46 protein-coding genes (2 of these 46 running past the window's edge) are annotated in these 57,671 nt (G+C 40.4%); 27 read left to right on the forward strand and 19 right to left on the reverse strand.

All coding sequences use genetic code 11. The features are described 5' to 3' along the window. The 4 genes in view from BLR53_RS10425 to BLR53_RS10440 are tightly spaced (at most 30 nt apart) and all read right to left on the reverse strand, a layout consistent with a single transcriptional unit that may run on beyond the window. Nucleotides 1–570, reverse strand: partial view of an oligosaccharide flippase family protein gene (locus BLR53_RS10425; RefSeq protein WP_083332049.1) — the 5' portion only. It extends 942 nt beyond the left edge of the window; the window shows 570 of its 1,512 coding nt (coding positions 1–570); it begins with the start codon at nucleotides 568–570; its stop codon lies off the left edge, out of view. A gap of 17 nt (nucleotides 571–587) precedes the next feature. After that, nucleotides 588–866: an acylphosphatase gene (locus BLR53_RS10430; RefSeq protein ID WP_037439240.1), complete on the reverse strand. Its 279-nt coding sequence runs from the start codon at nucleotides 864–866 to the stop codon at nucleotides 588–590. A gap of 30 nt (nucleotides 867–896) precedes the next feature. After that, nucleotides 897–1,853: an NAD(P)H-dependent flavin oxidoreductase gene (locus BLR53_RS10435; RefSeq protein ID WP_074589403.1), complete on the reverse strand. Its 957-nt coding sequence runs from the start codon at nucleotides 1,851–1,853 to the stop codon at nucleotides 897–899. Nucleotide 1,854: 1 nt separating this feature from the next. After that, a complete protein-coding gene (locus BLR53_RS10440) occupies nucleotides 1,855–3,024 on the reverse strand; it encodes an amidohydrolase family protein (RefSeq protein WP_074589405.1) in 1,170 nt (389 codons plus the stop codon). A 194-nt stretch (nucleotides 3,025–3,218) separates the two neighbouring features. Between BLR53_RS10440 and rluF the strand changes: the two genes are divergently transcribed. The 3 genes from rluF to BLR53_RS10455 all read left to right on the forward strand — a co-directional run bounded on the left by rluF (nucleotide 3,219) and on the right by BLR53_RS10455 (nucleotide 6,158). Then, nucleotides 3,219–4,265 carry a 23S rRNA pseudouridine(2604) synthase RluF gene (gene rluF, locus BLR53_RS10445; protein ID WP_037439229.1) on the forward strand — a complete coding sequence of 349 codons (1,047 nt, stop codon included), beginning with the start codon at nucleotides 3,219–3,221 and terminating at the stop codon, nucleotides 4,263–4,265. Nucleotides 4,266–4,367: 102 nt separating this feature from the next. Next, a complete protein-coding gene (gene rlmN, locus BLR53_RS10450) occupies nucleotides 4,368–5,420 on the forward strand; it encodes a dual-specificity RNA methyltransferase RlmN (RefSeq protein WP_037439227.1) in 1,053 nt (350 codons plus the stop codon). Between the two features lie 231 nt (nucleotides 5,421–5,651). Beyond that, the gene (locus BLR53_RS10455) at nucleotides 5,652–6,158 is read left to right on the forward strand and encodes a ComF family protein (RefSeq protein ID WP_083401134.1); all 507 of its coding nucleotides are present in this window, start codon (nucleotides 5,652–5,654) and stop codon (nucleotides 6,156–6,158) included. 161 nt (nucleotides 6,159–6,319) lie between these two features. Here BLR53_RS10455 and BLR53_RS10460 read toward each other — a convergent pair whose 3' ends face one another. Together BLR53_RS10460 and glyA are read right to left on the reverse strand one after the other, a co-directional pair. Further along, complete coding sequence (locus BLR53_RS10460; RefSeq protein ID WP_074589409.1) at nucleotides 6,320–9,106, reverse strand: PAS domain S-box protein; 2,787 nt, start codon at nucleotides 9,104–9,106, stop codon at nucleotides 6,320–6,322. A 20-nt stretch (nucleotides 9,107–9,126) separates the two neighbouring features. Continuing rightward, nucleotides 9,127–10,398: a serine hydroxymethyltransferase gene (glyA, locus tag BLR53_RS10465; RefSeq protein WP_037439223.1), complete on the reverse strand. Its 1,272-nt coding sequence runs from the start codon at nucleotides 10,396–10,398 to the stop codon at nucleotides 9,127–9,129. Between the two features lie 167 nt (nucleotides 10,399–10,565). Between glyA and dxs the strand changes: the two genes are divergently transcribed. Beyond that, complete coding sequence (dxs, locus tag BLR53_RS10470) at nucleotides 10,566–12,494, forward strand: 1-deoxy-D-xylulose-5-phosphate synthase (protein WP_037439222.1); 1,929 nt, start codon at nucleotides 10,566–10,568, stop codon at nucleotides 12,492–12,494. A 378-nt stretch (nucleotides 12,495–12,872) separates the two neighbouring features. On the opposite strand, the gene glmS is transcribed toward dxs, so the two are convergent. Next, on the reverse strand, nucleotides 12,873–14,714 hold the full coding sequence (gene glmS, locus BLR53_RS10475) for a glutamine--fructose-6-phosphate transaminase (isomerizing) (protein WP_037439221.1): 1,842 nt from the start codon (nucleotides 14,712–14,714) through the stop codon (nucleotides 12,873–12,875). A gap of 345 nt (nucleotides 14,715–15,059) precedes the next feature. Here glmS and BLR53_RS10480 point away from each other — a divergent pair, with 345 nt between their 5' ends. The 8 genes from BLR53_RS10480 (at nucleotide 15,060) to BLR53_RS10515 (ending at nucleotide 22,700) form a co-directional block, all read left to right on the forward strand. Continuing rightward, nucleotides 15,060–15,371 (forward strand): hypothetical protein, encoded by a 312-nt coding sequence (locus BLR53_RS10480; RefSeq protein ID WP_037439219.1) that lies wholly within the window; start codon nucleotides 15,060–15,062, stop codon nucleotides 15,369–15,371. A gap of 276 nt (nucleotides 15,372–15,647) precedes the next feature. Further along, nucleotides 15,648–17,786, forward strand: coding sequence for a catalase HPII (gene katE / locus BLR53_RS10485; RefSeq protein ID WP_074589411.1), 2,139 nt, complete (start codon nucleotides 15,648–15,650; stop codon nucleotides 17,784–17,786). Between the two features lie 13 nt (nucleotides 17,787–17,799). Continuing rightward, nucleotides 17,800–18,288, forward strand: coding sequence for an ankyrin repeat domain-containing protein (locus BLR53_RS10490; protein WP_037439215.1), 489 nt, complete (start codon nucleotides 17,800–17,802; stop codon nucleotides 18,286–18,288). A gap of 150 nt (nucleotides 18,289–18,438) precedes the next feature. Next, a complete protein-coding gene (locus tag BLR53_RS10495; RefSeq protein WP_074589413.1) occupies nucleotides 18,439–19,065 on the forward strand; it encodes a PRC-barrel domain-containing protein in 627 nt (208 codons plus the stop codon). A 58-nt stretch (nucleotides 19,066–19,123) separates the two neighbouring features. Next, entirely contained in the window at nucleotides 19,124–19,924 is an 801-nt protein-coding gene (locus BLR53_RS10500) for a sensor histidine kinase (protein ID WP_074589415.1), read from the forward strand. A gap of 73 nt (nucleotides 19,925–19,997) precedes the next feature. After that, nucleotides 19,998–20,531, forward strand: a complete 534-nt coding sequence (locus BLR53_RS10505; protein ID WP_074589417.1) for a hypothetical protein — start codon at nucleotides 19,998–20,000, stop codon at nucleotides 20,529–20,531. Between the two features lie 5 nt (nucleotides 20,532–20,536). After that, on the forward strand, nucleotides 20,537–21,343 hold the full coding sequence (locus tag BLR53_RS10510; RefSeq protein ID WP_083332050.1) for a fimbrial biogenesis chaperone: 807 nt from the start codon (nucleotides 20,537–20,539) through the stop codon (nucleotides 21,341–21,343). Nucleotides 21,344–21,359: 16 nt separating this feature from the next. Next, the gene (locus BLR53_RS10515; protein ID WP_143007861.1) at nucleotides 21,360–22,700 is read left to right on the forward strand and encodes a hypothetical protein; all 1,341 of its coding nucleotides are present in this window, start codon (nucleotides 21,360–21,362) and stop codon (nucleotides 22,698–22,700) included. Nucleotides 22,701–22,726: 26 nt separating this feature from the next. On the opposite strand, the gene BLR53_RS10520 is transcribed toward BLR53_RS10515, so the two are convergent. The 4 genes from BLR53_RS10520 to BLR53_RS10535 all read right to left on the reverse strand — a co-directional run bounded on the left by BLR53_RS10520 (nucleotide 22,727) and on the right by BLR53_RS10535 (nucleotide 28,404). Further along, the gene (locus BLR53_RS10520; RefSeq protein ID WP_074589422.1) at nucleotides 22,727–25,594 is read right to left on the reverse strand and encodes a hypothetical protein; all 2,868 of its coding nucleotides are present in this window, start codon (nucleotides 25,592–25,594) and stop codon (nucleotides 22,727–22,729) included. Nucleotides 25,595–25,648: 54 nt separating this feature from the next. Next, complete coding sequence (locus BLR53_RS10525; RefSeq protein WP_051759715.1) at nucleotides 25,649–26,257, reverse strand: LuxR C-terminal-related transcriptional regulator; 609 nt, start codon at nucleotides 26,255–26,257, stop codon at nucleotides 25,649–25,651. A 155-nt stretch (nucleotides 26,258–26,412) separates the two neighbouring features. After that, nucleotides 26,413–26,802, reverse strand: coding sequence for a response regulator (locus BLR53_RS10530; protein ID WP_074589424.1), 390 nt, complete (start codon nucleotides 26,800–26,802; stop codon nucleotides 26,413–26,415). A 90-nt stretch (nucleotides 26,803–26,892) separates the two neighbouring features. Further along, entirely contained in the window at nucleotides 26,893–28,404 is a 1,512-nt protein-coding gene (locus BLR53_RS10535) for a sensor histidine kinase (protein ID WP_074589426.1), read from the reverse strand. A gap of 199 nt (nucleotides 28,405–28,603) precedes the next feature. Between BLR53_RS10535 and BLR53_RS10540 the strand changes: the two genes are divergently transcribed. After that, nucleotides 28,604–29,767: a sensor histidine kinase gene (locus tag BLR53_RS10540; RefSeq protein WP_051760144.1), complete on the forward strand. Its 1,164-nt coding sequence runs from the start codon at nucleotides 28,604–28,606 to the stop codon at nucleotides 29,765–29,767. Here BLR53_RS10540 and BLR53_RS10545 read toward each other — a convergent pair. Both BLR53_RS10545 and BLR53_RS10550 read right to left on the reverse strand, forming a co-directional pair. After that, the gene (locus tag BLR53_RS10545; RefSeq protein WP_051760140.1) at nucleotides 29,753–30,976 is read right to left on the reverse strand and encodes a PAS domain S-box protein; all 1,224 of its coding nucleotides are present in this window, start codon (nucleotides 30,974–30,976) and stop codon (nucleotides 29,753–29,755) included. The two genes, BLR53_RS10540 and BLR53_RS10545, sit on opposite strands and share 15 nt — an antisense overlap. A gap of 4 nt (nucleotides 30,977–30,980) precedes the next feature. Then, nucleotides 30,981–31,889 carry a nucleotidyltransferase family protein gene (locus BLR53_RS10550; protein WP_074589428.1) on the reverse strand — a complete coding sequence of 303 codons (909 nt, stop codon included), beginning with the start codon at nucleotides 31,887–31,889 and terminating at the stop codon, nucleotides 30,981–30,983. A 105-nt stretch (nucleotides 31,890–31,994) separates the two neighbouring features. On the opposite strand from BLR53_RS10550, the gene BLR53_RS10555 reads away from it, so the two are divergent. Together BLR53_RS10555 and BLR53_RS10560 are read left to right on the forward strand one after the other, a co-directional pair. Continuing rightward, nucleotides 31,995–32,579, forward strand: coding sequence for a methyltransferase domain-containing protein (locus tag BLR53_RS10555; protein WP_157282913.1), 585 nt, complete (start codon nucleotides 31,995–31,997; stop codon nucleotides 32,577–32,579). A 71-nt stretch (nucleotides 32,580–32,650) separates the two neighbouring features. Next, entirely contained in the window at nucleotides 32,651–33,916 is a 1,266-nt protein-coding gene (locus tag BLR53_RS10560) for a PAS domain S-box protein (protein WP_074589431.1), read from the forward strand. A gap of 12 nt (nucleotides 33,917–33,928) precedes the next feature. Here the strand turns inward: BLR53_RS10560 and BLR53_RS10565 are convergent, their stop codons facing one another. Beyond that, a complete protein-coding gene (locus BLR53_RS10565) occupies nucleotides 33,929–35,320 on the reverse strand; it encodes an undecaprenyl-phosphate glucose phosphotransferase (RefSeq protein ID WP_074589434.1) in 1,392 nt (463 codons plus the stop codon). Between the two features lie 102 nt (nucleotides 35,321–35,422). On the opposite strand from BLR53_RS10565, the gene BLR53_RS10570 reads away from it, so the two are divergent. The 5 genes from BLR53_RS10570 to BLR53_RS10590 all read left to right on the forward strand — a co-directional run bounded on the left by BLR53_RS10570 (nucleotide 35,423) and on the right by BLR53_RS10590 (nucleotide 42,224). Then, complete coding sequence (locus BLR53_RS10570; RefSeq protein ID WP_074589436.1) at nucleotides 35,423–36,361, forward strand: glycosyltransferase family 2 protein; 939 nt, start codon at nucleotides 35,423–35,425, stop codon at nucleotides 36,359–36,361. Beyond that, complete coding sequence (locus BLR53_RS10575; protein WP_074589438.1) at nucleotides 36,358–37,746, forward strand: hypothetical protein; 1,389 nt, start codon at nucleotides 36,358–36,360, stop codon at nucleotides 37,744–37,746. The genes BLR53_RS10570 and BLR53_RS10575 overlap by 4 nt, the downstream gene beginning before the upstream one ends. Further along, complete coding sequence (locus BLR53_RS10580) at nucleotides 37,736–38,443, forward strand: acyltransferase (RefSeq protein WP_074589440.1); 708 nt, start codon at nucleotides 37,736–37,738, stop codon at nucleotides 38,441–38,443. Before BLR53_RS10575 ends, BLR53_RS10580 begins: the two co-directional genes overlap by 11 nt. Beyond that, a complete protein-coding gene (locus BLR53_RS10585) occupies nucleotides 38,436–39,563 on the forward strand; it encodes a glycosyltransferase family 4 protein (protein WP_074589442.1) in 1,128 nt (375 codons plus the stop codon). Before BLR53_RS10580 ends, BLR53_RS10585 begins: the two co-directional genes overlap by 8 nt. Before the next feature lie 234 nt (nucleotides 39,564–39,797). Continuing rightward, the gene (locus tag BLR53_RS10590; RefSeq protein WP_051759927.1) at nucleotides 39,798–42,224 is read left to right on the forward strand and encodes a TonB-dependent receptor domain-containing protein; all 2,427 of its coding nucleotides are present in this window, start codon (nucleotides 39,798–39,800) and stop codon (nucleotides 42,222–42,224) included. Between the two features lie 72 nt (nucleotides 42,225–42,296). Here BLR53_RS10590 and BLR53_RS10595 read toward each other — a convergent pair whose 3' ends face one another. Both BLR53_RS10595 and BLR53_RS10600 read right to left on the reverse strand, forming a co-directional pair. Beyond that, entirely contained in the window at nucleotides 42,297–43,400 is a 1,104-nt protein-coding gene (locus BLR53_RS10595) for a glycosyltransferase (RefSeq protein ID WP_074589445.1), read from the reverse strand. Further along, complete coding sequence (locus BLR53_RS10600) at nucleotides 43,391–44,320, reverse strand: SDR family oxidoreductase (RefSeq protein WP_037441498.1); 930 nt, start codon at nucleotides 44,318–44,320, stop codon at nucleotides 43,391–43,393. Before BLR53_RS10600 ends, BLR53_RS10595 begins: the two co-directional genes overlap by 10 nt. A 247-nt stretch (nucleotides 44,321–44,567) precedes the next feature. Here BLR53_RS10600 and BLR53_RS10605 point away from each other — a divergent pair, with 247 nt between their 5' ends. The 4 genes from BLR53_RS10605 (at nucleotide 44,568) to BLR53_RS10620 (ending at nucleotide 50,980) form a co-directional block, all read left to right on the forward strand. Then, entirely contained in the window at nucleotides 44,568–45,803 is a 1,236-nt protein-coding gene (locus tag BLR53_RS10605; RefSeq protein WP_074589447.1) for a glycosyltransferase family 4 protein, read from the forward strand. An 80-nt stretch (nucleotides 45,804–45,883) separates the two neighbouring features. After that, nucleotides 45,884–47,533 carry a capsule assembly Wzi family protein gene (locus BLR53_RS10610; RefSeq protein ID WP_037441484.1) on the forward strand — a complete coding sequence of 550 codons (1,650 nt, stop codon included), beginning with the start codon at nucleotides 45,884–45,886 and terminating at the stop codon, nucleotides 47,531–47,533. 53 nt (nucleotides 47,534–47,586) lie between these two features. Continuing rightward, a complete protein-coding gene (locus tag BLR53_RS10615) occupies nucleotides 47,587–49,920 on the forward strand; it encodes an SLBB domain-containing protein (RefSeq protein ID WP_074589449.1) in 2,334 nt (777 codons plus the stop codon). A gap of 1 nt (nucleotide 49,921) precedes the next feature. Further along, on the forward strand, nucleotides 49,922–50,980 hold the full coding sequence (locus tag BLR53_RS10620; protein ID WP_037441486.1) for a hypothetical protein: 1,059 nt from the start codon (nucleotides 49,922–49,924) through the stop codon (nucleotides 50,978–50,980). Nucleotides 50,981–51,019: 39 nt separating this feature from the next. On the opposite strand, the gene BLR53_RS10625 is transcribed toward BLR53_RS10620, so the two are convergent. Next, nucleotides 51,020–51,421, reverse strand: a complete 402-nt coding sequence (locus BLR53_RS10625) for a hypothetical protein (protein WP_074589452.1) — start codon at nucleotides 51,419–51,421, stop codon at nucleotides 51,020–51,022. A 334-nt stretch (nucleotides 51,422–51,755) separates the two neighbouring features. Here BLR53_RS10625 and BLR53_RS10630 point away from each other — a divergent pair, with 334 nt between their 5' ends. From BLR53_RS10630 to BLR53_RS10640, 3 genes are read left to right on the forward strand one after another with little or no spacing between them, the layout of a single operon-like run. Continuing rightward, nucleotides 51,756–52,745 (forward strand): helix-turn-helix domain-containing protein, encoded by a 990-nt coding sequence (locus BLR53_RS10630; protein WP_074589455.1) that lies wholly within the window; start codon nucleotides 51,756–51,758, stop codon nucleotides 52,743–52,745. A 4-nt stretch (nucleotides 52,746–52,749) separates the two neighbouring features. After that, the gene (locus BLR53_RS10635; protein ID WP_074589457.1) at nucleotides 52,750–53,172 is read left to right on the forward strand and encodes a response regulator; all 423 of its coding nucleotides are present in this window, start codon (nucleotides 52,750–52,752) and stop codon (nucleotides 53,170–53,172) included. Nucleotides 53,173–53,214: 42 nt separating this feature from the next. Next, nucleotides 53,215–55,224, forward strand: a complete 2,010-nt coding sequence (locus BLR53_RS10640; protein WP_074589462.1) for a PAS domain-containing sensor histidine kinase — start codon at nucleotides 53,215–53,217, stop codon at nucleotides 55,222–55,224. Here BLR53_RS10640 and BLR53_RS10645 read toward each other — a convergent pair. Together BLR53_RS10645 and BLR53_RS10650 are read right to left on the reverse strand one after the other, a co-directional pair. After that, entirely contained in the window at nucleotides 55,221–56,663 is a 1,443-nt protein-coding gene (locus tag BLR53_RS10645; protein ID WP_074589467.1) for a flippase, read from the reverse strand. The genes BLR53_RS10640 and BLR53_RS10645 overlap by 4 nt on opposite strands. 17 nt (nucleotides 56,664–56,680) lie before the next feature. Further along, a protein-coding gene (locus BLR53_RS10650) for a polysaccharide biosynthesis protein (protein WP_425312220.1) crosses the window boundary here: on the reverse strand, nucleotides 56,681–57,671 show its 3' portion. 758 nt of this gene lie beyond the right edge of the window; the window shows 991 of its 1,749 coding nt (coding positions 759–1,749); its start codon lies off the right edge, out of view; its stop codon occupies nucleotides 56,681–56,683.

Below are 57,671 nucleotides of genomic sequence, written 5' to 3' on the forward strand. Positions count from 1 at the left end.
TAACCAAACGCCCAATGCCCCATCCTGGCGGATAAGCATAGGAATAAGGAAAATAAAAATCAGGTTAAAGCCTACAAATCCGCCGATATTTAAAAATTTAATCAAACTGTATTTTAACGCTCTTCCGTCCGCCCTGATCTTGGCAAAAGGGATCACACAAATTGCATCGATGAACAACAGCCACACGAACAGTCGTATAAAGCCTTTGTATTCTTCAAGATTAGCGACAGTACCCCTATTAATCCAGCCGGCAATTAAATCGGTAAAGACTAAGCCACTGATGAGGAATAAGCCCGCAATAAATGCAATGCATATAAATGTGTTGTTATAAACCTCTTGTTTCTTATCCTCATATTTATTAAGGTAGCGGAAATAAGTCGTTTCCATCCCGAATGCAAGTATTGCATTGATCATAGAAGCATAACTGTACATTGTTGTGAAAATCCCGTAAACAGCCGGAGCATATACTTTCACGTATATGGGCGTTAGGATAAAATTGAGCAGCCTGGACAAGACGGTACTAATGCCGTAAACAGCAGTTTGACCCAGGAATTTCTTAATGACTGACACAGGCGGGGCTTAGATGTTTAGCGTTGTTTTTTAATAACCTCAAAATTACGATAGTTTTTGAGTTCAGCGGGTTCAGTTTCAACCTTTTCGATTATTGAACGGTCCGGACCTTCATTGCACCACTCCAAAAACACTTCCAGTAACGTATCGTCTCCTTCAGCCTCAATGTAAACGCTTCCGTCTTTCTCATTCTTAATAATTCCGCGAATCCCCATCTGATCGGCCACAACCTTAGTTGTATAACGAAATGATACACCCTGCACCCGGCCGGTAATTTTTATTCTTAAATGTTTCATTATTTTTAATTTCTAATCTATATGATGTTACTAGAGCTGGTTAAAATCCTGATTGCAAATCCTTTTTCTTGCCTCGAGGAATCCGCTCCACATATCATTTAATATATCTGCGGCCGGTCTGATCTCACCCAGCATTGCTGATACCTGTCCGATCTCCAACTCTCCTTCTTTAAGGTCGCCTTCAAACATTCCCTTTTTAGCACGGGAACGACCAAGCAGCATGGTAAGTTCATCTGCATCTGCCCCGGCAGCTTCTGCCTGAGCAACCAGAACTGCAAATTCGTTCTTCAATAATCTTACAGGCACCAGCTTTTTTAACTGCAACCGGGTATCGCCTTCTGCTGAAGCGATTATACGTGCTTTAAATGCCTCATGTGCAGATGATTCTGCCGCCACAGCAAAAGCAGAACCTACCTGTACCCCGGAAGCACCTAATGCGAACGCCGCAAGCATACTTTTACCACAACCGATCCCTCCTGCAGCTATTACCGGAATCTTAAGCTTTGCGCATACCATCGGAATTAAACACAGAGTTGTTGTTTCTTCACGACCATTATGGCCACCTGCTTCAAATCCTTCCGCAATGACTGCATCTACACCACAAGATTCGGCCTTCAAAGCAAACTTCGTATTTGACACCACATGTACAACAGTCATCCCTTCTGCTTTTAACCGTGAGGTCCAGGTTGCAGGATTTCCAGCAGACGTAATTACAATTTTAACCCCCTCGTCAATCAATACTTGTATGAGAAGATCTATATCCGGATATAATAACGGCACATTTACACCAAATGGTTTGTCCGTCGCTAAAAAAGCTTTACGGATATGTGTCCGCAGTACTTCGGGATACATAGATCCAGCGCCAATAACACCCAGCCCACCAGAATTTGATACCGCCGCAGCTAATCTCCATCCACTGCACCAGACCATACCTGCCTGAATTACCGGATAACGGATTTGAAATAATTCGGTGACTTGTTTTATCATTTTATAAAATACGTTGAATCGCAGTCTCAGGCTGTAAAGTTCCTTCTTTCATATGGGTAATCAAATTAATTCCAGGCTTCTTTCCTATTTCAAAACTTCCCAACTGCTGATCAAGTCCCAAAAACTTCGCACCATTCAGCGTCGCCCAGCGAAGCAATTCATCAAAAGGTATAGCAGCCTGAAAATGTAAAGTCTTCATTTCTTCCAAAATACTTAACTGATGATTACTGCTTAGGCTATCTGTTCCCAAAGTTACCTTCAACCCTTCCTGTCTGAAAAGCTTCAGATTGGGTAAACGTTTCTCTATATATAAATTAGCATTTGGACATAGGCACCAATAAATATCCTTTCCACTTTCTACAGCGAATTTTATATCCTGAGCACTGGTAAATGTATTATGCACTAATAATATCCGGACGTCGTCGGGCATTAAAGGCAAAAAATATTGAAGGGATGTGAGTTGCTGAGCTTGAAAAAAAGAAATGTCCAAACCCAAAAACTTGTAAAGGTCTAGGAAATGACCCTCTTTCCTTTGGAAGAACTGATTTTCTTCAGCTGTTTCCTGATTATGAATAGTGATGCATGTTGTATTACCTTCAGCACGGATAAGATCAAAAAGTGGTCTGGACACAGAATAAGGCGCATGTGGAGCAATAGCAGCTGTCAATGGCAGAAAATCTTGCTTAAGCTTCCTTACACGTGCAATAATTTCATCTGCCATAGCCGGGTTAAACCCCATGGTTTCTACAAAGGTCTGATAGTAAATAGCACTATCCATTTTTACTGACCTCGAAATCAACTGATTTGATATATCTCCCGCAGCGACAATACCATTTCTATACTGTTCTGCATCAGCCAGTTTCATAGCTTCTGATATTTCATTGTCATCGGCAGCTCTCTGCTCTATGATCTGCCGGACAAATCCGGGCAAACCTGTCCCTTCTTCAACCTTGCCCTTAAGATGCGAAAGCTCAAGGTGAACATGGGTATTCACCAGTCCGGGAACTAGCACTCCGTCCAGAAACCGGACATCTTCCAAATTCCTTTCCTTTGCCATACAGGCAGGAATAAGTTCAAGAATCCTGCCGTCATCATCTACCGAAATCACGCCATTCTCCAGTGGAGGGCTGCTAACAGGGCAGACTAAAGATGCCGATAAATAAATACTCATGCTGCAAATAACGGTTATTCTGCTGAAAGCTTAAAGAATGCACAATAAATATACTTCTTTATCAGATTCGTTTAATTAGCATAAAAAAGGTAAAAAATAGCATGTAAACACACTTATTCGTTAAACAACAGCTCATATACAGTAAATGCTGTATAAATTGATTATTTTTGCGAAATATTATTTTAAATAAAATTATGTCCGATCCTACAACCCGATTAAATAAATACATCAGCGAAAGCGGCCTGTGCTCTAGGAGAGCAGCAGACAGATACATTGAACAGGGAAATGTATTTATTAATGGAAGAAAAGCCAAGGTTGGAGACCAAGTCTTTTTTGGAGATGTAGTTTCTGTAAACGGACAAACTATTGAACCTAAAGAAGCAGAGAATTCAGTTCTGCTCGCTTTCAATAAACCGGTAGGGATAACCAGTACGACAGAAGCAGACGTAAAAAGTAATATAGTAGATTACGTTAATTATAGTGAACGCGTTTTTCCAATCGGAAGGCTGGATAAGGATTCTCAAGGCCTTATATTCATGACCAATAACGGGGATTTGGTTAACAAAATCCTTCGTGCCGGAAATAGTCATGAAAAAGAATATGTCGTAACGGTCAATAAAACTATTACAGAACAGTTCCTTACAAATATGGCTAAAGGTGTTCCCGTATTAGGCGTGATGACTAAAAAATGTAAGGTTGTTAAAGAAAGTCCTTTCATTTTCAGAATCACATTGGTTCAGGGCCTCAACAGACAGATCAGAAGAATGTGCGAGCATTTCGGATTTGAAGTGACCAAACTGGAAAGAGTGAGAATTATGAACATCAGTCTGAAAGGTTTACCTGTCGGAGAATGGCGTGAGCTCACATCGGAGGAACAGGCCGAAATTAACCAGATGATCGCCAAATCAAGTGGAAGTGCAGCGCCAAAAAGAGTTGTAAAAAAATCAAAAGAAAAAGCAGTAGAGGAAGATTTGGTAAACGTTACGCCAAAATCCGGAAGAAAGCGCCCGTCAGCACCAGGAAAAGGTAAATCTATACCTGCCGGACGTACTGCAAGAGGTGGCAAAGGACCTTCTTCTCCTCGTTCAGGCAAACCAGCATCGGGTGGTTCTTCATTTCAAGCACCGGCAGCCGCAGCTACAGACTGGAATAAAAGCAACGGACCAAGCCGCAGGCCTGTAAAACCCGGTAAGGGCAGACAAGGCGCACCTGGTGCAAAAGTCAAAAGTCCAAAGCGCTAAGCTAAAAAACTTGACATCCGGATTATTTATCAGCCCACTAAACGGGCTGATTACCTGCGTGTTTACTATTTTTATAATTATTTTTAAGTATTTTTGCATCAAATGGTTGCAACTACAAAAATCGATATTCGTTCTCTGGACCTTCCCGAATTACAACAGCATTTCGCGGAAATGAAAGAACCGGCCTACCGCGCTAAACAGGTTTACCAATGGTTATGGGAAAAATCTGCGCGTTCATTTGAAGAAATGAGCAACCTCTCTAAAGATCTTCGCAAGAAGCTTGATGAAAATTATGCTATCAATGTCGTGTCGGTGCATCAGTCGCAATTCAGCAATGACCACACCATTAAAAATGCATTCCGTTTATACGATGGAAACATTGTAGAAGGTGTGCTAATTCCGATGGAAGAGAGAATGACTGCCTGTGTAAGTTCACAGGTTGGCTGCAGTCTTACCTGCAAATTTTGTGCAACTGGCTACATGGACAGAAAACGGAATCTCAATGCAGATGAGATCTATGATCAGGTCGTCCTTATTGACCAGCAGGCTAAACTCAATTACAAACTCCCGCTTACAAACATTGTATACATGGGTATGGGCGAACCGCTCCTGAACTATGCTAATATGATGAAATCCATTGAGCGCATTACCGCTCCGGATGGCCTGAATATGTCTTATAAAAGAATCACTGTATCTACTGCAGGTATCGCTAAGATGATCCGTAAACTTGGGGACGACGGTGCAAAGTTTAACCTTGCCTTGTCTTTACACGCTGCAGACGATGTAAAACGAAATGAAATTATGCCAATATCAGAACATAATTCACTGAAGGCACTGGCTGATGCTTTAAAATATTATTTCGCAAAAACTAAGAATCCTGTTACTTATGAATATATAGTATTCAATAATTTCAATGACGAAATTCAGGATGCAATGGATTTAGCCAGGTTCTGTAAACATGTTCCCTGCAAGGTAAACCTGATTGAATATAACCCTATTCAATTTGCGGATTTCATCAACGCAGAAGGAGATAAAATAGATGCCTTTGCAAAATATCTTAAAAGCCAGGGTGTAAATACAAATATCAGAAGAAGCCGCGGTAAAGATATTGACGCTGCCTGCGGACAACTGGCTGTAAAAGAAGAACAAAACTAAATGAGGTTAACATTATAATAAAAAGGGGCAGTACATTCGTAGATGCCCCTTTTTACTTCTATATATTCTGACTTACTGGAACTCCTCTTGCCAAGATATTGCAGCGCATGTTCCATAGTATTGCAGACATCAGAAAGGCATATCTGCATATACTGCTTGTACGACCTGCCCCTTACGCGGTTTGAATTTTATAAAAACAACCCACTCTACAGATTATTCTGGGGTAGGGTTATGCTGCAGCAAGCCACTGCTTTACTATATTTTAAGCGATGCGGAAAAGCAAGAAAAATAATTCATCAATTAAAATATAAAGGTCAGTCGGACCTTGCTTATCAAATGGGTTTCATGCTCGGATTAACGATAAAACAATCCCATATATTCGAAGTCCCTGATTTTATCGTACCAGTGCCAGGCAGTGCCTCAAAAATACGAAGCCGCGGCTATAACCAATGTACATATATCGCCAATGGTGTGGCAGACGCCGCAAACAGTCATGTACGTGAAGACCTGCTTAAAACGGGAAAAAGTAAAAGCACACAAACCAGAAAAGGCCGGTACGCACGATACTTAAATGTAAAGGACGGTTTTATATCAAAAGCTGAGGAAAATCAGGAATTCTCCATCTTAATTGTAGACGACGTAGTTACCACTGGCGCAACACTGGAATCCTGTGCAAGAACTTTACAGGAAAGAGGCTTCAGTCGAATCAGTATCGCTGCCCTCGCCTGGACATCCTGATTCTGCATTACTCGCAATTAAAGTGCTACAATAAATAAAAAACCGGTTAACAGAATAAATCGTAATAAGTGCCGTTTATATATATGAGAGCGTTAATTTAGATGGTAAGGGTCGATATTTCTAATGGGAATATCGGCCCTTTATCCTTTTATAGGATAGCCTCAATCTTTCTGATAAAGAGGGTATTGTTCTGAAAAAACATCATACAGCAAATTCTTAATCTCATCAGGATTAAATGGTTTAAGAACATGTCCATTCATTCCGCATTGAATAAATTTAAAGTGATCATTTTTCAAAGTGGAAGCGGTAAGTGCTATAATCGGTAAAGATTTGTAATAATCTCCACGAATATCTCGTATTATACTCGTCGTTTCAAAACCGTCAATTCCCGGCATTTTTATATCCATAAATATCAGGTCAAAGTTTTCTTTCATGATCTTTTCAATGGCTTCATAACCATTGATTGCAGATTCTACTTCTAGCCCCCATTTACTAAGAATTCTTTTCGCAATTAAAATATTGATGTCATTGTCGTCGACAACAAGAATCCGTCTGCCTATAAATATAGATATTCCGTTGTCCAAACCAGGTTGATCGGACTGTTCTGCAGCTTTATTAAAAGTAATTTCAAAGCTGAAGGTCGTACCCTGGCCTTCCTCACTTTCAACAGTTATTTCTGAATTAAAAAGCTTCAACAGTTTTTTGGTAATTGCGAGCCCTAATCCTGTTCCACCATACTTGCGGGATATATCCGTTTTAGCCTGCGTAAAAACCTCAAATATATAATGCTGTTTATCCTTAGGAATTCCAATCCCATTATCTTCTATTTCAAAACGCACTTTGACCTTTCGCTCATGATTTTCGAGCAGCATCATTCTCAACTGAACCACGCCGTGATCTGTAAATTTAATAGCATTACCCAGAAAATTCATCAAAACCTGGTATAAACGGCTTTTGTCGCCGGTTAGCATATCAGGAATAGCAGGATCATATTTAAGCACCAATTCGTTTCCCCTCTTCCTGACGTTTACCTGTAAACTATTGATAATATCATTAGCTAGTGTTTTCAGGTTGAAAGGAAAGACTTCGAGTTCCATTTTACCTGTTTCCATCTTAGTAAAATCAAGAATATCATTTATGATATGCAAAAGGTTCTCCCCGGAGAATTTAAGCAAATTCAAGTCGTCAATCTGAGACGATTTGGGGTCGTTATCTAATAGTAAATGAGTCATTCCTATCACCGCGTTTAATGGCGTGCGAATTTCGTGGCTCATTACTGAAAGGAACATTTCTTTTGCCTGACTCAGCTTCAATGCTTGCTCCTTCGCTTCAATAGTCTCCTTTTCCACTTGTTTACGTTGCGTGATATCAGAAATCAGTTCGATCTGTCTTTCTACAACCCCCTTACTATCGATAATAGGTGTATTCGAGACAGACAGCCAGACAGCAGAACCATCTTTCTTCTCAGCAAGAACTTCGATGGTATAACTTTGATTATTTTTGCTTTTAGCTCGCGCATCAGCTATCAGTTCCTGATCTTCAAAATGTGAGGAAATTACATCTCCCAGCATCCTTCCACGAAGTTCCTCCAAAGAGTAACCAGTTAGTCTTTCCAGACTCTGATTAACCCAGGTTATATTCCCTTCCTTATCCTGAAGGCTAACTCCTGTATCAGTCTTGCTAGCTACCAGCGAAAGTACCTGAAGCTCTTTTTCAGCTCTCTTTTTCTCTGTAATGTCAATAATAATTTCCACTTCGGTATCGACCTCGCCCTGATCATTCATCACGACTGTATTATATACAGATAACCAGATCTCTTGTTTGTCTTTCCGATAAGCCAGCATGTCAATCGTGAAGGACTGCCGCTGCTCGGTCAGTTCTCTCACTCTTTCCAGAAGTGCTAAATCTGTATTGGGGCCATTGATCATATCGCCAAGTCTTTTCCCTTTCAAATCTTCAAGAGTAAACCCTGTGATTTTTTCAAAAGCATCATTAACCCAGGTCACCCGGTTATTAGCATCGTTGATAATCACACCATTATTCACCTTACTAGCCACAAAAGATAATTTGGTCAGCTCCGCCTCTACTCTTTTACTTACAGTAATGTCCCGTCCATATATATAAAGGCGGTTACTTTTAGCGACAAGGTTCCAGCTGATCCATTTCACTGTATTCTTTTTAGTCACCAGACGAAAGTCAACTCTGAATTCTCTTTCCCTCCCTTTAAAAACTTTTCGGATGGTCTCAAGCATCAGCGGAATATCGTCTTCATAGCAAATATGAAGCGGATTCAAATTCATGGCCTCCTCAATATCATAATCCAGCAAGCTAGTTACCGCCTCATTGATATATCTGATTTTGCCATTAAAATCCATTACGCAGTGGATCTCAGGTGAAACCTTCGTTATTTCAAGTAATTCCTGAAAACGCCAGGTATTATAATCCAGTAATTGTTGCTTCTTAACCAGTTCAATTGTAACCATGACCTGACTAGCCAGACCCATTAGAATTTCTTTCTGATCTTCATGAAGTTCGCGGGGTTTGATATCAAACAGGCTAAGTGTACCAAAAACTTCGCCTTTGGCATCTGTCAATGGAACTCCTGCGTAATAACGAACAAATGGTTCCTGAGTTACCAGCCGCAGATTAGAGAATCTGTTATCTTCTAATGCATCCGGAACTTCAAAAAGCTCAAGGTTATTGAGTGTATAGCGGCATAGAAAATTTTCGATAGAGATATCCTGCGGGATAACGCAGTTCGAATATTTAACCCATTGCCTGTCTTTATCCAATAAGGTGATACAGACAATGGGTATATTAAAAATTGCAGAAGTAAGCTGGGTTAGCCTTTCGAAAGATTTGTCTTCAGCAGCATATCCGGAACCCACTGCATCTGCAGCGTGTAAATTTCTATCGCCACCTGAATATAAACCTGAACTGAGAGACATGCTGGACCTGCAATTAATTATTATTTATAAAGTGGGAAATCGGATACCAGAGCAATAACCTGGCTTTTTACAGCTGCAAGGTGTGCTTCATCTTCAGGATTACTGATTACCTGATCGATAAGGTCTACAATTTTCTCCATATCTGCTTCTTTAAATCCTCTGGAAGTAATCGCAGCAGTTCCTACACGGATACCTGAAGTAACAAAGGGTGATTTGTCATCAAAAGGCACCATGTTCTTATTTACAGTAATATCTGCTTTTTCAAGTGCATTTTCAGCAACCTTACCTGTTATATTTTTATTTCGAAGATCGATAAGCATTAAGTGATTGTCTGTACCTCCTGAAATAATACCATAACCTCTGCTTACAAAAGCTTTAGCCATCGCCTGAGCATTGGACTGCACTTGTTTAATGTAAACCAGATAATCATCTGAAAGTGCCTCACCGAAAGCGATCGCCTTAGCCGCAATAATGTGCTCAAGCGGACCACCTTGTGTACCAGGGAATACAGCCATGTCCAAAACTGAAGACATCATTCTGGTCTCACCTTTAGGCGTTTTCAGTCCGAAAGGATTTTCGAAATCTTTACCCATCATTATCATTCCGCCACGAGGGCCACGTAATGTTTTATGGGTAGTTGTAGTCACTATATGGCAGTGTGGTAGTGGGTTCTCTAACAATCCACGTGCAATAAAGCCGGCCGGATGAGAAATATCAGCCAACACCAAAGCACCAATTTTATCAGCTACACTACGGATAAATGCGTAATCCCACTCTCTGGAATAGGCAGATGCTCCACAAATAATTAGTTTCGGACGTTCTGCCAAAGCTACTTCTTCCAATTTTGCGTAATCAATTCTACCGGTTTCTTTAACAACACCGTAGAATAACGGTTGATATAATTTTCCAGAGAAATTAACAGGTGAACCATGTGTAAGGTGTCCCCCATGTGAAAGATCAAAACCCAGGATTTTATCTCCTGCCTGCAATACTGCCAGCATTACTGCGGCATTTGCTTGTGCACCAGAATGTGGCTGAACATTTACCCAAGCTGCATTAAATAACTGTTTAGCACGGTCTATTGCAATTTTCTCAACCTCATCGACAACTTCACAACCGCCATAATAACGTTTGCCCGGAAGACCTTCGGCATATTTATTAGTTAATACTGAGCCCGCAGCTTCCATTACCTGCTTACTCACAAAATTTTCTGAAGCAATCAGTTCAAGGCCATTTTCCTGACGGTCTAATTCCCTGTCAATCAAATCAAAAATTAAAGTATCTCGTTCCATTTATCAAAGTATATTTTCGTAAAATTAATCAATTTTTAGCTTAAAATAACAGCCAAAAAACGCATTTAATCAATTCGAATCAGTTCTGGCAACCTTATTGCCTAATAGTTTGCGGTTTTATTAACAATAATACCGTACTTTGTATATTGTTGTCTACTAAAAATTACATGGAAAACTTCAACTCTCCATTACTACCGAACATAAATTATCCTGCTGATCTTAAGCAGTATAAAGAAGAAGACCTGGAACAGATCAGTCAGGAACTGCGCCAATATATCATAGATGTAGTGAGCACGAATGGCGGTCATTTTGGTGCCAGTTTAGGTGTTGTAGAGCTTACAGTAGCCCTGCATTATGTATTAAACACACCCTATGACAAATTAGTCTGGGACGTCGGCCATCAGGCTTACGGACATAAGATTCTTACCGGCCGTAAGGATTTATTTCATACGAACCGGATCCTCAACGGTATCAGCGGCTTCCCGAAAATCTCAGAAAGCGAATATGATACATTTGGCGTAGGGCATTCTTCAACTTCTATTTCTGCAGCTTTAGGTATGGCTGTTGCATCCCACTACAAAGGAGAAAATGACAGGCAGCATGTAGCTGTTATCGGAGATGGTGCTATGACTGCAGGCCTGGCATTTGAAGGGCTCAACCATGCAGGGATTGAAAACTCTAATCTGCTGGTTATCCTCAATGATAACTGTATGTCCATTGACCCCAATGTTGGTGCATTAAAGGAATATCTAACGACCATTACAACGTCGAAGTCTTACAATCGCTTCAGAGATGATATTTCCAGTGTACTGATTAAATTATCGGAACTCGGACCTAACGCCCATAAATTTGTAAAGAAGATTGAGAAAAGTATTAAGGGTACTCTGCTCAAACAGAGTAATCTCTTTGAAGCGCTTAACTTCCGTTACTTCGGACCTGTAGATGGTCATGACGTTAAAAACCTGGCAGCTATCCTAAAAGATCTGAAAGATATTCCTGGCCCAAAACTACTGCATTGTGTAACTGTAAAAGGCAAAGGGTTCGCGCTAGCGGAGAAAGATCAAACCAAATGGCACGCAGTCGGTCTGTTCGATAAAATTACTGGTGAGATTAAAAAATCTCTACCTGACAAACCTCAGCCACCAAAATATCAGGACGTATTCGGCCATACGTTGGTCGAACTCGCAGAACAAAATAAAAAAATAGTAGGTATTACACCAGCTATGCCTTCCGGTTCATCCATGAACATCATGATGAAAGCGATGCCTGAACGTGCATTTGATGTCGGTATTGCCGAACAGCATGCAGTTACCTTCTCAGCTGGCCTGGCTACTCAGGGACTTGTTCCTTTCTGTAATATTTATTCCAGTTTTATGCAAAGGGCATATGACCAGGTAATTCACGACGTTGCTATACAGAACCTTAATGTTGTCTTCTGCCTTGACCGCGCAGGTCTTGCAGGTGCAGATGGTGCAACACATCATGGTGCTTACGACCTCGCTTATATGCGCTCCATACCAAACATGATTGTTTCTGCGCCTATGAACGAAGAAGAGTTAAGAAACATGATGTTTACAGCTCAACTGGAAGATCAAGGTCCTTTTTCTATTCGTTACCCAAGAGGAAATGGCGTGCTCACAGACTGGAAGCGCCCGTTAAAAGCGATGGAAGTTGGTAAAGGCAGGAAAATATGCGATGGTGAAGATGTCGCAATTCTTACGATAGGACATGTTGGCAATTTCGCTGTACAGGCCTGCAAAGAGCTAAATAGTGAAGGTATACATCCTGCACATTATGACATGCGTTTTGTTAAACCTCTTGACGAAGTTTTATTGCATGATGTATGCAAAAGATACCAGAAAATAATTACCGTTGAAGACGGTTGCCTCCAAGGCGGAATGGGTTCAGCAGTGTTAGAATTTATGGCTGACCATAACTATCATGTTCAGGTTGTACGTCTGGGAATTCCAGATGAATTCATTGAGCATGGAGAGCAGGCAGAGCTATGGAATATATGTGGTTACGATAAACAGGCAATTATGCAGACTATCCGCAAAATGACTGTAAGCAGAACAACCGCAACAATAGCATCCTAACTTATTTATCGGATTAAGACCAAAAAAGGTCGGAAAGAATTCTTTCCGACCTTTTTTTTCGTTGAAAAAGTATGGAATCTGCATTCACATTCGGATATTGTTAAAGCTTGAGACGGTATTGATAGGGTATTGATACGGTGTTGAGTCGGTGTTGATATACCCAATGACCGACTGAACACCCTATCAATACCGGCTCAATAGCCTTTTAGCGTAAAGCGAGCTAACCGGTATACTTATTTCAGGAATTAACAACATGGTTAAGGTCAGGCAGCTCTTAAGTTCAAACATCGCTATGGCCTAAAGAACTAATTGTGAAAAAAAAAGAGGTCGATCATTTTATCAATGATACGACCTCTTTAAAAATTTAGATTAGCTATACTATTCTACGGTAACAGATTTAGCCAGATTTCTCGGCTGATCTACATTACAACCTCTCATCAATGCAATGTGATAAGACAATAACTGTAATGGAATTGTAGCTAGCAGAGGTAAAAACGCTTCACTTGAGTCTGGAATTTCAATACAGTAATCAGCCATTTTACGCACTTCTGTATCGCCTTCGGTAACAATAGCGAGAACGATACCCTTTCTGGCTTTTACTTCTTGAATATTACTAATTACCTTTTCGTAAGAAGAGTTTTTCGTTGCAATAACTACAACTGGCATCTCTTCATCAATCAAAGCAATTGGACCATGTTTCATTTCTGCAGCAGGATAACCTTCAGCATGGATATATGAGATCTCTTTCAGTTTTAATGCACCTTCAAGAGCTACCGGGAAACCACTTCCACGTCCGAGGAAAAGACAATTACGGGAATCTTTGAACTTAGCAGCAATTTCTTCTATAAGCGCGTTTGATTCCAAGGCCTTCGCTACCTTATCAGGAATGCAGTCCAGTTCAGTTAGTAATTCAACTAATTTAGCCTGGGTTAAAGTACCTTTTTGCTGAGCCATATAGAACGCCATCAGCGTCAAGACCGTTACTTGTGCAGTAAATGCTTTTGTAGAAGCAACACCAATTTCTGGTCCGGCGTGGGTATAAACCCCTGCATGAGTCAAACGTGGAATAGACGACCCAACTACATTACAAACACCGAAGATGGTCGCTCCTTTTTCCTTAGCCATCTCTATAGCAGCCATCGTATCTGCAGTCTCACCGGATTGGGAAATTGCAATTACGACGTCCTTCTCAGTAATAATTGGATTACGGTAGCGGAATTCAGAAGCATATTCAACTTCCACCGGTATGCGGGCATATTCTTCAATCAGATACTCGCCAACCAGACCGGCATGCCATGAGGTTCCACATGCTACGATAATAATTCTATCAATATTTTTAAGCTTATCAGCATACTCCTTTATACCACCTAGCTGCACCAAACCCTCATTAGGGTAGATACGACCACGCATACAATCACGGATTGATCTGCTTTGCTCATATATTTCTTTGAGCATGAAATGTTCGTAACCGCCCTTCTCAAGCATGTCAAGTTTCATTTCAAGCTCCTGGATAACGGGTGTCTGAACCACGTTGTCTAATCTTTTCACCAACAGTTCCTCTCTGGTTACCAGAGCGATCTCGTTGTCGTTCATATAGATTACATTTTTAGTGTACTCTATAATAGGAGAAGCATCTGATGCAATGAAATATTCACCTTCGCCTACACCAATTACCATTGGACTTCCTTTACGGGCAGCAATTAACTGATCCGGATTATCCTGATCAACTATTACAATCGCGTAAGCACCAGTCACCTCCTGCAAAGCAAGTCTAACTGCTTCCAGCAAGTCAACATTTTCCAGTTTATAAATTTCTTCTATCAGGTGAATCAATACTTCAGTATCAGTATCGCTTTTAAATTCATGTCCCCTGGTTAACAGCTCTTCTTTAAGAACTGAATAGTTTTCTATAATTCCATTATGGATGATAGATAATCTACCATTATTGGATATATGTGGATGAGAATTCCTATCCGAAGGCTCACCATGGGTAGCCCAACGGGTATGTCCCATTCCAATAGTACCAGATTTATCTTTATCTGTACTGTATTTTTCAAGTTCAACAACTTTACCGGCTTTTTTGTAAATATTTAAGTCTCCGGCTTCGTTAATTAATGCAATACCTGCGCTATCATATCCACGGTATTCTAATCGCTTGAGGCCTTTCAGGACCACTGTCCAAGCCTGTCTATGTCCTATATATCCTACTATTCCACACATACTTTTATAAAAATTTTTGTAAAGCTAAACAATTCTAGAAATTCTGCTACTTCAAATTCAATGTTTTTTTTCAGGTATTTAAACCCTAATTTATTGATGTAACCCTACTGAAACACAGAAAGTTATTTTAATGCTACCTATATGGACAAAGTGTGGAATTTATCTACACTACCTTCCAAAACGGGCAACAATTAAACTGCTGAATATCAAGTGTTTACTATAATTCTAGCAACAAGGCATTATTATGAACACTACGCTGGGCATAGCAACAATCATTTTAACCAATTGATGCCCTGTACACAGTAATCATACCAAAAAACAGGAATTCTATAAAAAACTACCATTATGAAAAATTTAATCTTAGGTGCAGCCATTTTAGCGTTTGCAGGAGTTTCTACAGTAAAAGCATCAGAAGTAAGTACACCTGTTGCTATTATTGCGCAGCAGGATAGCAGTACTAAAACTCCCGTTAAAATTGAAGAGCTTCCAGACGCAGTAAAATCAACCTTATCAGGAGACCAGTATAAAGACTGGGCACCCACAGGGGCTTTCAAAATAACGGAAGCAAATAAACCGACTTATTATCAGGTAGATGCAAAAAAAGGAGAAGAAACCGCTTCAATTAAAATTGGGGAAGATGGTGTAGTGATCCAATAATTTAAATCAAAATATACTATATCAGCAATTTAGGGTTTTCCACATTTCCCTGTGGAAAACATGTTGATATCCACAAAAAGAAGGGCCGGTTGCATACGCAATCCGGCCCTTCACTATTTTTCATCGGTAGACATCACATTAACATAATTACTCTTCTAATGTTTCAATTTTGAAATAAGTTTCAAACGTCTGTCCCATTCATATTATAATATTGAAAGATTTGAAACATTCCTTGTTATGGCTTTGTTAAGCAGCTGAACTCAAATCTCTTCGGTCATGAAAGAAAATGATAAAAAAAACAGTCAAAATGAAAAAGTTGATAAACTGCAACCCTTCTCGGAAAACGGTGATCAAGAGCACCTAAGTACGAACCAGGGCTTAAAGATTAATGACAATCAGAATTCTTTGAAAGCCGGCGAAAGAGGCCCGACTTTACTGGAAGACTTTATCATGCGTGAGAAAATTACGCATTTCGATCATGAAAGGATCCCGGAGCGGATTGTCCATGCAAGAGGATCAGGTGCACATGGAATTTTTGAGCTCTATGAATCACAACAAAACTATACAAAAGCCGGATTTCTAACAGATACCTCTCGTAAGACACCGGTATTTGTCAGGTTTTCTACTGTCGCAGGCTCCAGAGGTTCGACAGATCTGGCCAGAGATGTCCGTGGGTTTTCCGTTAAATTTTATACAGAAGAAGGAATTTATGATTTTGTAGGAAATAATATGCCTGTATTCTTCATACAGGATGCAATCAAATTTCCCGACCTGATCCATGCTGTTAAACCAGAACCACACAATGAGATACCTCAAGCAGCGTCCGCTCATGATACTTTCTGGGACTTTATTTCCTTAATGCCCGAATCCACACATATGGTAATGTGGTTAATGTCGGACCGTGCTATACCAAGAAGTCTTAGAATGATGGAAGGATTCGGTGTCCATACCTTCAGACTAATTAATGAAGCCGGTGCATCTTCATTCGTTAAATTCCACTGGAAACCTTTATTAGGTGTACATTCTGTGGTTTGGGACGAAGCAAAAAAGATTTCAGGCAATGATCCAGACTTTCACCGCCGAGATCTGTGGGACGCGATAGAAAGTGGGGCTTTTCCAGAGTGGGAACTAGGCTTACAGATTATATCTGAAGAGGATGAACATAAATTTGATTTTGACATACTGGATCCGACAAAATTAATTCCTGAAGAACTCGTTCCTGTAATTCCAGTCGGAAAGATGACTTTAAATAGAAATCCGGATAATTTCTTTGCGGAGACCGAACAGGTTGCTTTTCACCCGGGACATATTGTACCAGGCATTGATTTCACCAACGACCCACTCTTACAAGGTCGTTTATTTTCCTACACCGACACACAACTTTCACGTTTAGGCAGCCCAAATTTCCATGAAATCCCAATAAACAGGCCTATAAACGGTGTTCATAATAATCAGCGGGATGGCCATATGCGCCAAACCATTAATACCAGTAAAACCAGCTATGAACCTAATAGTATATCGGAAAACTATCCGGCGCAGGCTAAAGTTGCAGATGGTGGTTTCAGTTCGTATGAAGAACGAATAGATGCCCGCAAAATAAGAGCGCGAAGTGAAAGTTTCCGAGATCATTTCAGTCAGGCTAAGTTATTTTACAACAGCCAGTCTGAAGCTGAAAAAAATCATTTGACTGATGCCCTTCGTTTCGAACTTGGTAAAGTGGAAAGAGAGGAAATACGGAAAAGAATGGTGGGAATCCTTACACAAGTAGATTTAGAACTGGCTTCAAAAGTAGCTGAAGCACTCGGTCTGGAAGTGCCTTCAGGCCCAGAAAAACCTATTAATCATAGTGTACCTGCAGATGCATCACAAGAAGACTATGAAAGCAAAACGGGATCGAGTAAGATTAAAGTATCTGCTGCCCTAAGTATGGAAAACACAATAAAAGACACCATAAAAAGCAGACAAATTGCAGTTTTGGCTACTGATGGTGTAAATAGTGAGCAATTACAAGAGCTGATTAAAGCTGTTCAGGCGGGTTCCGCTCAGGCTAAGATAGTTGCTACTCACAACGGTCATATTAAAGATGACAAAGGCGTAATTCATAAGGTAGATTTTACATTTCTAACTACTGCATCGGTATTATTTGACGCAGTATATATACCTGGTGGAAAATTAAGCGTAAATGCTATCAAGGCGGAAGCAGATGCACAGCATTTTGTAGTGGAGGCATTCAAGCACTGTAAAGCTATCGGATCGCAGGCCGAAGGAACTGAATGGATTAGCCAATTACTGCCAGATGGAAGTAATGGTAAGCCTGCCGGTGTTATCACAAATCAACCTGTACAGAAATTTCTTAATGCAGTGTCCCAGCACAGGTTCTGGGAAAGGGAGAAAAAACCAGATGTTCCAGCCTAATTAAATCTTTATCATGGGAAATTTAACAGATAACTTACTTCAGGCAGCAAGGATTGGTGACACACATTTTCTGCAGGCCATGATCACAAATGGGAATACAATAAATGTACATGACGCTAAAGGTTATACCCCTTTAATTATAGCCTGCTATAATAATCAGGCGGAAGCCGCCGCTTTACTTTTACAGTCGGGTGCCGATGTCAATTCAGTTGATGCCGGTGGCAATACTGCATTAATGGGCGTGAGTTTTAAAGGTTATGCAGAAATCGCAGAAATGCTCATTATGCATGGAGCAGATCTGAATATGCAACATGGTAATGGAGGTACAGCATTGATGTTTGCAGCCATGTTCGGAAGAAATGATATAATGGAAATCCTGCTAAGAAATGGTGCAAACCCAAATATTGTAGAATTCCGCGGTTTAACTGCACTGGACTTGGCAATCCAGCAAGGCAACCACGCGGGAGCGGAGATCCTTAGTCATACCGAAATCTATCATTAAATCAATTCATCCTTTAAAAATAAATAACATGACCAGATTAGAAATCCAACCGAAAAAATACAGAGGATACTTTTACTGGCTGATGGCCATAATTTTTATCGGTTTATTCGTCTTTTACTTTTACAGCAGAAATTTTTAACACCAGAAACTATGGAACAGGGTCAGCATCCGGAACTGGTTCAATTACTCGAAATCAGTAAAAGTGAATACGAAATTCGTGATGGACAACCAGATATTATCGGTTGGAAAGCTTTCAGCCCCGACGAATCTTTCGTCGGGGTTGTTACCGAATTACTAATTAGTACGACAGAGTCGATCGTCCGGTATTTGGTCCTTGATCTCAGTGACAACGAATGGGCTGCAGTTTCAAGATCAATTTGTTATCCTGTAGATTCTATTTTATTAGACGAACAAACTAGCAGGGTAATACTAGAATCGATATCTGCCGTTTATCTTGATGAATTACCAGGATATGAACCTGGAAAACCGGTTCGTATACCCTTATCTTCTGAAAACACACCTTATCAATTAATTACCAGAACATATAATGAAGAGGCAATTGCAGAAGCGGCTGTTAAGTTTCTACTGGAGAAAAACGTATCACCATCTTCGATCCGGGTGACACCTTTCAATCCATTAAACAGTATCACTGATTTGATGGGTAATACCAATACGGAATTTCTGGGAGATGGTTCAAGAGATGAGTATATACTAAGTGTAGCGGCAAGAAATGAAGCAGAAGCCAGTCAGTTAAATGAATGGTTAGATCGCTGCTAAAAGAATTTATCTTGAGATTGGGGCTCTCAGGTGGCAAGATGTTTGCCTCAATAAAGGTATGAATAACCCTAATATCAACCACACCGATCTCTCCCTGCTGGCTGTAAACTTCAGGGAATTTAAATCCAGAGCAAATCAAGACAGTGTAAAAGACCAGCTTATTCGGGAGCTAACCACCAAGAATCAATACCTGAACCAATTTGTTTACATCACTTCCCATAACCTCAGGGTACCATTAAAGAACCTTCGGGGGCTTCTAGACTTGCTTAATTTTGATTTATTAGACGAATATAACAGGGCTATTATTCAACTTTTCGGCGATTCCACTCAACATCTGGATGAAACAATCGAAGATCTGGTACACATGCTCAGTGCGCAAAACACCCCAATTCAACAAGCCGAGTTAGTTAGTATATCAGATTCTTTCGGAAAAGTATGTCTTGATTTCACCAAACAAATCCACACATTGGGAATTATTATACACACTGACTTTCAATGTGATACAATACATTTTACCAAAAGTTATATGGAAAGTGTATTAAATAATCTGATATCGAATTCGATTAAGTATGCCCATCCTGAAAGGTTACTTGAAGTATCAATAACATCTATCTGCGGTCCAGGTAAAGAAGTTATCATAACTTTTTCAGACAATGGAGTTGGAATTGATATGGAAAAACATAAGGATAATATATTCGGGCTTAATCAACGTTTTCATACACACGTCGAAGGAAAAGGAATAGGCCTTTATATTACTAAAACTCAAATTGAGTCCTTAAAAGGCACAATTGAAGTAGAAAGCTTTGTAAATCAAGGAACTACTTTCAAAATTACACTTCCTTCCTTATTCAATAAGTAACATCAAAATGTGTCTTTAACGCCCAACTGAGAATATTGCAATTGATTAAATTTGTAGGTAAATAATATTTCCTATGAAAAAAATGTACTTATCATCCTTTGTCATTGCGATAGCTTTTACACTGTGCAGCATCAACTCCAAAGCGCAAACTGCGACCTCTGGACCAGTAGCGCTTACAATTTCAATTGAGGACGCAATCTCTATTACATTAGGCGGAACGCCGGCCGTATTGTTTGAATACAACTCTGCTGCGAGTTTCAATTCAAGCCCGAATGTTCCTAAAGTAAATCATTTCACGGTAGTTAGTAACAGAGCTTATACATTGGGCGTAAATGCAGACGCTCCTTTTACTCCGGCGACAGGTACTTCAGTTGTACCACTAAGTACCGTCCAAATATCTGTAACAGCAGCCAGACCTGCAGTTACAGGAGCAACTACTGTGGCATTAGACCAAACTCTGGCTCAACTGGTTGCTACTGCACCGGCATCTACAGGAACAGAATTTGATATTAATTATAACATTCCAACATCTGCTTCTCAGGCTTTAATTACCGCAGCCGCTACAGATTATACTACCAACGTACTTTATACGGTAACGCAGTTATAGTTTCAATGAAATTATTCAAACTGCTTTCAAGTATTGGCCTTGTGCTTGCGTCCGCTTTGGATAGCAGTGCACAGGGCTTTTCAATTTCCCCGGCCCGTATATTTTTAACAGGTAATCCGGGAGAAACACTTAGTACGACCATTAATATCAGTAACTCTTCCGATCAGCAACTGTCCTTTAACACCAGGTTACAAGATTGGGACCGGGACAGTACGGGAACTAAAATTTACTACGCATCCGGAACAAAAACAAACTCAAATTCAAACTGGGTTTCACTAACCACAAACACAGTGACAATTGGCCCTGGAGAAACTATACAGGCTGCACTTACTATGCATGTTCCCACTGACGCCAGGGCGACGACTAACAGTATGCTGTTCTTTACGCAGATTGCACCCCAGGAGAAAAACAATGACCCTAATAAAAAAATTGGTATAAACGTATTAATGGAAGTAGGAGTTCAGCTCTATTACATACCACCTGCATTAAATCATGGCGATCTGGAGTTTATTGATTTTCAAGATTTCGGTTTGAAGTCCGACTCTAAAGTCAGAAAAGTTGCTTTAAAAATTCATAACACCGGAGCAATTAATAAAGATGCTTTCGTGCGAATGGAATTGACGAATAAGGAGACAGGAGAAGAAATCAAGATAGCTGCTGTCCCATTGGCGATGTTACCTGAGGCAACGCAATGGGTGTATATAGAATTACCTACAAACCTAAAAGGAAACTACTTGGCCGTAGCCTTACTAGATGCCGGAAAATCTTATGATCTTAAAGTTGCTGAAAAAGAAATTATATACACTCCTTAGCCTTATATACAGCCTTATGCTGACAACTACGGCGATAGCACAGGTAACAATTAATCTTCCTGAATCTAGTATCCGCACACAATCAGACTATACAGCAGAGGCTATTGGCGGACCTTCTCTTAACGGTCTGCTAAGTCTGGTTCCCAATATAAATATAAAATCGAATCTTGCTAACTTCCCAATATCAAGCGGCGCTACAAGTATCCCTGCAGTACCACTCTCGCGTTTTTTCGTAAAAATTTATAGTATAGGTACACTCATATTATTAGGTTCAAGCGTTGAACAATTTCCTTCCAACACGGAGACCAAGTCAATTTACGGAGGGCTTGCGAGCGTATCTCCCGGACCTATCAAAAGTAACTACAGGGTTCAAATCGGGGGGTATGCATGGCATGCCGGGACCTTTTCGAACACAATTGTTTTTTCGTTAGCAGGTCTTCTGGGTTCAATTGGCACTCCAAATCAATTGATTAATATTGTCGTTCCTCCTTTTATTACCATGGAAACTACATCAGCGGACATCGCCTTAAACGTCAACACCTTAGATCAATTCAGGTCAACAGGCGTTACTGCAAATGGCAACTTAAATTATTTTACAACCGTCAATACTAATATTCGACTTAAAAGTACCGCTGCCAACTTTAGTTTCAATAAAACTTACCCGAACCTGCCTGTCCCAGTGAATGTATCCACATTGCTTAATGTTAAGATCCCGACGTTTACTGCCGTCAATCCAAATACTGCCGATCAGAACGTCGCGACAAACGTAATTGTTCCAATCGGCAACAAAAATCTAAATGCCCCTGCCTATACGATTACTGCAGCCAATTTGAAGACTAATTTTATTCAGGCAGGAATCTATACCCTCCCGATAACATATTCAATTCCTCCGGTGACAACAAATGAATCAACAACAGCTTCAGTATCGGGCAATGCAACGGTTAACGTCGCAAGCATGTCAGAACTTATTATATCTCAGCCTGCCGTCAAACTTATTTTTGGCAGTGCTAATGACTATAAAAATGGAGTTAGCGTAACAATGACCAATCATCTGAGGGTCAGCAGTACTGTTCCTTACGATATTACTGTTAAAGCTTCCGGAGCCACGCTCACATCTACCTCGGGTAATACCTTACCGGTAAATCTTATCAGGATAGAGGGAGCATCAGGTCAGTCGGGTATAACGCCCATCATATTATCGGCCACGGCTCAAAAACTAATGAATGCTTCAGCACCTGCCATAGACCGTCTTCTTAGTATCAAATACAGTATTCCATCTGCGCAGGCCGCACAGCTCCTCAATAAAGCAGGCGGCGATTATACGACAACAGTCACTTATACAATTGTCGCTCCCTAGAATCTCAGATATAGTTTATTGCCTGACTAAAAACGCGTCACACCTATCTTTCGGCGTTCATCAGTATAAATGAAAGTGAGTATATCCAATGGTGATCCTTTTAACGTAACCTCTTCAGCCGCGTTTTCAATAGAAAAAGGTAGACCCTTCGTTTCAATAGAGACCATATATTTATTTCTAGGTAGGTAGAATATAAAATTACCCCGGTCGTCCGTATAGGTTTGATGAACACGCCCGAATGGATCAGTTGCACTCACCTTTATTCCAGCAAGCACAGGAAAGTTATCCACATATTTATTTTTCTTCACTACTAAGTTACCTTGCAAAGCCTGTGTTTTTACAAGAGGTATCTGCAAGCTCTTATTTTTATCAGTAAATACGATTGTTGGCTCCTGCAAACTCCATCCTTTAGTATTATTTACGCTAATTACGTAACGTATTTTTTCCTCAACCCCGAACTCAACATGCCCCTTTCTGTCCGTCTGTGCACTTTCTCCATTAATTTTCACGATTAATCCAGAAACATAAGGTTCGTCATTCTCTCTGATTCCATTTCCATTATGATCCTCAAAATAATTTAATTTTAGCTTTCTTAAAGCAGTGTTAATAGATCTTCCAAATTTTTTCTGTACTCCAAATCTCAACTGCCGGTAGTCAACATTAAAGTTATTCACATAGTTTTCCACAGGATTTTCCAAGTCTAACCGCTCTCCTCCAGCCGACGCATATTCCTGTCTAAAAATCCGCTGCCTGTTTACAGCATATTGCATCTCGGCTGTGATTATCCAGTTGTTTTTAAGCTCATACTTTGCAAAAGCGTTAGTTGTGTAATTATTATTGTGTGTGTACCCATAATAATTATATAATGCAGAGAGGGCGAATTCTAATTTCCGCTCCCAGGCATAAATGCGAACATTCGGTCCGAAATTATACATTCTGTATTTCGTTTGGTTACCAATATTAAGTACATCTGTCAGATAATAAGGGTTAATCTGCATGGTACCTGTAAACCCAAGCAGGGGCATTGAGTAAGATGCGTTGATTTTCAATGAATGAAAAGGTGCCACCGGATTTCCCGACGTATTGAGATAAGTGTAACCATAATCGGCATTTACACTAACATTATATAATCCGCCTGTATAGCCCGTTAACAATTTCATACGGATAGAAGAAGCATCCCAGTCTGTATTTTCCGGATTTTTATATTCATATCCACTAGTCTGCAAACTTTGCCTCATCAGGTAAGGACTAAAATTCGTATAAACGGACCCTTTGCGGATTTGATAGCCCAGTCCGTAGTTATAAATTGCATTTTTAAAATCCCTAAACATTAGTATTCCTTCTTGCGGTTGAAATTTAGGCCGGTTAATCATTGCGTTACCAAAAACATATAAGCTTTTGTTACCCTCCTGGTCTAACTTCCAGTCTGCTCGCAGATCACTAAAAAACAAACCACGCTGTAAACCCGTAAAATATGGTGTACTGTAAAAACTATTAAAAGAGATATTAATATTATCAGTTTGACGCCGGTAATTAAATCCTCCGGAAGCACCCTGCTGGGCTTTAGTATTTTTTATAAAATTATGTTCAACCGTATAAGCAGCCTGTAAGGCTAATCTCTCTTGTCCAGATAAGATAAAGTCAGACCGAAATCCGATCTGATGAGCGTTTAAACCGGTATAACGATCGTTGCTATAGATATATGAAGCCTTTCGCAAATTATTGCCCGGACTGTTCTCCTGATAATCTGCACCTAGAATCCGTGCCCCCTGCCTGTTGAAATTATTGCCGTTAAAAAGAAGATAATTGTTTTCCAATGCCATTGCCGATAGAACACCGCTTTGTGCTACACGCATATTGACTTTCAGACCCCGTCCATACAACTGAAAATCAGAGCTTTCGTAAATAGAGCCTGCTTTTATGCCCCAGGTTTTAGTCTGATAATCCAAATAAGAATCATAAACATTTACCGTTTTACTATCCTGCTGGCTATAACGATCCATGTTCAATCTGTATTCCAGGGTGGAACTACCATTAACCACAGTTTTACCATTTGTACGGAACTGAAAATAATCAGAACTACCATTAAGGTTACCATATAGAAGTGACACCGAATTAGGAGGATTAGATAATAGCGTACTGAACTGCCCCAGGTTTCTGGAGCTCGTGATACTGAATACTTTTAGCATCTTAACAGCTAATTGATTTCCAAGATCATCTATTGCTTTAATAGTCACAATAAAATCCTCTGAGCGTTTAAAGTTAGTTCGGTAGGCAGCCTCAAAAGGCAAGATCTGTTGTTCGCCAGGTTCAAGAGTCATACGCATAGTCTGTCCTGTGAACTCCAAGCCATCAGGAACACCACTAAGATTCAAAGTAAAAGTAAGCGGAACATATCCGTGATTGACTAGTCGCACCATAACCTGCGCACGGTCATTTAGCTGACTAAGGTAAACCTCATCCTGTTCGAGCCCTAAGCTTAAGCCCTCTGCGTCCGTAAGCTGCGTGTAAAAACTAGCATCGGATTGCATTAAAGATTTATCAGATGGAGCCGCACTGCGTAGACTTATGATGAAAGATTGCAGATTTTGTCGGATTGTCTGCCGGTTGGCCAGAAATTTCAGCGGGTATTTTTTGGCTTCACCAGCCTGTAGCACCAGACTGTCCGGTAAGCCAATAAGAGCCTTTGGCAAATTAGAATTCGGCCGGTCGTAATAAAGTACTGTCCGCTGACCACTCTCATTATGAACATTTAAAAAATTCGTGAAGGTTTGATCACTCTGTATACTGATTGTATCTCTCGAAAAAGCATATTTCACTTGTGCGGAGCCGTGCAACCCGCTAAAAAGCAAAATAAACAGAAGGATTTTTGTTTTAGCGAAACCTTTCATCATCAAAGAACCGTCAACGCAAAACCAACATTTACAGCAAACTAAAATGCCTACCCGTCAGGAACGGTAGTGTGCGAGGAGCTCGCCCTTGCTGTTTATGTTAAGTTTCTTATAAGTTCTTTTGATATACTGACGAACGGTATCAAGAGAAATACCATATTTATAACCAATTAGCTTGTAGCTCAGTCCATTTCTTAATCCATCGACAATTTGCCTTTCCCTACGGCTTAAATTTGCCTGATAATCCAGACTCTGTTGTATTTGTTTCACCACTAACCGTGATACAGATGGACTGAACACCGAGCCTCCTTCATAGGTAACAACTATGGATGCGGCAACATCAGCGATGCTGGTTTCTTTAAGGAGGTAACCCATAGCCCCCACCCTTACGCATTCCAGCACACTTTCCTGATCTTTAATATCGCTATAAACAATAATATGAGTTTGAGGAAAACGCGCATAGATATAAGGAATCACTGCAGCGCCCCCACAGGATATATCAAGTAGGATTACATCCGGTCCTAGCGCCGGCTTTACAGTTTTGAGCTCATCTGTCGTTCCAACGTCCAGTGTAACCCGGAAATGCTGGTTATGTTGAAGTTCCAGTAAGCTTTTTATCCTGGATCTGCATTGCAGATTTAAATCGATAAGGCCAACTTTGATCATAAATTACGTTATTTAGTGCGAGACAATCTTGCGTTTGCCACTAAACTAAGCAATACTACAGGTCAAAGTATTATTCATTATGTTCATTAAATTAACGCAGGTTGAGAAGACTGAGCAGCCTTATTACTGAGGTATCAGTCGATCAAAATGAAAACCTATAAATTCTCCAGTATTTCAAGAAATTTTTCCTTCACAAGAGGTTTAATTATAAATTCGGTGACAACCGGAATACCTGCCGAACGATCCATTTCATATGGAGAAATGGAAGAAGATACAATGTAGAGTGGTACCCCGTTAAGAGGAAACCCGTCTAGCTTTTGGTATTCGTCCAGAAATTCCCAGCCATCCATAACCGGCATATTCAAATCCAAAAATATAACGTCAGGCAATAATTCACTATTACCAGCAATATCTTGTAAATGAGAAATCGCTTGTTGCCCGTCAGCAAAGACCTGGACTTCAACATCTGCTGACACTTTCAAAATGGTCTTTTTTGTCAGAAAAACAAAAATCTCATCATCATCGATCAGCATGAACTTCTTCATATTCGTATTAATTATCAATTAGAGCATTAAGATACATATCATTTAGCTCAATAAGAATTTAGAGGCTACCTGTACATTGACGATTTTCGATTACAAGGCTTCGGAAGATTGATTAACAAACTCAATGGAGAATCTGGCACCCTGGTCAGGCTCGCTATCTACCCAAATAGTTCCCCCAATTGCTTCCACCTGTGTTTTGGTCATAAACAAACCCAACCCTTTTGCGCCAGGCCGGCGGTGAAACACTTTTCCAATTTTAAAGATATTATGCTTGTGCTTCAACAGGTCTATCCCTTGCCCGTTGTCCTGAACCGTTAAAACTATTTTATTCTTTTTAGCCTGTGTCAAAAGTTTTATTGACAAAGGCCTTTCGGGAGAATGATAGTGGATGGCGTTACTGATCAGATTATGAAAAATACTGGAAAGATACTTTTGCGGACAGTATAGAATCGGGGCATCCGAGAAATCTGCATGAATATTTCCATCAACTTTTTTAAGTTCGAAAAACAAGTTTCTTACAGTTTCACTAAGACAAGCGTTCAAATTCAGCTCATCCATCTTCAGATCCGTTTCCTGCCGAACCTGAATGGACTCCACCAATTCATTAAAAGTGCTTTTCAAATTATCGATGACGGGTTCCATTTTCGAGATCAGCAGTTGCTGCTCACCCGGATCTACCGATTCACGAATAAACTCCGTTAACATCCCCAGATTAATGAGGGGCCCTCTCAGGTTATGGGAAACAACATTACAAAAATCAATAGATTGCTTGTGCTGGACGGCGAGCTGCTCCATAATCTTACGCTGCTTGTTCTCCAGTTCTTTTCTCTCCGTGATATCTATTCCAAATCCTATAACCATTACAAGTTTTCCCTGATCGTCATTTACAGGAAACATTCTTCTTAGATGCGTCACTATGTTACCGTCGGCAGTTTTTTGATTTTCCTCCCAGCTAATCGTATTCCCTGTATCCTTAACTTGTTGAAATTGAGCCCGGCGTTCTATAGCTATAGCAGGGTCCCGCTTTCTGTAAACCGCGTATTCGAAATCGTCTTTTCCAATTATAAACTTCCTGAGTTCCTCATCTTTAATAGCACCAGGATTGGCAAATAGATACCGGTGTTCCGTGTCAAATACGACGATATCTGTAGGAATATTATTTAAGATACTTTCATAAAAGTCCCTAACGCTTCTATTAGCTACCGGAAGACGCATTTGCAGTAGGTAACCTAATTGTTTAGAAAGCAGTTTCAGTCCTTCCATCTGACCGGTTGTTAAATCCGTAGGTTGAGTAAAGGCGACTGTTAAATGACCTAGTAACAAATTTTCATTAAATTTTATAGGTTCCCTGTAAACTGAAGAATAGGATTTAAGTTGTTGATCAGCTCTTTCCAGATCAGCTATGTCAATTCCTGCGGCTGATTTACATAAATTTCTATCCTGATTTATAAAAGTTAGCGTTGCCGCCGGAGCTGCTGTAAGCAGACAAGCGAGCCGAACGATATTGTCGAATTCGTCCTCTGGTTCTGCATCTATAATCCCAAGTAAATGAAGAATAGCCGGGGTATTTGCTTGATCAGGAGTTGGAGACTGATTTATCATGGGCATTTTTGTATAAAACGGTCAACACATAGCAAGTTATTGTTTTTTCTACAAATTTAAACCAGTTCCAAAACAAAGCACTGTTCATTTTGTTCAACAGAACGAATGTAGGGTCTGCAAGACTATTATTTTTGCAATCATTGTTCATAAAACAAGGAAATTATCAGTTACATTCGATAAATTAGAGTTTTAAAACGTTATGACACAAAACTTTAGGGATCATCCTTCAGCCGACAGCTCTCTCGGTGAGGAAGATATTGAAATGAATAATGAATACCTGACTCTCATGGAAAAATGCCGTGAAAAAGTCTTTCTAATAGATAAAAATGGTCAGATTACTCATTCTACTCAGGAAATCACTGCTCTATTCGGTTTTAGCAAGGCAGAATATCGACAACTTAAGATTATGAATATTGTTCACCCTGAAGACATCCAGCTTGCCGAAGAGCAAATGCGTCAGGTTTTAGCGGTATCTGGCAGAACAATTGAATACAGAATCAGGGTTTTAGATAATCGTGGAAGCTATCATTGGGTCGAAGGCCGGGTAACCAATTTACTGGAAGACGAGCAGGTAGGTGCGTTGGTCTCGCATTTTAGCGAAATTGACAAAAAAATCCATGAGGAAAAAGAGCAGGCGTTACTTATTCAAAACCTGACTAAGAGAAACCTTGACCTTAATCAGTTTGTTTATATTGTTTCCCATAACCTAAGAACTCCCCTATCTAACCTCTCCGGCCTGATTGACATTTTGGATATAGACCATCTTAACCAACATAATAAAGAAATAATTGATCTGTTCAAAACCTCGACAGAGAGACTCAACGAGACTATTACAGACCTCACTTATATTCTCAACCGGAAGAATGATCAAAGAGTTAAAATATCCAGGATAAATGTCTCTAAAATTATGGATAAAGTTTGTTCGTCATTTACCGAACAGATTGAAAATCTGCCAATTATTCTTCATTTAAATTTCACTAATAAACATGTACTGTTTAATAAAAGTTACCTCGAAAGCATATTGACTAATCTTTTGTCAAATGCTATCAAGTACAGGGATCAGTCCCGGACACTGGAGATTGGAGTTAGTCTCACGACCGACCAGAATGGAGAACGTGTACTGAAGTTTTCAGATAATGGTCTGGGAATTGACCTTGACACAAACCAGGATGAACTTTTTGGTTTGCACAAGCGTTTCCATAAACATGTCAATGGAAATGGGGTTGGTTTATTTATTACTAAAGCTCAGCTTACCTCACTAGGCGGAAATATAGAAGTAAGCAGCAAAGTTAACCAGGGTACGACATTTAGTATTACATTTTGCAATGACCTTATTAATCAGGATTTATTAGCTGAGTCCTGAACCATCTGCCTGGCCGATGATAGATTTGATGGCCATATTCAGTTTCTGAGATGAATCATTCAGAAAAGTTAAAGTTTCTTTAGTATCCTCTCCTGGATATTTAATCAAAAATTCGGTCAGACTCATAATATTGGCGAGCGGTGCTCTCACTAAATGACTCTGGATCCAGGCAATTTCCCGCAAATCCTGATTTTGCCGTTCAATTTCTTTGATATAATTAATACGTTCAGAAACATCTGTTGCAAGTACAAGCCTTGCTTCCTTATCTTCAAAATGAATCAGGTTTGTTTCAATTTCAACCGGAAAGACTTCACTGTTCTTTTTTCTATGGATTAGTATACCTGAATAATCCCTGTTACGGATCATGCTGGTTAAATCCATTAATTTACTATGCTCAGATTCCGGTCGTATATCAGTAATTTTCATGCTGAGAAATTCCTCTCTAGAATAACCATATTTTTCACATGCCGCGTTATTTACGTGCAAGAATCTGCTGGTTTCCATGTCAAATACGTACATCGGAACCGGATTAGCCTCAAAAGTATTTCTATAATACTTTTCTGAAGCATTTAATTTAACTGCCAGTGTAGCTTCCTTCTGGATAGTTTGCTCCAGCCCCTTCAGTACCTTGCTCACTAACATTACACTCAATAAGCTAACGAAAATCAAATTACCCGAATAAGAGACCCATAATGGCAGATCATAACTGTACAGCAATGGACTGTCGAAAATCTTATAGTAGATTACCAACCCAAATCCAGCACAAATCAATGCATTAACCCCCACCAGCCAGTAAGCTGCCGGGCGGGGGAAAATCATTGTTGAAAATATAGTCAGTACAATCAAGTAAAGCGCACCAGGACCTTCAGACCCAAGAAATGCGATGTACACGATGGCGAGCACATAAAGCAAAAAAAGCGCTATCACTTTTCTGGTCTGAATCATAATTTTTTTATTAAAAATTATTGGAATTAAAGTAACAACAAAAATAATATTGAAATACTGCACAAAATAACTCCCGGCAAAAAAGCTGTATGTCATCGACGAAACCATCACAATGATACTGAATATCAAACCATAGGTGATTGTGTTTGTGAATAACCTCTTTCGCCAGAACACATGATCCGCTTCCTTATGATCCGGATGAAGCAGTACAGCACTTTCTATTAATGCTTTAAATCTCCACCAATACTTTTTTAGACCAGTCATTTTTTTATATCCACAGATTTTGCGGATAAAGCCCTTTATCCGTTAGTTCCTGCAAAGCTGCTTTCACAACAGGCGCATCTTCTTTAAAAGTAACTCCAAACCAGATCGCCTGGGTAGGAATCATCTTAACAACTCCGTTTCCGGATTTTATCAATTCATCAGAAACTTCCGGAATCAAGAATTCTGCTTTGAGTTCATTCAAATTCTTGTCCAGGAACTTCTCATATTCTAAAGCCGACCAGTTCACAAAATCTGGTGTAAAACAGAAAAAGTTCATACTTACTTTGGTGTCAAGGGGCAGTTCAACATCTCCCTCCGGAGTTTTAGTAAATGCTTTACCCTCCTTCTTGTAAATCTCTCTTCTTTCAGTGATACCGGTCATTTCACCCGCAGCATTGACATGAATTTCTCCCCTTGTTACCGATCCATTATCGCTCAGCGTATTTTTCAGCTCGTAGCCAAGACAAGCATATACACCGTTGCTAACCGCGGTATTTAAAAAATCTGCGGCTTTCTCAAAAGCATCAAATCCATAAAAATCGTCAGCATTAATCACAGCAAAAGGCGCATCCAGAATTTCTTTGCAGCACAATAGTGCATGCGAAGTTCCAAAAGGCTTAACACGTTCTGCAGGAATTGCTCTGCCACCGCTATATTTTTCCAAAGACTGATAAACATACTCAGTCTCTATTCTGCCTTTCAATTTCGGCTCGATTACACCCTTAAATGCCTCAGCAAATTCCTCGCGGATAATAAATATTACTTTTCCAAATCCTGCTTTAATTGCATCATAGATGGAGTACTCCATAATCGTTTCACCCGAAGGGCCGAAAGATTCAGTTTGTTTGTTTCCACCGTATCTGCTTGCCATACCAGCAGCAAGTATTACCAGGGAAGGTTTTTTTAACGCCATAGAATGATAATTAAGTAAAATAAATATGCAAAAGTTACTCCATTTTTTTTGATTACGCGATCTTTGGCTTCTGAAAAGATGAATTCCTGGCCAAAAGCAGCAATTATGAATAAAGATATATTTTCCGGAGATGAAGCTTTTGACAGCTTATATTCCTTGAGGGCAAGGCAATTATCGGCCATTCACTGGACTCCAATGGAAATTGCTAAAAAAGCAGGCGCATTTTTATGTGCTGACGGCGGTAAGCATATTCTGGATATTGGCAGCGGTGTTGGTAAGTTTTGCATTATTGCTGCACATTTCAACAATGATTTCGTTTTCCATGGTATAGAACAAAGGAAGTCTCTAACAGACGAGGCATTAATTGCCCAAAAAGCAACAAACACCGGTAACGTAAACTTTATTCAGGGGAATTTTAACAACCTTAGAATGGAAGAATTCGACCACTTCTATTTTTATAACTCCTTCATGGAGAATCTCGATTACCATATCCCTATAGATAACCTTATTCCAACATCGGCAGAGATTTACACCGAGTATCTCCAGACCTTTCAGGATGTACTGGAAGACCGGAAACCGGGTACACGATTGGCTACCTACCATGCCGATGAACATTATATTCCCGGCAGTTATAAAAAAATAAACCACCGTCCGGGAAACCCACTAATCCTCTGGATTAAAAATAGTTAACTTGAAAAACGAACAAATACAACATTAAGTTGTTTTAAAATGACAATCCCAGCAGATTTACCAGATTCGCCATGAAACAACCTATATCACAAATTCCAAGAATTTGGTGGCTGCAGTATTTGAAATTTATCCGACATCGAATACCGGCCGTCGAAAATGGAGAATACTCCGGGTGGTCAGGATTGTCTTTTGTTTACGTTGTTGCATTTTCTATCCCTTTTTGTCTGCTTGCCATTGTGCCGAGAATCATTTACAGCCTTGGCAGGTCTGACCTTTACAACGCGCTTTTTGGTGCATTATTTCTGCTTTTTCTATTCTCTTTTTTATTAAATAAACGACCCGGCATTAACAGTAAGAAAGTCTTTTCTATAGGGATGATCTACCTGTTTTCTATTAATCTGCTTTTGCAGAACGGGACACAAGGACCCGGAATTTTATACGTTGTACTCGCCTCTGTTTTCTCTTCGATCCTATTCCACAAAAGCTATGCATATTATACTTTGCTGGTGAATGTGTTAATTCTATTTGTATTAGGCATGGACTTACGCTTGAATTGGTTCTCCTCTTACGTTTCGAGCGAATATGAACCGGTCACCTGGTTTTTTTACAGCGCGAACCTGCTCTTTGTAAATCTTGTGTCGATTGTTCTTATACGCCGTGTAATTTCGCGTCTGGAAAGGATAATTAACAATGAAAATGAGCTTTTAGGACAGCTTGCAGATGAATCATTAGAAATTGCAGAATTAAATAACCGGCTTAAAGAATCAGAAGATTACTACAGATATTTATTCGCGTCCAATCCAATTCCAATGTACGTTTTCGATGTAAAAACATTCCATTTTATGCAGGTTAATGAAGCGACTATTCAAATGTATGGCTATACCCGGGACGAGTTGTTAACGATGACAATGTTGGATATCCGGCCACCGGAGTACCGTGAATCAATTGAAGCACAGGTCAGGGAGGCTGGGAAAACCAAAGCACCCTATCTGACTCAAACTGTACATCGCAAAAAAGACAACACTGAGTTTTCGGTAGAAATCAGGAGTAATCCCATAGAAATCAATGGCCGCAAAGGAAGACTTGTTTTGGCCACAGATATCACAGAAAGACAACACTACATCAAAAGCATAGAAGCGCACAATAAACGACTGCAAGACATCGCCTGGATCCAGAGCCATCAAGTACGCGCACCACTTGCCAGAATCATGAGCCTGGTTACATTGCTAAAAGACATTGAAACTCAACCCGAAAGCCAGGAAATGTTAAATTATCTTGATATCTCTGCCAACGAGCTCAATGAGATCATTACCAAAGTCATTCGTCGGGCAGAATAACTGTAGAAACCTTTAGGCGGCATTCTCATTACCAATGATCACATGCCATGCAGTTAGAAACACAATTTTCATGTCGAGCAGTAAAGACCAGTTCTCCAGATACCAGATATCGGCTTTCACCCGCTCCTCCATTGAATCCTGTGCGATAGTCTGACCCCGGAAACCCTTCACCTGAGCCCATCCTGTAATTCCAGGCAACACGAGATGTCTCACCATAAACTGGTCAATCAGTGCAGAGTATTCGGCCGTATGCTGCAGCATATGCGGCCTCGGTCCTACAACTGACATCTCGCCAAGAAAAACATTTATAAACTGAGGTAATTCATCAATGCTGTTTTTACGTATAAACGCACCCAGACGCGTAATTCGATCGTCCTTTTTCGTTGCCTGAACTAAATCAGCTTCGGCGTTGACAACCATGCTCCGGAATTTCAGACAATAAAAAGGCTCGTTATCTTTACCCGATCGCAGCTGCCTGAAAAAGACAGGCCCGGGAGAACCAAGTTTTATCAATAAACCAAGCAATGGGATTACCCAGCTTAAAATAAAGATAATAACCAATGAAGAAATTAACAGATCAAAACCTCTCTTCAAAACCTGGTTAATCTTAATTTCCAGCGGCTCGGTCCTGGCACTCAAGATTGGCAGATGCCCAAACCACTGTACCGTTACATTCTTTTTAAAGTAATCCTGAATGTCGGGCACCATTTTGAACCGGATCATTTCCCGGTCCGCTTCCCTCATCAACGAATGAATTTTTGGCAGACAGCTGTCCGGCAGAACGCAGAAAACTTCCTTAATACGATTCTTTTTTGCGTACACGATTGCCTCATCCAGGTTACCCAATAAAGGTTGTTTTAAATCTATTGGAGAATTATCGTCAAAAAAGCCCACGACTTTATAACCGAGAATCATCTGCCCATCCATGTGTTTTTTTAACTCCCGACCTAGTGTATTGGCGCCAATAATAATTACAGGCTTATAATCAATTAGCTGTGCCCTCCATGCCCGTCTCCATAAAAGGAAGCCAATTTTACCGGTGAGAAACAGTATTGCGAATAATAAGAATGTAAGTAATATTGTCCTGCTGAAAACATCCAGTTCTGTGACTGTGACCATAAGCAGAACCAACACTAAACCAAATAACAAGAGCGAACCTAAAGCCTCTTTAATCGTCGGTATCGCATCCTTAATAAACATATTACGGTACAATCCCGTAACCTGCGCCATATTAAACCAGACTACATTGGCCAGCATGATATGCAAAAACGAAATTTGCGGACGGTCCAGACTTTCCGGAAAAGTAAGCACAATAAAATAGCCGATAACCCCTGAAAGGTTGAGCAGAATTAAATCCAGGAAGATACCTATAGTCCTGTAATAGGCACCGTACTTATCGGTCATGAGATTGGAATATGCGCAAACTTACAATAAATATTTATTTCCTCGTGAGTTCAAAAGTATGTCGTTTTTGGCAATACGGTAGTTTTTGCAGAACTTTGAAACATGCCTAAGCCCGTTGCTCTGATCCTGCTGAACTGGAATACTCCTGAATATACGGCCAGTTGCATTACTTCCGTACAACAAAATTGCGACGCAGCAGATTACGATCTGATCATTGCAGACAACGGCTCTACCGACGGCTCACTAGGCAAACTCCGCACCCGGTTTCCCGATCTGATTTTTATAGATAATCAAACCAATCTCGGATATGCAGGTGGTAATAATACAGCATTACAATATGCATTAGACCATGGATATACCTATTCCCTGGTTATGAATAACGATACTACAGTAGGCCCCGGCATGATCAGGGGATTAATGAACCATCTCGATCAACATCCCCGGGCCGCAGCCGCACAACCTGCTATTTACTGGATGCATGAACCCGAAAAACTATGGAATGCCGAAGGACGTTTTCAACAGATAACTGGAAAAGTCTATGCAGTAAAAAAGCCAACCACTAAAGAGATGATCCTTGCAGAATGGCTTACCGGATGCTGTATTTTACTGAGGAATACAGTACTTAAAGAGTGCGGCCTGTTTAATTCCAGATTCTTTCTTTACTATGAAGACGTCGAATTATCATTCCGGCTCAGAGCTGCCGGATATGAGCTCCACTATCTCCCAAACCTGAGTATGTATCATGAGGCAGGAGCATCCGGAAAGGTAAGTGCGCAAAAAGAAGGAACACTCAACCCGATAATTCATTATTATGTGAGCAGGAACCATCTCTGGTTTTTGCGCAAATATGGTAATCCCCTATTTTATCCCGTTATGTTTCTTGTTTACACACCATACTATACTGCGTTGTTAACCTATTTTTTACTCCGGGGACGTAAAAAAAAGGCTTTAAGTTTATTTAATGGGCTGAAAGATGGATTATTCGAATCAGAAAAAGTAATTTGGCCAAAAATCGGCACTGCGCTTAAACCAAACTCATGATTGTTTTCCCACTGTTGTTCTTGTTATCTTTTATAATTGCAGTAAGAGAAATCATCAGGGGAAATACCCAGGAATTCCTGCTATTTCTGATTTTCGGGCTTTCTATCTATACCACAGCTATGTCCGTGGCCTTTATGATCGGACTAAAAGATATCATTCCTGCATTTCAGTTCTTCAAAGAATTACTTATACTTACTGTCCTTGGCATAGGAATTATGAGCTTGCGGGAGAGACCTCGCTTTCATCTCATAGATTACCTGATCCTCGCCTTTTTACTTTATACATCTCTTTATGCAATTCTACCTTTGGGGGAGCAAAGTTTTGTAAACCGGTTAGTTGCGTTGAAAAGTACATCCTTTTTTGTAATTGTATACTTTGCAGGGAGGTTTTTCGACCCTAAAAAGATTTACGTTAATAAATATCTAAATTACATTGTACTGCTAACCATAGCTGCCGGAATTACGATATGCCTGGAAGTATTATTTAATCAGCACCTGCAAACCCTTACCGGATATGCAGACTACAGTTATTATTTCTTCAACTTTGAACCAAGTGGAAATTACGGGCTGAGCTGGACATTTGAATCCGAAGGCGGATTTAAACGCTTTGCAAGTTTCTTTGCCAATCCATTGGAAAATGCGGCAGCAACCTTACTCGCACTATGTGCAATCGGCGCATTGTATACCAGAGATGATAACCGCTTCATGCCAAATGTTTCCGGGTTACTTGCCCTCGCTTCGACCTTTGCCTGCATTACGTTTGCCATTTCCAGAGCCCCTTTTGCCAGTTATTTTCTCGTTATCTATATCTACGCATTACTTACGCGCAAAAAATATATCACGCACACCATTCACCTGGGTGTTGCAGCAGTCGCCTTGTACTTTATCTGGGTCCTGAGCAGCTTTGAAGACAAGGCAGATGGCATAGTTGAGGTCGTTATTAATACCCTTAACTTTAGTAACCCTTCAAGTGTCGGGCACGTTGTAGAGTGGATCCAGGGTATCGATGCGATGATCAGCAGCCCCTTTGGGCTTGGTTTGGGCACATCAGGACGTGTTGCCGGATCTTTGGGAGAGAACACGGGCGGAGAAAACCAGTTTATTATCATTGGCGTACAAGCAGGAATTCTCGCACTTCTATGCTATCTCTTTATTTATATAGGCTTTATCAGAACCGGGTTAAAATGGTTACCCGCACTTAGAGGCAAAGAGAGAAAAGTCTGTATGCTGGTTCTATTATTGAAAATTGCGATCTTTATTCCTCTGTTAACCTCAGAAGTAGAGTCTTCATCTTATATATCCTATATGAATTGGTTCTTTTCGGGATTATTTATCAGTATTGTCATGCAATACTCCAAACCAAAGGAGATCCAACATGCTAATTGAGAAAATTATAAGAAAACTGAAGAACGACCCCGATTACAAATGGGAAAGTGTTTACAGCACCCGGGATCTAAGTATTATCAGTGGCCGGAGAGCTATACAGGTTATCAGAGGTATGTGGCAGAAAATATGGCTTAAGCGATCCTCGGGACTTCTTTTTATAGGAAGCCGCGTAAAGATCAGTCATGCCTATCAGCTTCAGTGCGGTAAGAATCTCATTCTCGAAGACAACGTTTTTATCAATGCCTTATCAGAAGAAGGAATTCAGTTCGGTGATAACGTTTCCATTGCACGCGATTCGATACTAATCTGTACCGGTGTCATTGCCCAAAGAGGTAAAGGCATTACTATAGGCAGTGGAACCGGTATCAATGCAAGGGCATATCTTGCAGGACAGGGCGGTATTACTATAGGAAAGGACGTCATCTTCGGACCCGATGTTAAAATATTCTCTGAAAACCATAATTATTCAGACCCGTTGCTTTCCATTAAAGCCCAGGGTGTAACCCGTAAAGGCGTTACTATCGGTGATAATTGCTGGCTTGGTGCCGGGGTCACTATTCTGGACGGCGTTAACCTGGGCCAGGGATGCGTCATTGCTGCCGGAAGTATTGTGAGCCGTTCTATTCCCGAAAACTCGATAGCAGCCGGCGTTCCCGCTAAAATTATTAAAAACAGAATAACCGGTGAACATGCATAAGAAACACTTGACTATTGGTGTCGACATCCGCGACCTCCAGACTGCAAAAACCGGAACCAGAACTTACCTCGAAGAGTTATGCAAAGCCCTGTATAAACTTTCAGGAGAAAATCTGACTATACATTTCCTGGACACCAAACTCAGCGCCGGACCCGGAGAATCAAAACTCTCTAAATACAGTAACCATTTTTTTTACCAACTCTGGAAACAAGTTGTTCTGCCACTCAAAGCTGCCAGGAAGCATTGTGACTTTGTACTTTGCACAGACAATTTTGTACCGCTTATCCACCTGGGGTACCAGACTGTGCCCGTTTTTCACGATGCATTTTTCTTTGAAAACCCAGAACACTATGGAAAACTCTGGCTCAGGCTTTACCATTTAACCGCCTTACCAGCTGCCCGTAAATCTGCATTTGTGATCACACCCACAGCGTATGCGCAAAAACAGCTGGCACATTATACCAATATTCCGAAAGAGCATTTTAAAGTCGTTTACGAAGGTCCAAAAACACGTGTAAATCACCCTTCAGCAGCAGTCTTGCAACAATTCAGTCTCTTACCCCAACAATATATCCTGCATGTCGGATCACCATTTAAACGTAAAAACATTCCCGCATTGATCCGCGCATTTGCAGCTTTAAAAAAACAGAATCCCTCTTCAATAAAACTGGTACTTGCCGGTCCCGATCAGGGGCTGCAGGACAATACCGAATTCCTGCAAATTCAGCATGAAATCCAAAATTCAGATTATGCACAGGATATTATTATAACCGGCTATCTCAGTGAAGAAGAACTAGCTGGAATGTATACCTATGCCCTGTTCTATGTATTCCCATCGTTAAATGAAGGCTTTGGAATTCCGGTACTGGAAGCTTTTCAATATGGAATTCCAGTTATGGTTGCAGATAATACCTGCCTGCCTGAAGTAGGTGGTGATGCAGTCTTAACCTTCAACCCTAAAGACGATAACGACATTACGGAGAAGATGCAGTCTCTTCAGGAAAATGCGCAGCTCAGATCCACACTCATTCAGGCAGGAAAAACACGCCTCACCCAATTTTCATGGGATAAGGCAGCTGCAGAAATCATTCAGCTTTTTAACGAAAATCAGCGTTCTTAGCATCACAGCCCCTTATATTTCGGCAACTAAATCATTTCTGTTTACTTTCTAAGATGTTAAATAATAGCGTTTAATGTTAAAAATTTAAGATGCATGTAACTTTTCTCAAAAGCCATCGTCTTAATTACAAACGAACCAGAAAAGCTCAAGAAATTCACAGATAATTCACATTCAAGATAGGTATTGAATAAAAGATTATATAAAGTTCCTGCTTTTCAATAAACGCTTATTAAAATGAAAATATTTCTACCTGCCGTTCTTCTTATTTGTTATATTATTCCTTTAAAACTTAGCGCGCAGCAAAGTGCTAAGATCAGCGGAATTGTAAAAGATAATACACAAACAATTCCTTCCGCTACTGTCTTACTGTATTCAGCAAAAGACTCCAGCCTGGTAACTACAGCAATGACAGATATGGACGGTAAGTACAGTTTTAATGCCGCAGCCAATAAATACTATATCGTTGCAACCTCAGTCGGTTATTCCAAAGTAAGCTCTCCGGCTTTCGATTTTAAAGCCACAGCAGCCTATCAGGTACCTGCAATAACAATCGCCGAACTTTCCAAACAACTTAATGAAGTTTCAGTCACAGCGACTAAACCGGTTTTGGAACGCAGGGCAGATAAATTAATTTTCAATATAGATGCGACACCATCATCCGCAGGACTTACCGGACTGGAGATTCTTAAAAAGGCACCTGGGGTAACCGTAGATCAGAATGATAATATCGCGTTAGCCGGAAAAAGTAATGTCCTGGTTACTATAGACGGAAAACAATCTTACCTCAGTGGTGCAGATGTGGTTAACCTGCTTAAGTCAATGCAGAGCAGTCAGATTGAAAGTATAGAGATTATCAATAATCCCGGCGCGAGATATGAAGCTAATGCTACCGGTGGTATTATTAATATCAAAACCAAAAAGAGCAAGACAGAAGGATTTAACGGAAGTCTGAATGCGGGTACCGGATTCAACAAATATCTGAATGGTAATGGCGCATTAGACCTGAACTTCCGTAAAAAGAACTTTAACTTATTCGGATCTTATGGTTACTATCGCAATAAAGAAGAACAATATACTACCATCGACCGAAAAACAGCTAGTATCACAAATCCGGTTTACTTCAGTCAAAGAAATAAAGATACCTCGGTTTACGAATCCAATAACTTCAAGATCGGTACAGACATCTTTCTAACTAAGAACCATACGATCGGTGCATTGTTCAAAGGAAATATCAGTAACTATCACTCCAACGGGTTCAGTAAAGTAAACATCGGAAGATCTTTTACCGAAACCGACTCTCTGCTCAGAAGTACTGCAACCAATATAAATCCACGTAAAAATTACTCTTACAATATTAACTATAAAGGAGTGCTGGATACTGCAGGTCAGGAAATTACTATAGATGCCGACTATTCAAAAAACATCTCCGATGACGATGCGACGAATAGCAATATCTTCTATAACCCTAATGGAAGCTTTTATAAGAACGGTGAAATTTACAGAAGTTTCGCACCATCAAATATTGATATCAAGGCACTTAAAGCAGACTATACCTTACCTATCAATAAAAAATATAAACTCGATGCAGGATTTAAACTGTCCGATGTGAAGACCGATAACGACTACGTTTATGAGAACCGCGCAGAAAACGGCTGGGCATTTGACGCTGGAAAAAGTAACCGGTTTAAATACGATGAGAAAGTGAATGCTGCTTATACCACATTCAATGCAACCTTCGGGAAATCATCAATTCAGGCAGGCTTACGTTTGGAGAACACACATTCAACCGGCAATTCAATTACTCAGAATCTGGTTACTGACCGCAAATACACAGACCTGTTCCCATCCTTAAGTTTATCACAAAACTTCAATGCAGATAACGTATTGAACTTCTCTTACTCCAGAAAGATTAACCGCCCGAATTACAGAAACCTGAACCCTTTCGTATTCTATCTGGATCAATATACTTATAACCAGGGTAATCCTAATCTGACACCAGAATACTCCAATAACCTGGAAGCCTCTTACTTATATAAACAAAAATATAGTGTCGCTTTAAATTACAGCAGAACAACAGATGTCATCACACAAGTTTTATTACAGGATGAAGTCAGGAAATCTATGTTCCAGACCGTATTAAATCTCGCATCAGAACAAGTTGCTTCCTTAACGCTGAACTTCCCGGTTAAATTAACTGAGTGGTGGAATATGAATAACAACGTATTAGGCTATTACAAAGAAATTAAAGCGCCAGGATTAAGCGGTTCCAATCTGGACTCCAAACAATTCAGTGCTAATATTTACGCGCAGAACAACTTTACCATTACCAAGCTAATCAGCGCAGATGCAGGTATAATGTATAGCACACCGCAAATTCAGGGTGCATTAAAACTAAAGAGCATGTTTAATACCGATGCAGGCCTCCGTTATAACTTCCCTGACAAATCAGGAAATATCAAACTAGGTGTGAGCGATGTGTTTCATACACAAAAACCAAGAATCAGCAGTACACTTCCTGGAAATGACTACTACCTGGAACAATATGGTACCACTACAAGTGTAAGATTAAGCTTCACTTACCGTTTTGGAAAAATGAGTGTAAAATCTGCAAGAAACAGAAGTACAGGGTCAGATGACGAACAAAAACGTCTGAATAAATAAACCCTAAGCAAAGCAAAACGGGAATCTTTTAAAGAGATTCCCGTTTTTTTATTTTCATTAAATTTTATCTGATTAGCTTCTTTCGAAGATACGTACATGCTCGTCGGCTACGTGCTCCCAGTTAAAGACTGACAGTGCACGCTCCTGTGCTCTTAAAGCAAGCGCCTGCATCTCTGGGTAATTATCCTCAGCAAAGTTAATTTCTTCTGTCAACGAAGCTATATTCCCTTTTTTAAACATACGCGCAGTATCCTGAACAGCATATTCATTCTCCTCAATATCACTTACAATAAGCGGTACACCTAATCCCATTACAGAAAGCACAACAGGAGAAAGACCCTCCACATCAGAGGCCTGGATATAACAGTAAGCATTTTTCATTAAAGTATTAACCTCATCTCCGTATAGAAAACCCGGGAAATAAACACGGTCATTTGCCAGATCAGTCAATTCCTTTTCATAGGGAGAAGGATTCGGAGAACCACCTATCAGCACCAGCTTCTTTTTACTAGAAGATGCTGTAAAACCCGGAATCAGGTAATGAAGCCCTTTATCAGGAATAAACCTGCCCACAAATAAATAGTAATCACCCGGTGTCAGGTTCAGCCGGTCCAGAATATCATTATTTTCCGGCCAGGCGGCAATTTCACTTCCGAATGGAATGAAAGCAAAAGTCTTGCGGAAACGGTCTTCAAATAATTTTTTAGCAATAACATTATCGAATATCACCTCGTTAGGCAGATATGCGGTCATATATGCAGAAAACTGAAGATATAGCTTAGCATACCAGGACCATTTGTCCCTCTTCCAGTCGACGCCATCCTGGCTAATAAAAACCTTTTTACCAAACAATCTTAAAGGCAATGCCCAGATACTGTTTCCGCCGTTTTGGATATGGACAATATCAGCTGTATTATTCCAGATGATATCACAAGTAGATTTGAAAGAATGGAGCAATGTATCAAAACCACTTCTTTTAATAGTTTTGATTGTTTTAATCTGTACACCTTTGTATACATTAATATCTACAAACACGTCCGGATACTGTCTGTTATAAGCAACAACCTGATGGCCCCTGCTTACCAGCCTTGGAAAAAGTTCCAATGCAAATTTATCAGCACCAGCGGCGCCCTTTGCAGGTGGAACAGATCTGAATCCGAAGGCAGCTATACGCATTTGCTACTCTCGAAGTGCTCTTTCACAAAGTCTCCGAAATAGTCGTTGACATACTCATCCAGAGCCACTTTCCAGTCACGCATTTTATTCATATCACGCAGATCAAGCTTTTTGTTGATCAATCGTTCTGAAGGCGGACGGGGTGCAAAATAAGTATCTTTAAAATAGTCAGAAGTCACTTCATGGATAGTCACCTCATCCTGGAGACCTAGAATCCGAACCAGTTCTTCAGCAACCTCTTTACGGCTGGTTTCACCATTGCAGACCAGGTTATATAAACCCCAGTACTCTTTTTCAAACAGCAGCTTTACATTTTTTGCAAAATCAACCGTGAAAGTCGGTGTACCATCCTTGTCATTCACAATATGCAGGTCACGGGTACCCGTAGCCAGCTGTTTTATAATTTTATTGATGAATTTTTTATCTTTTTTAGGACCGCCTCCCATCATCCAGCCAGCACGGCAGATAATGTATCTTTCTGCATGTTCACGGACATAACGCTCTCCCATATATTTGGAACGCGCGTAATGGCCAAGCGGATTAGGCTCATCCCAGTCGTCGTAGAAATCTTTTTTACCGTCAAAAATTCCGGCAGTACTGATATATAAAACAGGGATTTGAAGCTCGTTTGCGATAATTACTGCGTTTTCAACCGCAGTAGTATTAGTCAGATAAGTATCATCAAGATTAACTTCGCAATATTCTAGATCTGTGTAAGCGCCTAAATGGAAAAGAAAGTCAGGTTTAAAATCGACTACATCTTTTTTATAATTATCAAAGTCTCTGAAATCAAGCAGACTAAGCCAGTCTTCATTTACATCTTTGTCCGTACATTTAATATCGTATTCTTCTTTGAATACGCGGTAAAAAGCTTCACCCAGCATTCCGCCTGCACCAGCGATATAAATTTTTTTCTTCATTACGAAATTAAGGTCATTTGGATCAATATCATAACCACGATCCAATGGCGAATCTAAAATATTGAGTCTTATCGTCCTTCCAAAATTAGCGTTTTTTTTTAATCATTAAATACTATAGTAGCAATTACGATCAAAAATGTATTATTTCTTCAATAATTTGATTAAATCAGGCATCTTTGGAGATCATTTTCATCCACACAGGTATAAAAATTATGCCATTTTTTCTCAATAAGTATAAATAAGACATATGAATATACTTGTCGCAAACTGGACATGGTATCCGAGCGGTGGTGACTGGACATACGTAGAAAATATAACCAGGCAATATATAGCTCATGGACATCAGATTATTCCTTTCTCTATGCAGGACGAAAGGAACTTCAGCAATGCATATTCACCCTTCTTTATTAGCCATATAGACTATAAAAAGGTCAATAAGGCCAGTCCCGGTGCTGCCTATAAAGTCATTAAAACAAGTATCTGGTCAAAAGAGGCGCAGCAGCAACTTGAGAAATTACTCGATACTGTTAAAATAGATTTTGCGCATATCAATGTCATTCATCATTACATTACGCCAATTATTCTTAAAATATTAAAGGAAAGAGGAATCCCGGTTATCTGGACTTTACACGAATACACACCTATTTGTCCGGAGAGCACTTTTATAAGTCATGGTCAGATTTGTGAAAAATGCAAAGGCGGTGCCTTTTATCATTGTATAACCAATAAATGTAAGAAAGGCTCCTTACCTGCAAGCCTGGTTGCTGCTACAGAAAACTATGTTCATGCAGCATTGAATTGCTATCAATATGTAGATCACTATGTATGTCCTTCCGAGTTTTTATATCAGAAATTTCGCTCATTTAACTTCTTCCCAGAAAAACTGGTACAACTTTATCATGGGTACGATTATGCAGAAGTTGAAAGCGCAACCAGAAACCTTGGTCCGGCACCGGCTCAGAAGTATATTGTATTCGCAGGCAGGCTGGAAAAGATTAAGGGACCCCATACTTTAATTAAAGCCGTAGCTAACCATCCCGACATCCAGCTCAGATTAATTGGAACGGGAACGCAGGAAGCAGAACTCCGGCAATATGTAGCAGAGCAGCAATTAACGAACGTCACCTTTTTAGGGAAATTGAAAAGAGCGGAGACACTTAAAGAAATTGGAAACGCAACATTTCTCGTTTGCCCCTCAGAATGGTACGAGGTACTGGGTTTCACCGTAGTTGAGGCAATGGCGATGGGTAAACCCGTTATCGGTTCAGCAATCGGTGCTATTCCGGAGATGGTTATAGAAGGTAAAACAGGCATGCTTTTCCCACACGGAGACGTCACTGTTTTATCCGGTAGAATTCGCGAACTCTACGACAGGCCAGGGCAGATTGAGGAGATGGGAAAAAATGCTAAAACACACATACACAACCTGATCAACTCAGAAAAACACTATGCCGGATTACAAAAATTGATACCCGGACTATAAATAAATTTACGTGGGTCTGCGATTATTGTCCTATACTTGCGTTTTTATAACCTCAAAATTAAACATCTTCCAATTATACGATGAAATTTATCAAATACAGTCTAATCATAATTACCTGCCTCGTGTTTCAGCAACTCAACGCAATTGGCCAGGTTGTGTTCGAGAATCCAAAGAGCCCGGTATATCAGTATTTATCAAGACAGGCACAGATTGGCCGTATTGAATATAATGACCTGATTCAACCTATTAGCAGAAAAGACATTGCCGGATATCTGAAAGAACTCGAAGAACAAAAAGACAAACTGTCTTCCAGGGAGCAGAAAGAACTTGCCTTTTATCAGCAGGAATACTCAGAATTTGATAGCCCGTTAAAAGATACAACCACCTTTTTTCGGAAGGACCAGTACGACAGATGGAGATTTCTTTCTGTTAAAAACGATGACTTCTTTTTACGCGGAGACCCAGCAATGAGCTTCGAGACAATAAATGGGAAAGGCAAAAACGTATTCAGGACCGCCACGGGTCTGTCATTTTACGGACATGCCGGAAAGCACTTTTCCTTTCAGGCCTACTTCCAGGATATTACTGAGAAAGGGGATGGAATTGACAGTCTGAAAAGATTTACACCTGAAACCGGAATCCTGCGTACAGCCAATATTAATCCGAATGCTAAAACCGTTAACTTCAGTGATGTAAGAGGATCGGTAACCTATGCCTGGAAGAATGGATCCATCAGCGTGGGTAAAGACCAGATGCTGTGGGGCTACGGAGAAGGTGGCCGCATTGTACTCTCAGACAAAGCTCCATCCTACCCGATGATCCGCCTGGATTATGCCCCGGTAAAATGGCTTCGCTTTAATTATATGCATGCCTGGTTAAACTCCGCACTAATCGACTCTGCCAGATCATATGATAAAGGCAACGCGTTATTCGGTGAGAACAGGGAATTATATATCCGCAAGTACTTTGTTAGTCACACCCTAACCTTTCTACCCGCAAAAGGCCTTAGCCTGAGTGTTGGGGAGAGTATGGTGTACAGCGATGATTTTGATGCCGGATATCTTTTACCGGTCATGTTCTTTAAAGCATATGACCAATATCAGAGCAGGTATAAATTAACGACCGGAGCTAACGGACAGTTCTTTTTTAATGTCAGCTCCAGAAACTTTATTCCCAAAACACATTTATATGCTTCCCTTTTCATAGATGAGATTCGTACAGGAAGTATTTTCGATAAAGAGAAAAGCAGAAATCAGCTCGGATATACCGTAGGTGCAAGCCGTACAGATGCAGTAATCCCATACCTTACAATAGGCGGGGAATATACCCGGATCAATCCATATGCTTATAACAACCTGATACCCGCACAGACCTATACTAACCAGAGCTATTTGCTGGGAGACTGGATGGGACAGAATGCAGACCGGATTATGGCCTGGGCTTCCTATAACCCACTGCCACGTTTAAGTACGAGAGTTCAGTTCACTTATATCCGTAAAGGCAGAGACGGTGACCTTTTTGACCAGTATTGGGCAGAACCTCAGGCAAAGTTCCTGGACGAAGGACCTGTACAAACACAAAAACAATTACTTATTCAGGCCAACTACGAATTGCTGCATAAACTTTATATCAGGACCAGTTACCAGCGTCAAACCGGTGTAATTAACCCCGAAGTACAGACATCAGCAGTACCAAACGAATTCCGTCTGGCCGTATCATTCGGCTTTTAAGAAAAATGTACCGAATATCATATATTTGTAAAAACTAATATCACACCTCCTCCATGCGCATTAAATTTTTCACTATACTTTTATTGATCTGTATTGCTTTTACCCAAACCGGGAAATCCCAGGAATTGTCCCTGAGTAATATACAGAATGTGAAAATCAGTCAGCTTACTGATCAGCAGATTATTCAGGCCTGGACGAAACTAGAAGAAACCGGCATTCCAGAAAAAGAAGCTTATAAATTAATGGCGCAGAAAGGACTGCCGCCAGGAGAAGTTGAAGAATTCAAAAACAGGGTCACTTTATTAGGCTTAAACCAAAAAGGAGTGAAACCACCGGTCTCAGCAAATAAAGAAACGACCAATTTCACGCGCGATACCGCTGTTACCGTCATTAAACCCGAGAAAAAATCGGAACCCGCAGCTCCAAAACCAGTACTCAATATTTACGGAATGGATTTCTTTAACCAGAGTACGGTTAAATTTGAACCAAACACCAATGCAGCTACACCAAAAGGTTATGTATTAGGCCCTGGTGACGAAGTAATTGTTTTGGTAACCGGAATGAATGAAACTACCATTAAGACTAAAGTAAGTCCGGATGGGAACCTTCAGATTCCATATGCTGGATTAGTTCATGTAAACGGCCTTACTATCGAACAAGCGACAAGTCAGGTCCGCGGCAAACTAGCGAAGATCTACCCTGCGCTAAATAGCGGACAAACACAAGTAGCTATAAACCTGGGGAGTACCAGAAGTATTAAAGTAACACTCATTGGCGAAGTTAAAACACCAGGATCTTATACCCTATCATCCGTTTCCACACTTTTCAATGCCCTTTATAACTCAGGCGGACCAAGCGTTAACGGGTCATTGCGTCGCATAGAACTCATCAGAAATAACAAAGTTTACCGCACAGTAGATTTTTACACCTTCCTTCAGAAAGGATTGATGGATGGAAATATCCGCTTAGAAGATCAGGATGTTATCCGCATTCCTGTTTATACCAAACGAGTAAGTATCACCGGCGAAGTTAAAAAACCAGCTATTTATGAATTAAAAGCCGGTGAACAATTAGATGCCCTGCTGGAATATGCAGGCGGCTATACAGACATCGCTTACCGCGGAACTGCTAAAATCGAGCAGATCAATGCTATTGAAAGAGAAGTTAAAGACGTCCCTTCCAATTTATTCAGCGGTTATACACCGAGAAACGGAGATATTGTAGAAATCGGTGCCATTACCAACCGTTTTGCCAACCGGGTAATCCTGGAAGGATCAGTTTACCGCCCTGGTATTTATGAACTCACTGCAGGCTTCAGCCTGGGTGCATTACTGCAAAATGCACAAGGCTTAAAACCAGAAGCGTATATGGAAAGAGGTTATATCAAAAGAACCCTTCCAAACCTCGAAAAAGAATTTATCTCCTTTAACCCGGCCCTGGTTCTCAATGGCGGCAGTGATATCCCTTTAATGCGCGATGACTCCGTAATGATCCAGGATCGCTCAGACTTTGTCAGGAATCAGCAGGTAACCGTTAACGGAAACGTTCGTACACCGACCGTTTTCACTTATAGAAAAGGCATGAAACTGGCAGATGTGATCGCTATGTCAGGGGGCTTTACCGAATCGGCGGCAGAACACCATATTGAAATTTCAAGGATTATTGAGAACAAACAAGACAGCGTTGCCAACCAGTTGGTAGAAACTTTTACTGTTAACCTTGACCCCGCCAGCGGAACTGTTCCTGATATAGAATTAATGCCAATGGATTATATCTATATTCCACGCCTGGTTAACTATAGAACACTCGGCAATATCGCTGTAACAGGAGAAGTCTTGTTCCCCGGTGAATATGCCGTGCAACGCAGAGATGAGACAGCACAGGACTTCCTGAAGCGTGCCGGAGGCATTACACCTTATGGTTCTTTAGAAAATGCACAGACCTTCCGTAACGGTGTCCGCGTAAACCTCGATCTGTCCAGCACCAGTAATAATGAACTGGTTAAAAAAAGTATGATCCTTTTACCCGGAGACAGTATTTATGTACCAAGAACTATCTCTTTCGTAGAAGTTGCAGGTGCGGTGAACAATCCGCAGTTTATCAGTTATAATGGTCGCAGATTTAAATACTATCTCAATGCGGCAGCTGGTAAAACAGAGAATGCGAGACTAAAAGGAGCCTACGTAAAATATCCGGATGGATTGAATAAACCAGTTACCAACTTTTTATTCTTCCGCAATTATCCAGCTATAAAACCAGGTAGTAAAATCGTTGTACCTGAGAAAAGCAAAAACGGTTCAATATGGAGAATGGGATTAGGCGAAATCGGAGGAATTACTTCCGCAGTAACTGCTTTAATCAGTCTGATCGCTATTTTATCTAAATAACATGAATACTGAAAATACACCCTACCCATACGAGCCTGAATTCTCCTTTAAGAAACTGATTAGCGATAGGATCGATGACTTAAAATACGTACTGCAGTTTAAAAAATCATTGGCGCTGGTATTGCTGCTTGCGGCACTGGCAGGTGCCTTATTTGCCTGGAAATGGCCGGTAACCTATACAGCGAGATTAACCTTTGTGATAGACGACACTAAATCCAGTGGCGGAGGTGGCCTGGCCGCTATCGCCGGGCAGTTCGGGTTTAACCTCGATGGCTTAAGTGGTGCCAGCGGAGTATTGGCAGGAGATAATGTGCAGGAACTGCTCAAGTCCAGAAGACTAATTAAAAACACCTTGCTATCACCTTATAACGATAAAGGCGATTTTTCCCTGGCCGATCAATATGCAAAGGCTTATAAACTAGATAAAAAGTGGTTAAAATATAGTACCAACGGTCAGGCGATCCGTTTTCCTGTTGGCGGCAAAAATTATACACGCACACAGGACAGCTTGCTGCATGAGATTACAAAATCGATTATAGAAGGCCAGTTCGGCGTCGCTAAAACAGATAAAAAGCTAAGTTTTTTTGAAGTCAACTCCACTATGCGTGACGAGAAACTCGCTTACCTGTTTTGTACCAGAATGATTAAGCAGGGAACAGACTTCTTTATTCAGACTAAAACAGGCAGGATGCGTAATAATGTTACCCGCCTTCAGCACAGGGCAGACAGTATCGGCCGCATTCTGAATAAGAAAACACTCGCTGCGTCTTCGGCCAGTCAGAGCCTGCTCGACCTTAATCCGGCCTATACCAGTGCTAATGCCAATGTAGAGACAACAGAGCGCGATAAGATTATTCTGAGCACTGTATTTAGTGAAACCGTAAAAAACCTCGAAGCCAGTAAAATGATGCTTGCTCAGGAAACCCCAACTGTTCAGATTGTAGATGAGCCGGAGTTTCCGCTTAAAAAGAACAGGATGAAATATGCATCGACCATACTAATGTTTATGATAGGATTTACAGGTATTTATTCCATTTACCTGATTACAACACGAAAGTAAAATACAAAGCATAGATTAAATCCCCGAATAGGGGATTTTTTATTTACCCCCGGCAGACAGCTGCTTCAGTAGCTCTTTAGCGTAGTACACCCGCCAGCTGAAGAAACGCAGCTCTTCATATTCCAGTTCCCATTGTACTAATAAATCATTCTGGGCGTTTATCTTCTGCGGGTGCTGCTCGACACTAGCTTTATATTCCGGAGGGATTGAATCCGAAATATCTTCCATATCCAAAGTAAAAGAATCATATTTTTTCCAGGAGAACTCTGCTTCACAAAAATACCTGAAGTAGCTGCAATATATATGTTTCGACTGTAGCCCATATACTTCATCGAGCGGTTCCGGAACTATTGGCTTCGGTCTTATGTCTACCTTAAACCAGGGCGGTATATCAGGTGCGCTGTTGGCCAGAGAAGACAACAATTTAAGTTTCTCCATCATGTTGGTCTGCTGCTTGTTCTAATTGTGTTCGGCTTTGGCTCATTGTAAGCTCCATATTTGTGTATCAGCCAGGCAATTTGCGGTATAAACCCGACCGAATAAGACATAAAAAATGCGCATCAGGCTTTTGACAGAATTTCGATCACAAACTATCAATAAAATATAAAATCACATCAAATGGTTAATTAAGATAAACTAGTAAGAAGAATATCTATAAAAAATCTATCAAAAGATAGCAAACCTGTCCTATCCGGTAAAATACTAGTCTTTATAAGAGAGTAAAGATTGATAAAATTGACAATGGTTAGTTTATGCCCGAACAACATGAGATACTATGCAAAGGAACTGGAGATTTATATTTTTTAAAAAGCTTGAACCTAAAGCATATATAAACTACCTGAAAAGAAAAGAAAGCTACTCAAATTTATCATCAGAAGGACATGCCTACTCAAATCTCCACTTCACGTGGTCAGACATTTACTATGAACAAATCAATGAAGGATTCTGGCTTTTCTCCATGGAAACCGAAGAAAGAAGAGATACCTGTTATGTATTTCAGCCAAAAAAATCAATGAAAAACTATTATTCCATCAACTATTACCATTCAACAGGTAAACTAGGATATGAAGCGAATGGATCCCTGCTCTGGACTAATAAAGTTGTGATTTTTGCCAATCCAGATACAACCCATAAAATCTATCTCAGAAAAGGAATGATCCTTAAATGCTGCCGGCTGGTATTTACCCAGGACTATCTTGATAAGCTTATAGATCTATCAGCCGGAGACCTATCTGATTTTGATTTAGCAAAGACGATCCTGGGAACCCATGCCGCCTATTCCAGAAATATTGAAGAGTCTGAAAATATTATCCTGAGAAGACTTCATTATATCCAGAAACATGAGAGAAAAAACTTCGATTACCATCTATCTGTTATAAAAAGTGCCTATGAAATAACTGATACTTTCTTCAAACTATCATTTCCTAAAACCTCTGCCGACCTTTCTCTGAGAGATAAATCAGATGTGATGGCGAGGGCCGCCATCCTGCTCGAAAGACACATTCAGGATAAATTCCCCGGCATTGCTGCATTAGCAGAAGATTGTCACGTATCGCCTACCAAGCTCAAGAGTCATTTCAAGAAGACCTATAAAGTAACTCCGCTAGAGTATTTCAGGAGATTACAAATGATATATGCTATGGATATGCTTCAAAAAAAAGAACTTAAAATAAAAGATCTGTCCCTCAATCTTGGATTTAAGAAGAGCAGCACCTTTAATTTCTGGTTTAAAAAGACAACTGGAAAACACGCATCAGAAATTTAAGCAAATGAAATCAACCAATAACCTGAATATCGTCATTGTAGATGATAACCTCATCTACCAGCGTATTATCAGTTATAGCCTCAAGCAGAATAGCTATAACATTCTGTTTCAAGCCGAAAATGGCCAGGATTGCCTGGATCAACTGCGACAAAGCGTGGTATTGCCCCACCTCATTATCCTAGATCTGGATATGCCTGTTATGAATGGATATGATACTGCTATTCATTTAAAAGCGAGCTGGCCGGCAATTAAGATTATTGCCTATTCTTCCACTGAAGATCCCAAAGCTTTCCAGAAGATAATGGCAAATGGTGCAGACCATTTTGTTTCTAAAGGAAATGATATACAAGAGCTTATCAGAAAGATTGCACAGCTGATTATTCCGGAAGTAAATGAAAATATCCAGAACGGGTGGCGGAAGGTTTGACATAAGATTTAAAGATATATCTTTGGTTTTATGATTTGCCAAATGAACAAACCTGCAAGCAGTCTGAGTAATGAGGAAATTCTGGATATCCTGTCTTTATCCAGAAAAGCAACCGCAATTTATACTTCCGAAAACATCGTCATTGAATTTGCCAATGATCAGATGATCAGTTTTTGGGGTAAAGACCGGAACGTAATCGGCCTTGAATTGGAGGTAGCCGTACCCGAATTAAAAGGGCAGCCGTTTATTGCGCTATTGCAACAGGTTTGGCGGACGGGAAATACTTATACAGCCGAAAATCAGTCAGCTGAACTCCGGGTAAATGGAAAACTGCAACGGTTTCACTTTAACTTTGAGTACAAGGCCATTAAAAATGAGCATGGAGAAGTTTATTCCATATTACATACCGCTACAGATGTTACGCAGCTAAACCTGGCAAAACAGGCCTTGGATACAGGCTTGCTCAGAGAGCATGAACTCAACAGGAAATTACTATCTGCGAATGCCAGCCTTGGAAAAAGCCAGGATAAGTTTGCATCCCTCGTTAAAAATGCACCTGTGGCCATCACCTTTCTTCAGGGGCCGGAGTTATTGGTGGAACTCGTCAATAAGAAAATGCTCGAAATATGGGGCCGCAGAGAAGAACAAGTAATTAATCTTTCCATTCTGGATGAGACCAATCCTTTAATAGATCCCGAGCAGGTTAGATTGATCAACCGGGTATATGAAACCCAAGACCCTTACTACGGTTTTAGCGTTAAGATCAATATTCTATCCCCTTTCAGTGTAATTACAAGATACTTTGATTTAATTTATGAGCCGGTCCTTGACGTTGAGAATGAGGTTATAGGGGTTATGATTGTCGCGACAGACGTAACTGAGCACTCTTTAAGCTTTCAGCGGGAACAATCACTTGCCGAAGAACTAACGGCCAGTAATAATGAGCTCGCTGCGATTAATGAAGAGATGCATGCCTCCAATGAAGAATTGAATCGAAGAGAAGACCAGCTGCAATTTATTATAGATGCGGCAGAAATAGGCATCTGGGATCTGGACCTCCGTAATCTGCAGTTATCCGGTAATGACCGTTTTAAATCGTGGCTTGGGTTATCCGAGCAAGATGCTATATCGCTCAGTGAGCTTTATAAGGTAATTCATAAAGACGATTACGCTCATGTATCCTCGGCAATAAAAGAAGCATTAAGGGAGCATTCCAGTGGGAAGTTTAACGTAGAGTTTCAATTAAATATTCCCGGAGAACTCTTACCGAGGTATATCGCCGCTAAAGGAAAAGCAAGTTTCAATATTCAGCAGCAACCACTTAAATTCAGTGGTACGATGATGGATATTACCGAACGTAAACAAGATGAGCTGCGTAAGAATGATTTTATTGGAATGGTTAGCCATGAACTTAAAACACCTCTCACCTCTCTAAACGGATATTCACAAATACTCCAGAGCCGGGCTAAGAAGAATCAGGATGAGTTCTCGGTAAATGCCCTTAAAAAGATTGGAACGCAGGTGAGCAAGATGACTGCACTAATCAATGGGTTTTTAAATATCTCGCGTCTGGAATCCGGAAAAATACATCTGGAGAAAAAGAAATTTAACCTTGATGAGCTCATTGCCGAAAACATTAAAGAATCCGAGCTGCTTACCGAAACACATCAAATTCTTTTCACACCATGTCCGCCCGTAGAAGTAGAGGCAGATAAGGATAAGATCAGCTCTGTGATCACTAATTTCATCAGTAATGCTGTCAAATACTCTCCAGCAGGAAAATTAATTGAGATCCAATGCGAAGTGAGCCCGTCAGAAGTCAGAGTCGGGGTTAAGGATCATGGAATGGGTATTAAAAAAGAAGATTCAGAGAGACTCTTTGAAAGATTCTACCGGGTGAGAAATGGGCAGACACAGCTAATCTCCGGGTTCGGGATTGGTTTATACCTCAGTGCTGAAATTGTAAAAAGTCATTCCGGCAAGATCTGGGTAGATAGCATCCCAGGAGAAGGATCAACATTCTTCTTTACGCTGCCGTTAAGCAGTACTTAAACCTTATTCTTAAGCATCAGCTTAGCTTTCAGAAAGTCGAGAACGCTGAACACAAAATAATTTCTGAACAAGAACAGCTGGGTGGCTATATAACAGATTGCGCAGCCGCCGATCCCCAGAATTAGGGTTAGAATGAGCGAAGTTCCGTATAACCTGGCCATCCAGATTACCGGTATGAAAAGTATGGTACTTAACAATGCCTTCCCCATTAAAGACCATTGATAAGTAAATTTAAAATGCTTTCTAATGAAGTAGAAGTACATTACAGAAACTAATGTCTCTGCCGATAAATTCGCTATTGAAGAACCCACCTCTTTCCAGACGGGTACCAGTAAGAAGTTGAGCAGTACACTGATCACCATACCGCAGATCACAGAAAAAAGCATTTCTTTATTTTTACCGGCGGGGATTAAAATGAGACATAGGAATAAGTGGCCGAAACCAATTACCACTGGCAGAAAAGATAGAAGCTGCATGCTCAGGGTTGCAGGCAAGAATTCCTTTCCTGAGAAAAGTGCAATAAATTCTGGCGCGAAGAGCATTAGCCCCATGGCGATAGGAACGGAGAAAAAAGCGAGGAAACGGAAGTTTTCATTTAAGGTCTCCTGTACACCCTCCAAATTTTCCTCGGCGAAATACTTTGCAATACGCGGAATGAGTACTACACCCATGGAGGTTACGAACGGAATTATTATTTTACTTAATTTGACAGCGGCGGTATATAATCCCACAGTTTTATTATTTGCTAATAATCCAAGCAGCACGGTGTCCATTTCTGTATACATGCTTGTAGCAAAAGTAGTACTCAAAATCATGAGGAGCGGAACGATGTGCCTGCGTAGTTTCAAATCTCTGAGCACCAGCTTCACACGCGACCTTGACAAAAATAAACTCAGCAGATTATTTCCCATAAAGGAGAAGATCATGATGAGCAGATAAATGCCGAAATCGTTGCGGTCCCTGATGAACGTATACATTAATACCAGACCGATCAATTTAAACAATACAGAGCGCAGGGCAATGGAACGGAACTCTTCCATTCCTGTGTATAACCATTCAATGTAGGAGAAGCTTAGCAGAATAAGTAAACCGGCAGCAATAAAGAGATTTCTGTCTGCCTGGAAATAAGGGAAGAAAAAGATCACCAGGAGATACGCAAGCGTTAAGACGACACTAGTGATCACATTCACTATGAAAAGCTCAGAGAAGACAGCAGAACGAGCGTCAGGATCATTCCTGCGCCTGGCAATCTCCTTCATACCATAAATAGGAATGCCCAGGCTGGCAACCAGGGCAAAATACATGGCAAAAGAATAAATAAACTGGACTTTACCGATCCCTTCCGGTCCCAGTATCCGGGACACATATGGAAAACTTAAAATGGGAAATAATAAGTTGGCCAGGGAAAGCAGTAGGTTATAGAAGTAGTTCTTTGCCATTTAGAAAGGCCGGAACGTTAAACTTTAGCGTCCAGGTTTTCGAAGATAGAGTTTTGACTCTTATATTCCTTAACCAGTTCTTTCATTAACTTTACAACCTGCATATCTTCAGACCTGCGTGCAGAATCAATGAGGTTATAGATCTGGTTTTGAATTTCATCAAACTCGTACTCGCGCACCTTACCGATCATAATTTTCGAGTGGTGCGTAGGCATCGTATTTTCGTTATCATTTAATAACTCTTCATATAACTTCTCACCAGGCCTCAAACCCGAATATTCAATGCGGATATCCTGATTAGGTACTAAACCAGCAAGCTGAATCATTTTTTCAGCGAGATCAACAATCTTTACTGACTTGCCCATGTCAAAGACAAAGATCTCTCCACCCTCACCCATACAACCGGCTTCCAATACCAGGCGACAAGCCTCAGGAATGGTCATAAAGTAACGTGTAATCTCCGGATGCGTCACCGTGATTGGCCCACCTTTTTCGATTTGAGCTTTAAACCTAGGGATTACAGAACCGTTTGAGCCTAATACATTACCAAAACGGGTCGTAATGAATTTTGTGATCGGTTTAACATCTAGATCATTAATATAACTCAATCCATTACTAAAAACATGGTCTTTATGATGCAGGGAGTTATTTAAAGACTGTACATAAATTTCAGCGATCCTTTTAGAAGCGCCCATTACGTTCGTCGGATTCACGGCTTTGTCGGTAGAGATCATCACAAACTTCTGCACGCCATATTTGACTGCTTTGTCTGCAATAGTTTTCGTACCCAACACATTCGTTTTAATAGCTTCGCTAGGGTTGTCTTCCATTAGAGGCACATGCTTATATGCGCCGGCATGATATACGTAGTGTGGCTTAAAAGTACTAAACAGATTTTCCATCCGCTTGTCATCTCTTACATCACCAATAAAGGCATGGAAGTTCTTATTCTTGGTACTTTCAGTAAGCTCCAGATACAGATCATGCAAACCAGTTTCACTCTGGTCA

The sequence above is a fragment of the Pedobacter antarcticus genome (assembly GCF_900103515.1).
Taxonomy (GTDB): Bacteria; Bacteroidota; Bacteroidia; order Sphingobacteriales; family Sphingobacteriaceae; genus Pedobacter; species Pedobacter antarcticus.

Coding starts and splice junctions, on each gene's coding strand:
- BLR53_RS10430 (WP_037439240.1), bottom strand. CDS start 866: ATGAAACATTTAAGAATAAAAATTACCGGCCGGGTGCAGGGTGTATCA.
- BLR53_RS10435 (WP_074589403.1), bottom strand. CDS start 1,853: ATGATAAAACAAGTCACCGAATTATTTCAAATCCGTTATCCGGTAATT.
- BLR53_RS10440 (WP_074589405.1), bottom strand. CDS start 3,024: ATGAGTATTTATTTATCGGCATCTTTAGTCTGCCCTGTTAGCAGCCCT.
- rluF (WP_037439229.1), top strand. CDS start 3,219: ATGTCCGATCCTACAACCCGATTAAATAAATACATCAGCGAAAGCGGC.
- rlmN (WP_037439227.1), top strand. CDS start 4,368: ATGGTTGCAACTACAAAAATCGATATTCGTTCTCTGGACCTTCCCGAA.
- BLR53_RS10455 (WP_083401134.1), top strand. CDS start 5,652: ATGCTGCAGCAAGCCACTGCTTTACTATATTTTAAGCGATGCGGAAAA.
- BLR53_RS10460 (WP_074589409.1), bottom strand. CDS start 9,106: ATGTCTCTCAGTTCAGGTTTATATTCAGGTGGCGATAGAAATTTACAC.
- glyA (WP_037439223.1), bottom strand. CDS start 10,398: ATGGAACGAGATACTTTAATTTTTGATTTGATTGACAGGGAATTAGAC.
- dxs (WP_037439222.1), top strand. CDS start 10,566: ATGGAAAACTTCAACTCTCCATTACTACCGAACATAAATTATCCTGCT.
- glmS (WP_037439221.1), bottom strand. CDS start 14,714: ATGTGTGGAATAGTAGGATATATAGGACATAGACAGGCTTGGACAGTG.
- BLR53_RS10480 (WP_037439219.1), top strand. CDS start 15,060: ATGAAAAATTTAATCTTAGGTGCAGCCATTTTAGCGTTTGCAGGAGTT.
- katE (WP_074589411.1), top strand. CDS start 15,648: ATGAAAGAAAATGATAAAAAAAACAGTCAAAATGAAAAAGTTGATAAA.
- BLR53_RS10490 (WP_037439215.1), top strand. CDS start 17,800: ATGGGAAATTTAACAGATAACTTACTTCAGGCAGCAAGGATTGGTGAC.
- BLR53_RS10495 (WP_074589413.1), top strand. CDS start 18,439: ATGGAACAGGGTCAGCATCCGGAACTGGTTCAATTACTCGAAATCAGT.
- BLR53_RS10500 (WP_074589415.1), top strand. CDS start 19,124: ATGAATAACCCTAATATCAACCACACCGATCTCTCCCTGCTGGCTGTA.
- BLR53_RS10505 (WP_074589417.1), top strand. CDS start 19,998: ATGAAAAAAATGTACTTATCATCCTTTGTCATTGCGATAGCTTTTACA.
- BLR53_RS10510 (WP_083332050.1), top strand. CDS start 20,537: ATGAAATTATTCAAACTGCTTTCAAGTATTGGCCTTGTGCTTGCGTCC.
- BLR53_RS10515 (WP_143007861.1), top strand. CDS start 21,360: ATGCTGACAACTACGGCGATAGCACAGGTAACAATTAATCTTCCTGAA.
- BLR53_RS10520 (WP_074589422.1), bottom strand. CDS start 25,594: ATGATGAAAGGTTTCGCTAAAACAAAAATCCTTCTGTTTATTTTGCTT.
- BLR53_RS10525 (WP_051759715.1), bottom strand. CDS start 26,257: ATGATCAAAGTTGGCCTTATCGATTTAAATCTGCAATGCAGATCCAGG.
- BLR53_RS10530 (WP_074589424.1), bottom strand. CDS start 26,802: ATGAAGAAGTTCATGCTGATCGATGATGATGAGATTTTTGTTTTTCTG.
- BLR53_RS10535 (WP_074589426.1), bottom strand. CDS start 28,404: ATGATAAATCAGTCTCCAACTCCTGATCAAGCAAATACCCCGGCTATT.
- BLR53_RS10540 (WP_051760144.1), top strand. CDS start 28,604: ATGACACAAAACTTTAGGGATCATCCTTCAGCCGACAGCTCTCTCGGT.
- BLR53_RS10545 (WP_051760140.1), bottom strand. CDS start 30,976: ATGACTGGTCTAAAAAAGTATTGGTGGAGATTTAAAGCATTAATAGAA.
- BLR53_RS10550 (WP_074589428.1), bottom strand. CDS start 31,889: ATGGCGTTAAAAAAACCTTCCCTGGTAATACTTGCTGCTGGTATGGCA.
- BLR53_RS10555 (WP_157282913.1), top strand. CDS start 31,995: ATGAATAAAGATATATTTTCCGGAGATGAAGCTTTTGACAGCTTATAT.
- BLR53_RS10560 (WP_074589431.1), top strand. CDS start 32,651: ATGAAACAACCTATATCACAAATTCCAAGAATTTGGTGGCTGCAGTAT.
- BLR53_RS10565 (WP_074589434.1), bottom strand. CDS start 35,320: ATGACCGATAAGTACGGTGCCTATTACAGGACTATAGGTATCTTCCTG.
- BLR53_RS10570 (WP_074589436.1), top strand. CDS start 35,423: ATGCCTAAGCCCGTTGCTCTGATCCTGCTGAACTGGAATACTCCTGAA.
- BLR53_RS10575 (WP_074589438.1), top strand. CDS start 36,358: ATGATTGTTTTCCCACTGTTGTTCTTGTTATCTTTTATAATTGCAGTA.
- BLR53_RS10580 (WP_074589440.1), top strand. CDS start 37,736: ATGCTAATTGAGAAAATTATAAGAAAACTGAAGAACGACCCCGATTAC.
- BLR53_RS10585 (WP_074589442.1), top strand. CDS start 38,436: ATGCATAAGAAACACTTGACTATTGGTGTCGACATCCGCGACCTCCAG.
- BLR53_RS10590 (WP_051759927.1), top strand. CDS start 39,798: ATGAAAATATTTCTACCTGCCGTTCTTCTTATTTGTTATATTATTCCT.
- BLR53_RS10595 (WP_074589445.1), bottom strand. CDS start 43,400: ATGCGTATAGCTGCCTTCGGATTCAGATCTGTTCCACCTGCAAAGGGC.
- BLR53_RS10600 (WP_037441498.1), bottom strand. CDS start 44,320: ATGAAGAAAAAAATTTATATCGCTGGTGCAGGCGGAATGCTGGGTGAA.
- BLR53_RS10605 (WP_074589447.1), top strand. CDS start 44,568: ATGAATATACTTGTCGCAAACTGGACATGGTATCCGAGCGGTGGTGAC.
- BLR53_RS10610 (WP_037441484.1), top strand. CDS start 45,884: ATGAAATTTATCAAATACAGTCTAATCATAATTACCTGCCTCGTGTTT.
- BLR53_RS10615 (WP_074589449.1), top strand. CDS start 47,587: ATGCGCATTAAATTTTTCACTATACTTTTATTGATCTGTATTGCTTTT.
- BLR53_RS10620 (WP_037441486.1), top strand. CDS start 49,922: ATGAATACTGAAAATACACCCTACCCATACGAGCCTGAATTCTCCTTT.
- BLR53_RS10625 (WP_074589452.1), bottom strand. CDS start 51,421: ATGATGGAGAAACTTAAATTGTTGTCTTCTCTGGCCAACAGCGCACCT.
- BLR53_RS10630 (WP_074589455.1), top strand. CDS start 51,756: ATGCAAAGGAACTGGAGATTTATATTTTTTAAAAAGCTTGAACCTAAA.
- BLR53_RS10635 (WP_074589457.1), top strand. CDS start 52,750: ATGAAATCAACCAATAACCTGAATATCGTCATTGTAGATGATAACCTC.
- BLR53_RS10640 (WP_074589462.1), top strand. CDS start 53,215: ATGAACAAACCTGCAAGCAGTCTGAGTAATGAGGAAATTCTGGATATC.
- BLR53_RS10645 (WP_074589467.1), bottom strand. CDS start 56,663: ATGGCAAAGAACTACTTCTATAACCTACTGCTTTCCCTGGCCAACTTA.